At 37.6% G+C, this 49093-nt stretch carries 41 protein-coding genes and 1 CRISPR repeat array; of the genes, 13 read left to right on the forward strand and 28 right to left on the reverse strand.

Going from position 1 to position 49093, the window contains the following annotated elements:
* On the forward strand, positions 1 to 252 hold a 252-nt coding region (locus GZA11_RS08605), incomplete at its 5' end, for a transposase (RefSeq protein ID WP_163183480.1).
* A gap of 100 nt (positions 253 to 352) precedes the next feature.
* Here the strand turns inward: GZA11_RS08605 and glsA are convergent.
* Positions 353 to 1282, reverse strand: coding sequence for a glutaminase A (gene glsA / locus GZA11_RS08610; protein WP_163183481.1), 930 nt, complete (start codon positions 1280 to 1282; stop codon positions 353 to 355).
* A 187-nt stretch (positions 1283 to 1469) separates the two neighbouring features.
* Between glsA and GZA11_RS08615 the strand changes: the two genes are divergently transcribed.
* On the forward strand, positions 1470 to 1901 hold the full coding sequence (locus GZA11_RS08615; RefSeq protein ID WP_038539854.1) for a hypothetical protein: 432 nt from the start codon (positions 1470 to 1472) through the stop codon (positions 1899 to 1901).
* Between the two features lie 105 nt (positions 1902 to 2006).
* On the opposite strand, the gene narI is transcribed toward GZA11_RS08615, so the two are convergent.
* The 13 genes from narI to cas3 all read right to left on the reverse strand — a co-directional run bounded on the left by narI (position 2007) and on the right by cas3 (position 21495).
* A complete protein-coding gene (narI, locus tag GZA11_RS08620; protein ID WP_038542144.1) occupies positions 2007 to 2726 on the reverse strand; it encodes a respiratory nitrate reductase subunit gamma in 720 nt (239 codons plus the stop codon).
* A gap of 27 nt (positions 2727 to 2753) precedes the next feature.
* Positions 2754 to 3311: a nitrate reductase molybdenum cofactor assembly chaperone gene (gene narJ / locus GZA11_RS08625; RefSeq protein ID WP_235924927.1), complete on the reverse strand. Its 558-nt coding sequence runs from the start codon at positions 3309 to 3311 to the stop codon at positions 2754 to 2756.
* Positions 3277 to 4848, reverse strand: coding sequence for a nitrate reductase subunit beta (gene narH, locus GZA11_RS08630; protein ID WP_163183483.1), 1572 nt, complete (start codon positions 4846 to 4848; stop codon positions 3277 to 3279). Before narH ends, narJ begins: the two co-directional genes overlap by 35 nt.
* Positions 4838 to 8521 carry a nitrate reductase subunit alpha gene (locus tag GZA11_RS08635; RefSeq protein ID WP_163183484.1) on the reverse strand — a complete coding sequence of 1228 codons (3684 nt, stop codon included), beginning with the start codon at positions 8519 to 8521 and terminating at the stop codon, positions 4838 to 4840. Before GZA11_RS08635 ends, narH begins: the two co-directional genes overlap by 11 nt.
* 344 nt (positions 8522 to 8865) lie before the next feature.
* Positions 8866 to 9069: a hypothetical protein gene (locus GZA11_RS08640; RefSeq protein WP_038539840.1), complete on the reverse strand. Its 204-nt coding sequence runs from the start codon at positions 9067 to 9069 to the stop codon at positions 8866 to 8868.
* A gap of 71 nt (positions 9070 to 9140) precedes the next feature.
* Positions 9141 to 10259, reverse strand: a complete 1119-nt coding sequence (locus GZA11_RS08645; protein ID WP_038539836.1) for an NAD(P)/FAD-dependent oxidoreductase — start codon at positions 10257 to 10259, stop codon at positions 9141 to 9143.
* 207 nt (positions 10260 to 10466) lie between these two features.
* A CRISPR array of direct repeats spans positions 10467 to 13284; the repeat unit is 32 nt; unit sequence ATTTCAATCCACGCACTCACGAGGAGTGCGAC.
* A gap of 169 nt (positions 13285 to 13453) precedes the next feature.
* A complete protein-coding gene (gene cas2 / locus GZA11_RS08650) occupies positions 13454 to 13744 on the reverse strand; it encodes a CRISPR-associated endonuclease Cas2 (RefSeq protein WP_038542142.1) in 291 nt (96 codons plus the stop codon).
* A gap of 9 nt (positions 13745 to 13753) precedes the next feature.
* Positions 13754 to 14785, reverse strand: coding sequence for a type I-C CRISPR-associated endonuclease Cas1c (gene cas1c, locus GZA11_RS08655; RefSeq protein WP_163183485.1), 1032 nt, complete (start codon positions 14783 to 14785; stop codon positions 13754 to 13756).
* Positions 14782 to 15441 carry a CRISPR-associated protein Cas4 gene (gene cas4, locus GZA11_RS08660; RefSeq protein WP_163183486.1) on the reverse strand — a complete coding sequence of 220 codons (660 nt, stop codon included), beginning with the start codon at positions 15439 to 15441 and terminating at the stop codon, positions 14782 to 14784. The genes cas1c and cas4 overlap by 4 nt, the downstream gene beginning before the upstream one ends.
* The gene (cas7c, locus tag GZA11_RS08665) at positions 15431 to 16294 is read right to left on the reverse strand and encodes a type I-C CRISPR-associated protein Cas7/Csd2 (RefSeq protein ID WP_038539828.1); all 864 of its coding nucleotides are present in this window, start codon (positions 16292 to 16294) and stop codon (positions 15431 to 15433) included. Before cas7c ends, cas4 begins: the two co-directional genes overlap by 11 nt.
* A gap of 17 nt (positions 16295 to 16311) precedes the next feature.
* The gene (gene cas8c / locus GZA11_RS08670) at positions 16312 to 18210 is read right to left on the reverse strand and encodes a type I-C CRISPR-associated protein Cas8c/Csd1 (protein WP_163183487.1); all 1899 of its coding nucleotides are present in this window, start codon (positions 18208 to 18210) and stop codon (positions 16312 to 16314) included.
* Positions 18207 to 18926 carry a type I-C CRISPR-associated protein Cas5c gene (gene cas5c, locus GZA11_RS08675; protein ID WP_038539822.1) on the reverse strand — a complete coding sequence of 240 codons (720 nt, stop codon included), beginning with the start codon at positions 18924 to 18926 and terminating at the stop codon, positions 18207 to 18209. Before cas5c ends, cas8c begins: the two co-directional genes overlap by 4 nt.
* A 139-nt stretch (positions 18927 to 19065) precedes the next feature.
* Entirely contained in the window at positions 19066 to 21495 is a 2430-nt protein-coding gene (cas3, locus tag GZA11_RS08680; RefSeq protein WP_163183488.1) for a CRISPR-associated helicase Cas3', read from the reverse strand.
* Positions 21496 to 21892: 397 nt separating this feature from the next.
* Here cas3 and GZA11_RS08685 point away from each other — a divergent pair, with 397 nt between their 5' ends.
* Both GZA11_RS08685 and GZA11_RS08690 read left to right on the forward strand, forming a co-directional pair.
* Positions 21893 to 22993, forward strand: coding sequence for a CotS family spore coat protein (locus tag GZA11_RS08685; protein WP_038539813.1), 1101 nt, complete (start codon positions 21893 to 21895; stop codon positions 22991 to 22993).
* Positions 22990 to 24420 (forward strand): glycosyltransferase family 4 protein, encoded by a 1431-nt coding sequence (locus tag GZA11_RS08690; RefSeq protein ID WP_163183489.1) that lies wholly within the window; start codon positions 22990 to 22992, stop codon positions 24418 to 24420. The genes GZA11_RS08685 and GZA11_RS08690 overlap by 4 nt, the downstream gene beginning before the upstream one ends.
* A 348-nt stretch (positions 24421 to 24768) precedes the next feature.
* On the opposite strand, the gene GZA11_RS08695 is transcribed toward GZA11_RS08690, so the two are convergent.
* Positions 24769 to 25194 (reverse strand): hypothetical protein, encoded by a 426-nt coding sequence (locus GZA11_RS08695; RefSeq protein WP_163183490.1) that lies wholly within the window; start codon positions 25192 to 25194, stop codon positions 24769 to 24771.
* Positions 25195 to 25619: 425 nt separating this feature from the next.
* On the opposite strand from GZA11_RS08695, the gene GZA11_RS08700 reads away from it, so the two are divergent.
* From GZA11_RS08700 to GZA11_RS08715, 4 genes are read left to right on the forward strand one after another with little or no spacing between them, the layout of a single operon-like run.
* Entirely contained in the window at positions 25620 to 26810 is a 1191-nt protein-coding gene (locus GZA11_RS08700) for a glycosyltransferase family 4 protein (RefSeq protein WP_235924923.1), read from the forward strand.
* A gap of 11 nt (positions 26811 to 26821) precedes the next feature.
* The gene (locus GZA11_RS08705) at positions 26822 to 27868 is read left to right on the forward strand and encodes a CotS family spore coat protein (protein ID WP_163183491.1); all 1047 of its coding nucleotides are present in this window, start codon (positions 26822 to 26824) and stop codon (positions 27866 to 27868) included.
* Entirely contained in the window at positions 27861 to 28877 is a 1017-nt protein-coding gene (locus GZA11_RS08710; RefSeq protein WP_163183492.1) for a CotS family spore coat protein, read from the forward strand. Before GZA11_RS08705 ends, GZA11_RS08710 begins: the two co-directional genes overlap by 8 nt.
* Positions 28878 to 28893: 16 nt before the next feature.
* Complete coding sequence (locus GZA11_RS08715) at positions 28894 to 29106, forward strand: hypothetical protein (RefSeq protein ID WP_038539802.1); 213 nt, start codon at positions 28894 to 28896, stop codon at positions 29104 to 29106.
* A gap of 247 nt (positions 29107 to 29353) precedes the next feature.
* Here the strand turns inward: GZA11_RS08715 and GZA11_RS08720 are convergent, their stop codons facing one another.
* Positions 29354 to 30631 carry a cation:dicarboxylate symporter family transporter gene (locus GZA11_RS08720; RefSeq protein ID WP_163183493.1) on the reverse strand — a complete coding sequence of 426 codons (1278 nt, stop codon included), beginning with the start codon at positions 30629 to 30631 and terminating at the stop codon, positions 29354 to 29356.
* Positions 30632 to 30897: 266 nt separating this feature from the next.
* On the opposite strand from GZA11_RS08720, the gene GZA11_RS08725 reads away from it, so the two are divergent.
* The 3 genes from GZA11_RS08725 (at position 30898) to GZA11_RS08735 (ending at position 34392) form a co-directional block, all read left to right on the forward strand.
* Positions 30898 to 32208 carry a sensor histidine kinase gene (locus GZA11_RS08725; RefSeq protein WP_163183494.1) on the forward strand — a complete coding sequence of 437 codons (1311 nt, stop codon included), beginning with the start codon at positions 30898 to 30900 and terminating at the stop codon, positions 32206 to 32208.
* Position 32209: 1 nt separating this feature from the next.
* Positions 32210 to 33136 carry a response regulator gene (locus GZA11_RS08730; RefSeq protein WP_163183495.1) on the forward strand — a complete coding sequence of 309 codons (927 nt, stop codon included), beginning with the start codon at positions 32210 to 32212 and terminating at the stop codon, positions 33134 to 33136.
* Positions 33137 to 33207: 71 nt separating this feature from the next.
* Positions 33208 to 34392 carry an acyl-CoA dehydrogenase family protein gene (locus tag GZA11_RS08735; RefSeq protein WP_163183496.1) on the forward strand — a complete coding sequence of 395 codons (1185 nt, stop codon included), beginning with the start codon at positions 33208 to 33210 and terminating at the stop codon, positions 34390 to 34392.
* Between the two features lie 149 nt (positions 34393 to 34541).
* Here GZA11_RS08735 and GZA11_RS08740 read toward each other — a convergent pair whose 3' ends face one another.
* From GZA11_RS08740 to GZA11_RS08760, 5 genes are all read right to left on the reverse strand, one after another.
* Positions 34542 to 35717, reverse strand: a complete 1176-nt coding sequence (locus GZA11_RS08740) for a C40 family peptidase (RefSeq protein ID WP_163183497.1) — start codon at positions 35715 to 35717, stop codon at positions 34542 to 34544.
* A gap of 318 nt (positions 35718 to 36035) precedes the next feature.
* Positions 36036 to 37202 carry a sulfite reductase subunit alpha gene (locus GZA11_RS08745; protein ID WP_163183498.1) on the reverse strand — a complete coding sequence of 389 codons (1167 nt, stop codon included), beginning with the start codon at positions 37200 to 37202 and terminating at the stop codon, positions 36036 to 36038.
* A gap of 209 nt (positions 37203 to 37411) precedes the next feature.
* Positions 37412 to 37780 carry a fluoride efflux transporter CrcB gene (gene crcB / locus GZA11_RS08750; protein ID WP_163183499.1) on the reverse strand — a complete coding sequence of 123 codons (369 nt, stop codon included), beginning with the start codon at positions 37778 to 37780 and terminating at the stop codon, positions 37412 to 37414.
* A complete protein-coding gene (gene crcB, locus GZA11_RS08755) occupies positions 37777 to 38151 on the reverse strand; it encodes a fluoride efflux transporter CrcB (protein ID WP_163183500.1) in 375 nt (124 codons plus the stop codon). The genes crcB (GZA11_RS08750) and crcB (GZA11_RS08755) overlap by 4 nt, the downstream gene beginning before the upstream one ends.
* A 285-nt stretch (positions 38152 to 38436) precedes the next feature.
* Entirely contained in the window at positions 38437 to 39375 is a 939-nt protein-coding gene (locus GZA11_RS08760) for an AEC family transporter (RefSeq protein WP_163183501.1), read from the reverse strand.
* Positions 39376 to 39527: 152 nt separating this feature from the next.
* On the opposite strand from GZA11_RS08760, the gene GZA11_RS08765 reads away from it, so the two are divergent.
* Together GZA11_RS08765 and splB are read left to right on the forward strand one after the other, a co-directional pair.
* Positions 39528 to 39779, forward strand: a complete 252-nt coding sequence (locus GZA11_RS08765) for a transcriptional regulator SplA domain-containing protein (protein WP_163183502.1) — start codon at positions 39528 to 39530, stop codon at positions 39777 to 39779.
* Positions 39776 to 40804 carry a spore photoproduct lyase gene (gene splB, locus GZA11_RS08770; protein ID WP_163183503.1) on the forward strand — a complete coding sequence of 343 codons (1029 nt, stop codon included), beginning with the start codon at positions 39776 to 39778 and terminating at the stop codon, positions 40802 to 40804. Before GZA11_RS08765 ends, splB begins: the two co-directional genes overlap by 4 nt.
* Positions 40805 to 41005: 201 nt before the next feature.
* Here splB and GZA11_RS08775 read toward each other — a convergent pair whose 3' ends face one another.
* The 7 genes from GZA11_RS08775 to GZA11_RS08805 form a co-directional block, all read right to left on the reverse strand.
* On the reverse strand, positions 41006 to 41557 hold the full coding sequence (locus tag GZA11_RS08775) for a GNAT family N-acetyltransferase (protein WP_163183504.1): 552 nt from the start codon (positions 41555 to 41557) through the stop codon (positions 41006 to 41008).
* Positions 41558 to 41688: 131 nt separating this feature from the next.
* The gene (locus GZA11_RS08780; RefSeq protein WP_235924925.1) at positions 41689 to 42621 is read right to left on the reverse strand and encodes a bifunctional helix-turn-helix transcriptional regulator/GNAT family N-acetyltransferase; all 933 of its coding nucleotides are present in this window, start codon (positions 42619 to 42621) and stop codon (positions 41689 to 41691) included.
* A gap of 179 nt (positions 42622 to 42800) precedes the next feature.
* Positions 42801 to 44372 (reverse strand): L-lactate permease, encoded by a 1572-nt coding sequence (locus GZA11_RS08785; protein WP_163183506.1) that lies wholly within the window; start codon positions 44370 to 44372, stop codon positions 42801 to 42803.
* Between the two features lie 45 nt (positions 44373 to 44417).
* The gene (locus tag GZA11_RS08790; RefSeq protein ID WP_163183507.1) at positions 44418 to 45353 is read right to left on the reverse strand and encodes an L-lactate dehydrogenase; all 936 of its coding nucleotides are present in this window, start codon (positions 45351 to 45353) and stop codon (positions 44418 to 44420) included.
* A 452-nt stretch (positions 45354 to 45805) separates the two neighbouring features.
* The gene (locus GZA11_RS08795) at positions 45806 to 46393 is read right to left on the reverse strand and encodes a hypothetical protein (protein ID WP_163183508.1); all 588 of its coding nucleotides are present in this window, start codon (positions 46391 to 46393) and stop codon (positions 45806 to 45808) included.
* Complete coding sequence (locus GZA11_RS08800) at positions 46383 to 46715, reverse strand: PadR family transcriptional regulator (protein ID WP_269153371.1); 333 nt, start codon at positions 46713 to 46715, stop codon at positions 46383 to 46385. Before GZA11_RS08800 ends, GZA11_RS08795 begins: the two co-directional genes overlap by 11 nt.
* Before the next feature lie 522 nt (positions 46716 to 47237).
* Positions 47238 to 48359 carry a glycerate kinase gene (locus GZA11_RS08805; RefSeq protein ID WP_163183509.1) on the reverse strand — a complete coding sequence of 374 codons (1122 nt, stop codon included), beginning with the start codon at positions 48357 to 48359 and terminating at the stop codon, positions 47238 to 47240.
* Between the last annotated feature and the right edge of the window lie 734 nt (positions 48360 to 49093).

Here is a 49093-nt window from a genome sequence, read left to right on the forward strand (position 1 = left end):
GAAGCATTTTATCAAGTAGTAGAGGAATCAGGAATTCCAGAGATGAAACAAGCGATAGAAACGTTTCGAAATTGGCAAGTAGAAATCCTGAATAGCTTTGTGTATGGTCATTCCAATGGTTTTTTGGAAGGAATTAATAATACCACAAAAGTCATCAAGCGAAACGGTTATGGATATAAAAACTTCAAGAGATTTCGAGCAAGAATCTTATTGAGACATCAGTATAAAGGAATGGGTCTACATATAGGATAGGGGTGGCCTGATTTCTTTACCACCCCAACATTTGACGGAGAACCATCTTTTCAATGGATAAAAAAGAGGCCTCCTAATTTTTAGCCTCTTAACACCAGTATTAAAACATACTTAAGCTATAAGTCTTCGATAGCAGTTCCAGCAATTTAATGCCGGCAATACTGTTACCTTTCTCATCTAAAGCTGGACCAAAAATCCCGATGCCAAACCGACCAGGTACAGCTCCCATAATTCCCCCTGAAACTCCGCTTTTTGCTGGTATTCCGATTTTAATGGCAAACTCCCCGGAAGCATTATACATACCACAAGTAACCATAAAAGTTTTACAAATGCGAGCGACATCTAATGGCATGATTTGTCTGCCACTTTCCGGATCCACTCCGTCCATTGCAAATACCAAACCAATTCTCGATAAATCTAAACAGGTCATTTCAATAGCACATTGTTTCGTATATAAATCCATGAGCTCTTCAATATCCTCATCAATGATATGATGTTGTTTTAAAAAATAACATAAAGACCGATTTAAATGCGCCGTTTCAAACTCGGAACGGGCGACTTCAGCACAATAATTAATAGATTGATTCCCAGCAAGTTCTTGGATAAAGCTAAGAAGCCGTTGAAACCTTTCCTCTACACTGTTTCCTTTAAGCATATGGGTTACAACGAGAGCCCCTGCATTAATCATTGGATTTAAAGGTTTGGCAGGGACGGTCGTTTCCAACTTGGCAATAGAATTAAAAGGGTCTCCAGTAGGCTCCATTCCTACTTTCTCGAATACATAACTTGGACCTCGTTCCATTAATACAAGTGCTAGGCTGATTACCTTTGATATACTTTGTAGAGTGATTTTTCTATCAATATCCCCTGCTGAAATACAGTTCCCATCCGGATAGTAAATGGCAATCGACAAATCATTCGGATTCGCTTTTCCTAGTGCTGGGATATAATCAGCAACCTTCCCCTCTTTTGCTATCGGCCTTGCCTTTTCCACTAATGCCCTTAATTCATCATTTGATTGACATGCCATACTCATCACCCTTAGTAGTATGGGCAAATGAGTTTAATGTAAACAAAAAAGTTCGGGAAATATCATCTATTCTCCGTAATCTTCTTTCGTATTGTTCATTTTATAATTAAATAATACCATTCACGTTTAATCGATGGTACTGATGAATATACTGATGGATAGTAAATGAAAAAAGGAGACCGATCATATGTCAGGACCTTCATTATATAAATTGGATGCACATCGTTCCATCCATGAAGGGGTATTTACTGAAGGAAGGGATTTACTAGAGCTTTTACTAAAAGTCCTGCATGAAAAAGCGGATAACTATGAAAAACATGCGTTAATGGCCGCAGAAGCATTGGTTGAACATTGGGAAACCCGATTGATAGCACACGCTGATTCAGAAGAAGAGGGTTTTTACTTAGAGAAAGTAAAGCAAAATCCAGATTTGCTTGAGAAAGTGACATGGTTAAAGCGTGATCATGAGATTTTTCGGATCATTGTAAAAGAGATTAGAGAGTTATTGCGTGCTGGCAAAATAACCGAAGATATCATCGACCGTTTTAAAGCAATTAGTGTTATAGGAAAGATACATAATGAAGACGAAGAAACGTATTTGTTTGATGACCATTCATAAATGAATAGAAACAGACTATAACGACTGTTTCACCATATACAAAGTGTCCTCATGAGCTTATCATGAGGACACTTTCATTTGCTATAAAAGCATTTTTTAAATCCTTTAATTTCTCCTATTTACCTCACGGACGGTTCTCCGGGGTGCCATTTTTCGATACAACACATATTTTCGTGTCAAGTATTCCAGCGGTAAGCTCCAGACGTGAACTAGACGGGTAAATGGCCATAGCGCAAATAATATAAACGCTGCAAATACATGAAGCTGAAATCCAATGGGAGCATAAGCCATTAAATCTGGGTAAGGCCTAAATGTCAAAATTCCCCTAAACCACGGGCCAATGGTTGTCCGATAGTCAAATTCTCCGCCTGAAGCGGTATAACCGACCGTATTGGTAAATCCGATCACCACTACTACTCCAATCCAGAGTAGAGTGAGTAAATCCATTTTGGCGCTATTTCTTGCAACTCTCTTATTCGTCATTCGGCGAACGGTCAGTAAAAAGCCACCTATTACTGTTGCAACTCCAGCCAAGCCACCAAACCAGACTGCTCCAAAATGATACATTTCCTCCGATATCCCAATTGCATCATAAAATCCTTTTGGAATGAGCACACCTGCTACATGGCCAAAGAAAACAAAGATAATCCCATAGTGAAAAAGTATACTTCCCCATTTTAGTAAAGCATCTTTATGCAGAAACTCGCTCGACTTTGCCGACCAACCAAACTGATCGGTATTATATCGGTAAATATGCCCTAATACAAAGATAGTCAATGAGATATAAGGGACAACCACCCAAAGAAAAATATCAAAATATGTGATCATATCCTACCATCCTCCTTTCTCCAATTAACTGGCATGATGATTCATTTTTTGCTCTGTCTTCGGAAGTAATTTTTCCATTGTCATGACACATACATGAACTAAACTCATGTATGGATTCTGTTCCTTCTTCAATTCTTCTAGCAATTTTGTGATTGCTTTCCAATGGATGGCAAGTACCTTTTGGGCAAATTTGGGCTCCGCGACAGAAGCAAACTCCAAAATTAGCGGCAAATAATCCGGTAATTCATTTTCTTTTAAATAAAACCCTGCCTTAGCAAATTCCAATTTTAATCGAACAAAAGCAGGACCTCGCTCACGGTTATCACCGAAAATTCCATATGTCAAATGCAATGTAGTCGACTCACTTAAATCAAACCATTTAACATAGTTTTCTGTTAACTCTTCCCAGCTTGTTTGTACTATATAATCCCAAAAGGTAAGAAACGCCTTTTTAATATTTGGATCTTCAAGTGAGGAAATCATTTCGTACATTTCCTCGCTTTTAACCCATGCTTGATCAGGATACCTGAGCATGATAGAACATAGTTTAAAAATCAACTGTTTTTCTTCCGTCCATGGCACCGCCAATTTCAAAATCCCTCCAATATTGTTCACTGAATGCATATAGCTCTTTGGCATCAAAGCTATCCTCACTTACACTGCAGCCATTGCAGACTTCCATAAAGTCATATCCTGTAGAGCCTTGGGCTTCATACATATTCCCCGCACGTTCCCGGTGAGATTTCGGAATTACGAAACGGTCGTTGTATTTCGCAATGGCTGACAGCTCGTATAAATCAATAGCACTTTCTTTGGTGAGCCCCGCTGATTCAAGTACTTGTTCATCATATGGCTTATTTAAATGGTAACTTCTCATAAAAGTTCTCATGGCCACCATTTTTCGTAACACACGTCTTATCACTTCTGTATCACCGGCTGACATCAGATTTGCCAAATACTGAATGGGGATTCGAAATTGATCAATTGTTGGAAAAATCACTTTTGGATCAAGATTGTCAATGAGTCCGCCGAATTGATTGATTATCGGTGAAAGCGGAGGTATGTACCATACCATCGGCAATGTCCGATACTCTGGATGAAGCGGTAAAGCCACTTTGTGCAAGACAGCAAGTTTATAAACGGGAGATGCTTGAGCTGCTTCAATCCAATCCTCCGGAATTCCTTGAGCTTTGGCCTCTTTGATAATTTCTGGGTCAAACGGATCCAAGAAAATATTCAGTTGTGCTTCATATAAATCTTTTTCATTTTGGACAGATGCAGCCGCTGTCACCCGGTCGGCATCATACAGCACAACACCAATGTATCGGAGGCGGCCGACACAGGTTTCCGAGCAAACAGTCGGTTGACCATTTTCAATCCGCGGAAAGCAGAACGTACATTTCTCCGCTTTGTTTGTTTTCCAGTTGTAATAGGTTTTCTTATAAGGACAGCCCGTCGTACAAAAGCGCCAGCTACGGCAAGCATCCTGATCAATGAGGACAATTCCATCCTCATCCCTCTTATAAATGGCACCAGATGGACAGGAGGAAACACACGGCGGATTGATACAGTGCTCACAAATCCGCGGAAGATACATCATAAATGCCTGGTCAAATTCTTGAATGACTTGGGCATCGACCCCATTCATATTCGGGTCCTTCTTTCCCGTCTCATACACACCTGCTAGGTCATCTTCCCAGTTTGGCCCCCATTGAATGTCCATGTACTCACCAGTCAAAAGTGACTTCGGCCGGGCGACAGGCTGATGTTCCTTTTTCGGGCTTTTAATCAAATGATCATAGGTATATGTCCAAGGCTCATAATAATCATCAATTTTGGTCATGTTTGGATTGTAAAAAATATTTAATAGTTTCTGGAGTCGACCACCTGCTTTCAGTTCAATTTTTCCATTCCGCAGTTCCCAGCCGCCTTTATGGGTATCTTGATTTTCCCACTCTTTCGGATAGCCGACCCCCGGTTTTGTTTCTACATTGTTCCACCACATGTACTCGGCTCCGGGACGGTTCGTCCAAGTATTGTTACAAGTAACACTACATGTGTGACAGCCAATACACTTGTCCAAATTCATAACCATCCCAAATTGAGCTTTAATTTTCAAGCCAATCCACCTCACTTCGATCCAATCTGCGAACCATTACCTGTTCATCACGCTGATTTCCAGTCGGCCCGTAATAATTGAAGCCATAGCTCAACTGTGCATAGCCGCCAATCAAATGAGTCGGCTTCATGGTCAAACAAGTTGGACTGTTAAAAGTTCCGCCTCGTTGCTTCGTTATCGTTGAGCCAGGAACATTAATAGTGCGTTCTTGAACATGGTACATATACGTAACTCCTCTTGGGATTCGATGGCTTACAACTGCTCTTGCCACCACAACCCCATTCCGGTTATAAATCTCCAGCCAATCATTATCATTGATTCCAACGGATTTGGCGTCCTCTAGATTAAGCCAAATATGTGGTCCTCCTCGGAACAATGTCAGCATAGGCAATGTATCAAAGTACGTACTATGATACGACCATTTAAAATGAGGAGTTAAATATCGCAAGCGAATTTCCTGTTTGGCCGACTCTGGTTTCCAATCTTTATCGTAAAAAGCCAGCCGCTTGATCGGTCCTTTAAATACAGGCAATTCTTCACCATATTCAAACATCATTTCATGATCAAGATAAAAATGCTGCCTGCCGGTCAATGTTCTAAATGGTACTAAATACTCGCGGTTGATGACAAAAGGTGCATATCTTCTATTGCCTGTTTCAATTCCGCTGAATACAGGAGAAGTGATTACTTTTCTTGGTTGAGCTGAAATTTCATCGAAGGAAATATGCTCCTCTGCACGCTCTTCAGATAAATGTTTAAGCTTTTGATTTGTTTTCTGCTCCAAATCTACCCATGCTTTTTGATTCACTGAACCATTCGTCGTACTGGATAACGTCAGGATGGCTTCAGCCACATTTTTGTCGTGAGAAAGGTCCGGGCAGTCTCTGTATTCAAGAGATTCTGTAGATGTTCCTAGGATGTCTTTCAGTTCGTTATATTCATCCTTGACATCCCATGCCAATCCCTTGGCACCAATTTTCGTATTTGTTCCAAGTGCCACATACTTATCAAAAATTCGAGTGTAGTCCCGTTCCACTACATGCACTCTTGGGAAATTTTGTCCCGGAATAGGTTCTGAACCGTCCTGTTTCCAATCAGGAACAAGACCAAACTTTTGCGAAATTTCATCAACGGTGTCATGTAAAAGCGGTGTAGTAACAACATCTTTCACAGGATTTGGAAAGTACTTTTTCGCCATCTCTGTAAAGGTTTTTGCCAGTTTTTTAAAATTATCCCAATCGGACCTTGCTTCCCATGGTGGGGTAATAGCCGGGTTAAATGGATGAATATATGGATGAGTGTCCGTGCTGCTTATATCATATTTTTCATACCAGGTAGCAGCCGGCAGAATGATATCAGAATATAAACCCGTACTTGTCATTCGGAAATCAATATCAATCATTAAATCAAGTTTTCCCTCTTCCGGAGGATCCATTTTTTCATCTACTTCGGTGGTGCCTAATTCTTTGTATGGTTCAGCTAGTACAGCTGAATGGGTTCCAAGCATATATTTCAAGAAATATTCGTGCCCCTTAGATGAACTACCAATGAGGTTAGCACGCCAAACAAACATTGTTCTCGGAAAATTGATTGGATTACTTGGTTCTTCTATCGAGAATTTCAGATTTCCCTGTTTTACCTGATCAGCGACATATTTAGCTACCTCTTCGGGATTAGAAGCATTTGCCTGTTCATAAATCTTTAGTGAATTCGTGTTAAATTGCGGGTAGGACGCTACCCAGCCGAGTCTTACCGCTAATGCATTATAATCTGCCATCGTTTTGTAGCGCGGCTTGTCATATAGTGGTGACAAATGTTCTTCCGGCCGCTGATCATCATATCGCCATTGCTCTGTCACGAAATAGAAAAAAGATGTTCCATTTTGCAGGCGTGGCGGTCCACCCCAATCACGAGCCATCGCAATGGTTTGCCATCCTTCCAGCGGTCTTACTTTTTCCTGGCCAACATAATGAGCCCAGCCACCACCATTGACTCCTTCGCAGCCACAAAGCATAACTAGGTTGAGAATAGCCCGATAGATTGTATCGGAATTGTACCAATGATTAATGCCGGCACCCATGATGATCATTGACCGTCCGCCGGAATCTACCGCATTCTGTGCAAACTCTCTCGCAATTTGAGCGCAAAGCTTACGGTCAATGCCGCTGATTTTCTCCTGCCATGCTGGGGTATGTGGTTTTGGATCATCGTAATTTTCAGGATAATCACCAGGAAGATTTCCCCTTTTTACACCAGCCTGGGCCATCAATATATCAAACACGGTCGTCACATAAATGGTTTGGCCGTTTTGATCTATTTTTTTGATTGGAATGCCCCGTTTTAATACTTCTTTTTGTTCCAATCCATAGAACGGCAAATGAAGAATACCCGTTTCATCTTCATTACCCAAAAATGTAAGCATTGGGTCCAAATCGTCTACTTGATTTTCGGAATCCCTCATTTCCAAATTCCATTTTCCTTTTCCTTCCCAACGGTGTCCCATGCTTCCATTTGGAATCGCCAATTTTCCGGATTTTTGATCCCATACAATGGTCTTCCAGTCCCCATACTCAGTCTGCATGCCAATATCACTGGCACGTAAAAACCTTCCCGCTACATAATGATCGCCTTCTTTTGACAAGGTAATCAGGTACGGCAAATCCGTAAATTGTTTGACATAGTCCTCAAAAAACTTGGTTTGGTTATCGACATAAAACTCTTTTAATATGACATGGGTCATCCCCATGGCAAGTGCCCCGTCCATCCCAGCTTGGACTGGTAGCCAGTTGTCGGCAAACTTGACAAATTCGGCATAGTCTGGGCTGATACACACAACCTTTGTTCCTTTATAACGGGATTCAACCATAAAATGAGCATCAGGTGTCCGTGTTTGTGGAACATTTGATCCCCAAATTAGAAGGTACGTTGAGTTGAACCAATCCGATGTTTCTGGCACATCCGTCTGTTCTCCCCAAACCTGAGGTGAGGATGGTGGCAGATCTGCATACCAATCATAAAAGCTTAGCAAGTTACCACCTATCAAATTAATAAATCTTGCTCCGCTTGCGTAACTGACCATTGACATCGCTGGGATTGGTGAAAAACCAACAATCCGGTCTGGTCCATATTCTTGAATCGTATGAATCATTTGGGCACTAATCAGTTCATAGATTTCATCCCAGGTAGCTCGTACATACCCACCTTTTCCACGGGCAGTTTTATATGATTTCCTTTTTACCGGATCCTCAGCAATGGACTTCCACGCCTGAACCGGATCACTATGTTTTTTACGTGCCTCTTGCCATAGCCGCAAAAGTTCACCTCTTATATAGGGATACTTCACTCGGATCGGGCTATAGATATACCAAGAAAACGTAGCTCCCCGCTGGCAGCCTCGTGGTTCATATTCAGGCATGTCAGGACCGGTGGTAGGATAGTCGGTTTGCTGGGTTTCCCACGTAATAATTCCGTCTTTTACATGGACCTTCCAGCTACAGGAACCAGTACAATTGACACCATGTGTGGTGCGGATGACCTTGTCATGCTGCCATCGTTCACGATAATATCCCTCTGCCTCCCGATCTGCTTCTTGAAGCGCACTATTTTCCGCTATATCGTGTGTTCTACCAAAGTAGGTCAACTTTTTAATAAGCGGGGATATTTTTTTGCGCATGTTTTTACTCCTTTCTTGTTGGCATATATTCCCTATGTTTACTTATCCCCTCTAAACTGGTAAATATACAATCAATTTGAATAATATTACTTTTTCGATGTACACAAATACTCTGGGCAGCAGTTTGGGTGATTTTGGTTGTTTGAGATGATTAGTTTGTGGAAGCCTTCCTTGTGGTGTTCTCCAACAGGATGAGACAGAGGAGTTTCTATGTGAATGGATCGTAGGGAGGATAGCAAAGGATATTAGCCTCTAGCGCTAGTCCATTCTCGAAGTCAAAAATATATTTTCTCGTAAAAAAAATGAGCCCTTGTTAAGGACTCAATCTTGTAATCATACGGGTATTATTTATCTTTCATTTCTTCTAATTCGTCAAGCAGCTGCTTTGTTCTTTTAGCATTTCCTTCGGCAAAATTCTCCAGTCTCTCTTTTAATTCACCATCATCATGGATTCGTTCCGCAGTGATAAGGTATGTTTTCATTAAATCTTCTTCTATTTCTATAGAGTTTTCTAGTATTTCCTTTATATTATCGTTATCTTTACCCATAATTACTTTGGATCCCCCCTTTATGTATTATTTTTCTCTATATTAATCACACCTATCCGTTTCGTATTATTTCAATTACCAATAGCTGTTGTTAAATCATAGTTGTTAAGATCCAATTCTGGTTGTAAACCTAATGCCAATTTGGCGAGTTCTGCCCCTAGGTAAGGACCACTGGTTAATCCGGATGCACCTAATCCATTCGCTACCAAGACACTTTCATAACCAGGTAGCACCCCAAAAACAGGTAGAAAACCAGGCGTAAATGGACGAAAACCTACTCTTGTCTCTACCATTGTTGCATTCATAAGTCCTGGTGCTACATGTAACCCTTTGCTTAAGATTTCATGAATGCCACCAGCAGTTACCCTTGTATCAAATTGAGTGTCATCTTCATGAGTTGAGCCTAATACAATCCGTCCATTTTCAAAAGCAAGTATGTATTGATTCCCTGGTGGCATGACAACCGGCCAACTACACGTATCAGTTTCAGGTAATTCTAGGTGTACAATTTGTGCTTTTTGAGGCACTGCTAAAAAATTTATTCCTAAAGGCTTTATTAATTCATTTGCCCATGCTCCTGCTGTGACGACTACTTTATCTGCTGCCATTTTTTCTCCAGATAAACTTACTCCAACAGAACAATTATCCATTCTCATAAGCTCTGCATTACCATGTAATAATTTTGCTCCATGCTTAATAGCAGCGTTCATTAAAGCATTTCGTAAGGCCTTGCCATTAACCCTTGCCCCGCCGCTGACAAAGACAGCCCCATACTCATTGGATAAAGGCGGAAAAAGCTTCTTTGTTTCGTCAGGTGACAAAATATGTATTTCCCCTATTTCCGGTGCATCCTCCCGGCGTTTTCTTGCCCGCTCTGCCATTTGCTCCAGTTTATCGATATCTGTATGTAAATTTATTGCTCCAACTTGCCTGTATCCAGTGTCTTTTTCCCCATCTGCTATTAAATCTGCAATTAATTTTGGATAATAACGCGCTCCAGCTTTCACTAATTGATACCATGCTTTGTTACGACGTTGGGAAAGCCATGGGCAAACAATTCCTGCCGCAGCTTCCGTTGCCTGTCCACGGTCTTGACGATCTACTATTGTTACCTCGGCACCCATTTTTGCCAAATGATAAGCGGTTGATGCACCGAGTATCCCTGCTCCGATTACAATAATTTTGGACATAACTTGTTATAATCCCCCCTGATTAGTCTTCTATATCCCTTAACTATTTATTGATATTACTTCATTCAGTCCCCATTTCAATTCGCGAACAGGCGGGGAGTGTGAAGTTTTGCGTTTATGTTTTTTAACCCTTTTAATAAATTTCAATCCATGCACTCATGAGAAAGTGCGACCCTACACCTCCATTATAGGAGTTTCTAAATTTGCATTTCAATCCACGCACTCACGAGGAGTGCGACTTACCATACCATTTCAAGCGGAGATGTGTTTGTATTTCAATCCACGCACTCACGAGGAGTGCGACTAACGATAATTGCCGAAGCCCTGGACGTCACTGTCATTTCAATCCACGCACTCACGAGGAGTGCGACGATAATGGTCATATGACTTATAGTACACCAGCCGATTTCAATCCACGCACTCACGAGGAGTGCGACCTTTGTGTGAGTATGAGGTCGTCCACAAAAAATTATTTCAATCCACGCACTCACGAGGAGTGCGACGCTTATCGTATTGTTGGTCGTCCATTAAGTCGCAATTTCAATCCACGCACTCACGAGGAGTGCGACGCGGGTATTGGCATTCTAATCGCGTTGATTAACGATTTCAATTCACGCACTCACGAGGAGTGCGACATGACTTAGGAATAATCGAAGCGCGTATTGTTAAGATTTCAATCCACGCACTCACGAGGAGTGCGACTTGATGCGAGGCGCGTCCTCGTCAAACTGTCGCTATTTCAATCCACGCACTCACGAGGAGTGCGACCACCTAGTCCACCAGATAAGTACAAAATTAACTGATTTCAATCCACGCACTCACGAGGAGTGCGACCGAGCCTGTACCGCTTTTATACTTGCTTCGGTTAATATTTCAATCCACGCACTCACGAGGAGTGCGACCGGTATTGACGCCCAAGTGGGTTATCGCTTGCCCATTTCAATCCACGCACTCACGAGGAGTGCGACATCCAACCCGGCTGTACTACCCGATATATTTTGATTTCAATCCACGCACTCACGAGGAGTGCGACTTCAATCGTCTGGGTCGATTAAGACTAACAGTATAATTTCAATCCACGCACTCACGAGGAGTGCGACAGTATCGGTTACTGGTCGTTTTAATTACGTAGCTATTTCAATCCACGCACTCACGAGGAGTGCGACTACATAAGGTCTTAAAAAATGTTTTAAGTAATCGTATTTCAATCCACGCACTCACGAGGAGTGCGACTTCAAATTCACCATCTGAAACGGTGGTTGATTTCTATTTCAATCCACGCACTCACGAGGAGTGCGACTGCTACTTGATACCTTTTAAAAACAAGAAAAAAGATTTCAATCCACGCACTCACGAGGAGTGCGACGGCACTGGTGCGGTGGAAACGTGGTACATTGGTGATTTCAATCCACGCACTCACGAGGAGTGCGACCACATACTGATGAATAACTTCAAATTCACCATCTATTTCAATCCACGCACTCACGAGGAGTGCGACGTTAAATCATCCGATAGCGCACGACCACGCAACGGATTTCAATCCACGCACTCACGAGGAGTGCGACTGCCGACCGTTTTTACATCGAACTTGCCAATCGGAATTTCAATCCACGCACTCACGAGGAGTGCGACCCGACCGTTTTTACATCGAACTTGCCAATCGGAATTTCAATCCACGCACTCACGAGGAGTGCGACCCGACCGTTTTTACATCGAACTTGCCAATTGAAATTTCAATCCACGCACTCACGAGGAGTGCGACCGAGGATGACTTGACGTTGGTCGCGCCGGCCGAATTTCAATCCACGCACTCACGAGGAGTGCGACAACTTTGACGATTGATTTAGGCGTGCCAACGGGAATTTCAATCCACGCACTCACGAGGAGTGCGACATCCCGATTTTTATAATCGCGACATTAAGCAGTTAATTTCAATCCACGCACTCACGAGGAGTGCGACATTAATAGTATAAGGGTCAGGAGGTTATATTATATTTCAATCCACGCACTCACGAGGAGTGCGACTATTTTCGCTGTTCGACTGGCTAGAGTCCGAAATCATTTCAATCCACGCACTCACGAGGAGTGCGACGTGACATGATACACGACCACGAGCAGGAACTTATTATTTCAATCCACGCACTCACGAGGAGTGCGACCGGGGTTGTCCGGTATATAACGGTTCTTATAAAGATTTCAATCCACGCACTCACGAGGAGTGCGACAAAAGGCCTTCCAATATGCAGGGGCGGTTGTCAATATTTCAATCCACGCACTCACGAGGAGTGCGACGTTTAGGGGACAAAATGAAATCCCTGCAAAGATTATTTCAATCCACGCACTCACGAGGAGTGCGACTTTAATATTCAGTGGCACAAGCTTCATGCCTAAAGATTTCAATCCACGCACTCACGAGGAGTGCGACACTTATAAACTTTGTGACAGTAGTATTTCAAAGCATTTCAATCCACGCACTCACGAGGAGTGCGACGGGCGTATTATCGATTATTTGGTTGGCGATGAGAATTTCAATCCACGCACTCACGAGGAGTGCGACGTCCGCCTGCGATAGTCGCACCACCTTCGATAAATTATTTCAATCCACGCACTCACGAGGAGTGCGACAATATTTCCGCAAAGCTACTGACGAAGAAATACGATTTCAATCCACGCACTCACGAGGAGTGCGACGCGAGCCTGGATATGTGAATGTTGAGTTATCAAGATTTCAATCCACGCACTCACGAGGAGTGCGACTTAACGGTCAACTCGTTTCATGTAGACGACTTTCATTTCAATCCACGCACTCACGAGGAGTGCGACGTCCTTCGCTAGAATTTTGTCCGTCATTTTCTTGTAATTTCAATCCACGCACTCACGAGGAGTGCGACAATGCCGCCACGTCGTTTGCGTCTATCACTTTCGAATTTCAATCCACGCACTCACGAGGAGTGCGACTCCTTGCCGTCCAGTTCGCTATCGGTAAACCACGTATTTCAATCCACGCACTCACGAGGAGTGCGACAGCGATTTTTAATCAAAAAAATATAAATTAGCATATTTTTGATTAAAAAGACACTATTTTCTTTAATTAAATAAAGAACATAATGAAAAAAACGACAAATTCCAACAAAAAAGAACAAGAATTTCAGGTGCGAAAGTAATAAGAAATTTATGTGCACTATACATTCGCACTAGAATATTATTGGACTATCTAAATCAATTGATTCTTTAATGCCAATATGTTCAACTTTTGTTTTATAATTCTTCCCTAACTGATAGAATCTGAGACTATCCTGATTTTTGTCGATAATATCAGCAAGTTTAAACTTTAATGCAGCAAATTGAGAGGCATCTAAATTACATTCAAATACGGAATTTTGAACTCTTTGGCCATAATTTTGACATTCCTTTGCTACTTTCCTTAGACGTTTCTTCCCTCCACTACTTACAGTAGAAACATCATAAGTAATTAATACTAACAAATGATACACCTACTTCCAAAGAAATGGTGGGTACTCATCTAAATCATTACGTAAAAAGCGTGCCAATAATAATGCTTGAGCATGTGGAACTAATCCCCATTGTAATTTCTCTCCTAGAAAAGGATGAGTTATCTTCTCTTGCTTTCTATTTTGCCAAGCGGCTAATAATTTTTTTCGAGCACCTTCTGTCATAATAACTGCTCCATTTTCTTTTTTAAAAAAATCATCTTTATTAACAATTCTTTTATTTATAAGTGATAAAACAAACCTATCTACATAAACACCTCGAAGCTCCTCCATAACATCTAATGCTAACGAAGCTCTTCCAGGCCGATCTCGATGTAAAAAACCAACATAGGCATCCAGTCCGACTCCCTCTAACGCAGAGGCTATATCATTGGCTAATAACGTATAGGCAAATGAAAGCATGGCATTCACATTATCTAACGGTGGTCTTCTGGAACGGGAACGGAAATAAAAATCCTCTTTTTGTTGTAATATCATTTGATCAAACAACTTATAGTAACTGCTGGCTGCTTGTCCTTCCAACCCTCTTAATCTTTCTAAATCCTCACACTCTCTTACTTCTAGTAGAATTGAAGATAAATGTTTAGAAACCTCTTTAAAATGAGTAACATCTACTCTTAATGGATAATCTCTAGTCATTCTTTCTAATATCCATTTATTATTGTATATCTTTCCACAGATAAAATTCCGAGCGATTTTTGCTGAAGCTTTTTCATCATCTGAAACCCGATATTGTTTCTTTCTTAAAACAACATTCCCCCTGCTTTTCCCGATTACTCGTGCTAAAAATCGTCCGTTCATTGTAAAAAACACTAATGAAATATTTCTTTCTGCACAATATCCCATAAGAGCCGGGCTGGCACCTGTATAACCAAAGGTTACAATGGATTCCAAATTATGAAGTGGTAATCTTCCTAATTGCTCTTGGTCCTTAAGTAGTACAATATTTTCTCCGTCTAATGATAAATAAACATCCGACTGATTGATAAATAATGTATTCAGCAACTTTTTCAATCACGAATACTCCCTTCAATGTAACTTTTAACAGATCTTTTATTCATAATTTTGGGTAAGCAAATATTTTGAAGGGAGCAGCTACCACAGAATGATCCTGTTTTTACCTTTGGTGTATGTCTTCGCTTGTAATAATCCTGCATTTCTTCGAAGATCGATCTTACTTTATTTTTAAGTTCAATAGTTAAGGAAACCTCAACTCTGTGTTTAATCTCATGATAAAACATGTAACCTTTTTGAATCTCACATAACAGCATTTCCTCTAAACACATTGCCTGAGCTGTTAATTGTAAAATATCCTCATCATTTTTTTTAGGCTTACCACGTTTATATTCGACGGGATAAGCTATATATTTTCCTTCCTCTCCCTTTATTTCAACACCGTTCTTATCTTTAATAAACTCTACTACATCACAAATACCTGTAATTTTTAATTCATTTGATTTTACAGGCATCCCTCGTACAATGAGTTTATCCCTTCGTTTTTCTCTAATAAATGGCTGATCCGCTTTCTGATGAAGATATTGCCCTTCCACGGTCCTAACATTTTCTTCCCATTGCTGCTCAATATGAATGAGTGCCCATTGACGCTTACAAAACTGAAAATGCTGGATGCCGGATAACATCAAATAACTATCTTCATCTTTATAATCCATCAATTACTTCTACCTTTAAACCATCTAATTCTTTTAACGAAATAGAAAAATCTTCAAAAGACTTTGGATTCTCCACAATGGGCTTAATTTGTAATGAACGATGTACTTTTGCAGAGGAATATTGACCAAGTTTAGAATTATGTTCCCACCAGTAAACCTTATGTACTTCCATACTTCCATCAGGTCTGGCAGATGAAGCATCATTTTCAAATAAAGTTACAAGTGCTTGCTTTATTTTTTCCGCATCCTCACTTGTAAATCTTGTTTTTTCTGCTAGTTGAGTATTAATGCTACCATAGAAAACATATAATCCAAAATCAACGCGATGTTTCATCCCCATTGTATCAGACCCTTTTTCCTTCCCAGGTTCAGAGTTTACACTTTTTGTAATTTGCATGCTGGTAATGTCAATAGGGTTAACACTCGTTGCTATATGGATAGATACCGGGCCTCTCACACCTACAGATACGCCTGAACCATTGCCTGAACCTTTAAATGCAAATACTTGCCCGAAACTACGGACATCAATCCATTGTTCACAAGCAATCGCCGCAAAATCATCGCTAGAACTATTTTTAGATTTTAATATTCTCTCAAGTGCAGCATTCGATTCCGCACGCTCTCTTAAGCTTTTAAAATTATCTGTCGCCCTATCATTGGACTGAACAAAAATAGATTCACCCATATCTTGCAAACGGTTTCTAATCTTTCTCTTAATTGCTACATCAGAAATCTCACCATGCCCATCATAATTTTGTCTTGGACGATTTCCATTCAAAGGATCCCCGTTTGGATTGGCTTTCGTAACAGAAAATACAACGGCAAAATCAATTTTATGGTCTAAAATAGTCATATTCTTTTCTCCTCCTTTTAAATAGATGGTTGCTCATCAACATTCACTTTTTCCCTTTTCTGATATAAATCATGTCGTTGACTGTAAAAACCTAATAAATATTTACCTGATAATGATTTATTATTAAAATCTTCAAATTGGATTCTAGAAGCCACTTCATCTATTAAATTAGATAAATACTTTGCCTTTGTTCCAAGACGTGCTTGATAAGGTTGCAAGCTTTCTTGAATCGTTTTCCAAGTTCTTGCTGGATGTTTTGAAAAAGAGTTCATGTATCTTATTGCATTAGTAGCTCTTGTTTCATCGGATCCTAAAGCACGCCTTTCCAATACATCAGCAATGGCTAATAGACGACCGAATAAGTAGTCACGATCATTATTTTCATTATCTAATGCCACATCCAAACCCTCCTGCTTATTGATTAAGGCACATGTAACGCTTAGTGTTTTCTCCCATTCCCATTTTTCCAACGATACTGGATTAGAAGCTCGATAAAATGCGCTTTTAATAATATCCAAAGGTATTTTTTTCTCATCAACTATACAAGGAAGCATACGTTCCATTAGTCCCTTGACAACTTTCTCATTTGCCTTTGGTCCATATGCTGCATAGGCAATATCTTTTGTTGACGGCGCTCCATAAAAAGGAACATTTTCGCCTTTGTCATTTTTTCGATAGCGATGCAGCCACACGCATGTAGAATGCCACTTGGCAAGCCTGTCCAAATATTGTTCTTTATGCAAGTTACGAAAGTAAAGCACCGCCAATCGTCCAGTTGTAGCTGAATCCAGAATAATTATATTGACATTCGATTTAGTCGATAAATTATTCCTATAACCGTCTATCGCTTTGGATACCTCATTTGCAAAATCTTGACCTGTATAAAAAATTTTCTCGTTTTTTTCATTAGTAGATATTCCAATTGATAAAAGATCAAAGGAATCTTCAGTCACATCAGGTACATCAAGGTCATCGTTTCCCCATACAAGGAAAACACGATTATCAATGGTTTTCCCTTGTCTATTTATCAACCATTTAAGAGCATTATGTGCCTTTTGAGACACTTCATAACTAATACTTGCCACCTCATGTCCCTTATTAAATCTGCCTCTGAACGTAAAACCGCTGGTATCGTTTGCTGAAATTAATTTTGCTTTATCTGCAGCATTCCGTATCTTATTTGCATGTCTATCAGTACATGGCAACCTTATTCCTGTTACAAAACAAAGATCCTCCTCACCCAACGAATCTTGATAATATCGAATGAAAGAATCGTACATCTCGACATCTTTCCAAACTTTTGTTAATACTTTATCAGGAGAATAAACATTAAATCGAACAAAAGCGCTTTCCTGATCGCCTGCAATGACCGAAAATATTGCTGGCTTTTCTCCATGTAAAGCTTCATACCTCTTATCCCATGATTTTATTAACTGTCCATTGGCATCTAGAAACAAAATTTTTTCTTGAACTAAATCATTAATTAATCTTTTCTTTGCCAAATAAGTAAAAATACTTCTTACTTTTGGAGTAGCATATGGCGATTTAGCCCATTTTTCTAATTGCTCAATATAATATGTAAATGGCTCTTCTTTTTTTATTTTTCCTCCATATGCTTTAAAATCCCCCGCCACATAACTTAATTTATCGTGCAGTGGATATGGTGCTATTTTTGAACCGGATCGACTTGCTGAGCTTTCCGTACAAGGGATTAGAGTATTTGCATCATTTTTATCAACAACCTTTGCTGAATGGAATTCTCCATCTTCCGTTATTTCTACTTCGATATGAGCATTTTGGGTGGTGTGAGAAATAGGCAAAAGTGTATATTCCTGTTCGTTATACTTCTTTTCAATTACACCTACTTGACCCAAATTTGATTCATAAGTTTGATACAAATTAAATAACCAACTCATTCCTTCACCTCCCCTTCTAATTGTTTGAATAATACTTCTGATGATTCCACATTTGATTGATCAAAACTCTTTGCTTTTATTTCTTTAATTTTACGTATTTGTGTACACTGATCAGGACGAATAAATTGAATAACTCCATTCTTCATTACCGGATTCCACAAGCGGACTTCCATTTGATTTCTGCCGGTTTCATCGGGATAATTAATGCCATGAACCATAGTGCCCAAATTTATTTCTCCATAATTATCGTAAAAACCAACCCCTTCACCAAACACACATGGTTCTACATAGCCTTGGCATTCTCTTGTTCCAAGGAAAATATCTCTTCGGCCACCAGCTCGAAGGGAACGTTTCATAATATTATGGTGTTTGTGTTCATTGCGATCAAAGGCCAAATCTGGACGATGAGGATTAAAAATAAAATGGGCTCTCACTTGGTAACGAACGTCTTTTAAATAAGTGTAGTAGGCAAGTGTATTTCCTCCACCATATTCAATTGGCCTTACTCCTTTGGACTCCATTCGAATGGGATTCATCACACGAACTTCATCTACAACCATTAATAAAGTGGGCTTCCAGTAAATAGATTCCACAATCCCCTTTAGAGCTTGGTATGTTGGAACTTGATACGAAAGCTTTTCTCCCCCCATCTTAGTTAATGGATCAGTGAATAAAGCATATTTTCCATAAACTTCAAATTCTATGCTATTTCTCATTTCCTCACCTCCTTATTTTTTTATGCTACATCTACAAAAAAATATGTTTTTTTGTAATATATTAATAATGTTGCTAGGTAAACGCGAATTGAAATTTATTTTATGTCAATTGAAAACCAATTTTGATATAGATAGTTTTTTAAAACACAAGCGAATCAAGAACACTATCATTTTCGATATTTAGTCCAAATTCTTTATTATAAGCCCCTTCTTTTAAGGCAAAAATTTTACCATCCAAATAACTTACTATCCCCCCATTTTTCGATAAATTATTTAGTTCATTTTTATAAAGATTAATAGTATACTGCTGGGCTTTCCGTAATAAACTAGTCACATCACTGATAGAGCCATTGCTACTTAATTCTGTAATAATATCCTTTCCTTTTGAGTAAGGAACGATGACTGATGTTGTTTCATTATCAATGACATGAAAGTATTTCCCAGCAGTTCCATAACTATTTATCAAAAACAATGGAAGATTCTTACCTTCCCTGTTACGGTATGCGCGATGGTAACTTGATTGTTCTTTTATGGCTGTCAATAATTCCGTCATTTCCCTCTGTAATTTCCGAATAAAAAAATTCAAATTGGAGTTTAATTCCGTATAATACCCTTGAAAATATCTTTCCATTGCTTGTTTAGATAAAATATTACCTCCATGGGTTGATGGGTCCCGTTTCCTATCAATCAATATTTTTTTAGATATCTCTTTACCAATCTTAATTTCGTTTAATCGGTCAAGATTTTCTTCCACATGATCAATCACATAAACATTTTTGATACCTTTTTCCCCATGACGATTACATCTACCTGCTGCTTGTGCAATTGAGTCTAAACCTGCCAAAGAACGAATGACACACTCAAAACTTACATCAACCCCTGCTTCAATTAATTGTGTGCTAATACAAATGATTTTATCGCCTTTTTTAAGCTTACTTCTAATTTCATCAAATATTGTATTCCTATGTGCCGCACACATTGATGTACTTAAGTGGTAAATAGAAATTCCCTTATATCTTTCTTTTAAGAGATTATAAAGGTTCTTTACAACCGACTTCGTATTAAGGATGACTAAAACACTTTGGACTTCTTCTATTTTAGTTTCAATAAAATCAGCAAGTTTGTTATTGTCATATGATTCTTTTGTTGCTAAATCTACTATTTCTACCCGCTTAAAAGCCTCAATAACATCTTCTAAATTTCTAATAATTTCTGCTTCCGTATTTATTTCCAATTTATGTTCAACAAAGTCCAATGCAGGCTGGGTGGCAGTACAGAGTATAATGCTTGATTGGGCATATTCTTTTAAATAATTTAATGCATAGTTGAACAAAGATACACATGAAATCGGTACCTTTTGTACCTCGTCAAAAATTATTACTGACTCACTTAAGTTATGTAGTCTTCTAATATACCTACTTCCTTTCGCATAAAATACATTCAAAAACTGTACCATCGTTGTAAAAATAATGGGAGAGTCCCAATTATCCTTAGCTAGCTTCAATCTCTGATGTACGCTCATCCTACCAGATAGACTTTCATCATCTACATTTTCATCTTCAATAACATTGGAATGATGTTCTAAAATATTGACATCATCCAATAATATCTTTCTAACTTCTTCAGCATTTTGCTCAATAATGGTTGTAAAGGGCACAACATAAATGATTCGTTTTTTGTTATATAATTTCGCGTGTTTAAGTGCATATCTTAAACTGGCTAATGTTTTTCCTCCCCCAGTAGGGATTGATAATGTGTAGATACCAGACGGATTCTCTGCAAATTGATCACATTGATCGGACATACTTGCTCTTAATAGATTAATAGGATTATTTGCCTGAGGATGCGATTTAAATGATTCAATTTTCTTCATTAGCCGCTTGTAATAAGTATCAAATAATTTTTTATAGTCCTTTACACTAGAATCATTTTTGTTCTCTTCAAATAATCGTGTGTTTGTTCGATCAGCATCAATTAAGGCACTAAAGATGAATTTAGTTAAAAACATTAATTGTCTGCCCCAATTGTCAGGTGTTTCTTTTCCTAAAAATTTTTCAAGTTCTTCTGCCGCTTTTTGCACATAAGAATGAAAATCTATTTCATTCATTACATGTTTAAAAAAAGTTTCCTTTGACTTTGCATATTCAGAAAGCTCTTTATCTCTTACTCTTTTTAAATAATTTGATTCTAAATCTGGGCTTAAAAAATCTTGAAGGTATGAATGATGGGAGATAATCGCATTACCTACAATCTCTGCCAAAATTGCCTTATATGGATTAATGTTTTTTCCAATATGGTACAATTCATACAATAGTTTTCCCCCAGCAGTTGAATGATCTACACTACCTCGTTTGGGAGGAGCATTATGATTATTAACTGCTTCTAATATGTAATTTCTAAATTCATCGGAGTATTTCCCCATATCATGGAGCATCCCAGCAAGGCCCGTTAAATGCTTAATACCAAGTTTTTCTCCATAAGTTTCTGCTAATTCTTTTACTCCTAGTAAATGCTCTTCCACTGTTTGTATTTGCTTATCACTTTCACGGATATGAGCAATAAAATTCATTTCATCCCTCCTAACTATTAAGAAATTTTGTTTATAAAAAAACAGCAGTCACCAAATTTTTGTACCGCTGTCTTTCATGCTGTATAAATATTTGCATCACTAAAATAGGTGTACCAATTTTTATGATCCATATTGTAATATACACAAACTAATTACCTACTACTATAGTACTATATTACATTTTATCTCAAATTTTGTCAATTATTAGCACATTATTGACAAAATTCAGTTATAGGAGTTACCACCCGACTCACGATTAAAAAAATAAACAAATGTTCCGTAATTGGTTTAGCTACCCTATACAAAAAAGATTTTTTAACATAAGTTACTAAAAAGGAAGATAGTCAATAAACACAATTCAATAATAAAATGATTTTCGATTTTTAGGGGGGATAGTATGGCGGAGTTAATAATTGAACCATGGATCGTTGATGAAACGACTCATGATTTTTTTGTTCCAGAATATATTGAAAATCTGGCACACCTGGTTCTTAAACATTATGACTTATCCGTTCGGAACATGCAGATCATTACTACTAAACCAGATAAGGGTGGTGCCATTTGGAAACTTGAAACGAAATCAGGTCCCAAAAGTTTAAAATTACTGCATCGGAGACCAACAAGAAGCTTATTTAGTTTAGGAGCGCAAGAATATTTGGTAGATGTCCAAGCAGCAAGGGTACCACCCATTATCAAAACTAAGGACGGAAAAAACTTTGTTGAAGCCGGTGGTAAGCTATGGTTCGTTGCAGAATGGATTGAACCTTTAACACCTGTGACAAAAGATTTAGAAGGCGCAAAACAGCTTTGCTACGCCCTTGGCGAATTTCACCGTTTAAGTAAGGGATATGTTCCTCCCCAAAACGCTGAAATTGCCTCAAGGCTTTATAAATGGCCTAAAACATATGAAAAAGTTCTTAAAAAAATGGATTGGTTAAGAAACATTGCCAAAGTGTATAGTGATATGCCGGCAAGCAGCCATCTGCTGAATGGGGTAGAGAAATTCGAACAACAAGCCATTCAAAGTATAAACAGCCTCAACCAATCGAGTTATTATGACTTAGTACAACAAGGGAATGCCTACTGGGGACTTGTTCACCAAGATTATGGATGGTCCAATGGCCAAATGGGAAAAAACGGAATGTGGATTATTGACCTAGATGGTGTCGCTTATGACCTTCCAATTCGAGATTTAAGAAAGCTTATTAGTGGAACCATGGCAGATCTAATGAAATGGGACACTACTTGGGTAAGAGAAATGATAGCAACCTACCATGAAGCAAACCCCATTTCACCACAGCTGTATGAAATCTTAATGATCGATTTATCCCTGCCAAATGAATTTTACAAAAACTTAAAAGAAGCTGTGTATGAACCTGAAGTTTTTTTAAATGAACAAACGGCACAATTGATTCAAACCATTATCGAAACGGATCAGTCGAAATGGCCTGTATTAAATGAGATTAAAGATGACTGGAAGGGAGTAAAAACGAAATGAAAATTCTAATGATTGGCACTGAAAAACTTCCAATCCCTCCCATCTTAGGCGGAGCAATTCAAACTTATATTGCTGGAACACTTCCATATTTAAGCAAAGTTCATGATATCACCGTTTTAGGTATAAGCAATTCACAACTTTCCGATCAAGAAACGGTAAATGGGATTCGATATGTACGTGTTCCTGGCATGGTTTTTGAAATATACAAAGAACACGTCGTTAAATTTGTTGAAGCAAATGAGTTCGACCTTATCCATATTTTCAATCGTCCACGCCTTGTCCTCCCTATAAAAAATGTAGCTCCCAATTCAAGAATCACCTTAAGTATGCATAATGATATGTTTAATCCAGAAAAAATTTCTCCTGAAGAAGCCACAGCCGTATTGGAGCATGTATCGCAAATCGTAACTGTTAGCGACTATGTGGGAAATGTGATTCGTGAGCTTTATCCTCAATCCTCAGCTAAAATTAGAACGATTTATTCTGGAGTCGATTCTGAACGATTTCTTCCCGGGAATCATCCAAAGATGCAAAAACGAAGAAATGAGATTAGAAAAGCGCACGGGTTGGAGAACAAAACGGTCATATTATTTGCAGGCAGACTATCGCATAACAAAGGGGTCGACCGATTGATAAGAGCCCTGCCAGACCTTTCAAAAAAATTCAAGAATTTAGCTTTAGTAATTGTGGGAAGTAAATGGTTTAGTCAAGAGGGTATATCTGATTATGTTGCCTATGTTCGAGCTTTGGCAAAGAGACTTCCGATACCAGTTGTAACGACAGGCTATGTCGCACAAGATGAGATTCAAAACTGGTTTGCGGCAGCCGATTTATTTGTGTGTACGTCACAATGGCAAGAACCTCTTGCTAGGGTTCACTATGAGGCGATGGCTGCTGGCCTTCCGATTGTTACGACGGCAAGAGGAGGCAATCCAGAAGTAATCATAGAAGGAGTAAATGGATTGATCGTAAAAAATCCGGAAGATCCAAAAGGATTTGTGGATGCGATCTCTGCAATTCTTTCAAATAAATTATTAATAAAAAAAATGGGAGAAGAAGGAAGGAATCTTGCTGTTTCTAAGTATAGATGGGATAGGGTAGCCTCAGAATTGCTCAAGTTCTGGGAAGATTCAATGCAATCTACAGTTACAGAATTGACAGATATCAATACTATATCCTTCGAACAACCAGAACAAGTAATTATGACAAAATTAAAGGATAAAGCGTATAGCCAACCGGAAAGCACCCCATCAATTAAATCAGAGAAAAAGAAATCGAAAAAAGATCAGAAAAAGCTGGATAAGAAATCGAAGAAAGAACAGAAAAAACGCGAAGAGAAATTGAAAAAAGAACAGAAAAAGCTGAAAGAAAAATTGAAAAAAGACAAAAAAAGAAAAGATGATAAACGGAAAAATGAATCAGCATAACCTTGAAAAACGTAAAAAACCCCATATACCCCGTTCTAAGACGGTAAGGAAATGGGTGTAGATTAGTTGGTGTTCACTCCTCCTTGACAAAAATTAGAAAATACAATTTTTGCTAAGGAGGATTTTTCGGCATGAACCTACCAAAGAAATGATAAAAACTAGTAAACGGACAGCATTCATCTGTCCGTTAATACGTAAACTATAGAATCACACGGGTTACACTTCTCCTAGCCCTGTCCTGGTTTATACGGAAAGGCAAAAATAATATTAATAGCTTATTTCTGTACCTGTTTTTCTATTATCTCATTTTACTGACATGAGATTTTACGGCCTATACATAGGTTTGAATTATTCACTTGACTCGTCTCCGTCTCCTGACTCCTCTTCGGTTGATTCATCGCCTGATTCTTCAAAAAATAATCCTGCTTCAGATTCTTCCTCTGTCGATTCATCTCCTGACTCTTCAAATAATACTCCGTCTTCTGATTCTTCCTCTGTCGATTCATCCCCTGATTCTTCGAACAATATTCCATCTTCTGATTCTTCTTCTGTTGATTCATCACCTGATTCCTCTTCTGTTAATCCATCTTCCGATTCTTCGTCTGCTGATTCGATTTCATCAGATGATTCCTCTGACACGAATTCACTTTCCAGTTTTATAACAAAATCATTGGATAATGAACCCAAGATCGTTTGAAATGACTTTTGATATTCCAATTTTTCTCCCAATACATCATCCTCTTTGAGCATAATGTTATTTTTGTTTTTCGCCAATTTTATTCTCCTCCCCTTCAGTTTTTCAAAACCTAAGACATTCTTACGATTAAGCAGATTTATGGCAATCCTAACTTTAATCTATTCCGATATTTCTAAAAATTTACCAATAATTTTTCTACAAATTCAGCAATTATTCCCGCCTTAATAAGAACCATATCCACAATCATTTTTCGCAAGGTACATTCCCATCCTTATCCTGTTGAACATAAACTATGTTTAGCGGAGTATTTCAAATTCCTCTCCCAAACACCACAAACAAAAAATAAAAAAATAAGCCTTTGTCCGTTTCAAATATTTCCCACAACGAATCTAATAAATATAAGAATTTTTCATAGTCAAGTTCAATCAGTTCACTATTTTAAAAGAATCACTGATTGTAACATCGTTGATCATAAGTTGAACTTAACATACGAAAAATCCTCATGAATGGAAAGGAGCTGTTTCCCATAAAGATCGCTATGATTTGTACGGAAATGCTAACCGTACCTCCTATCAGAGGAGGAGCCATACAAATATTAATCGATGGCGTAACTCCCTATATAAGCCAAAAACACGAATTAACGATTTATTGTATTACTGACCCTGAACTTTCTGACTATGAAGTGGTAAATGGGGTTGAATACATTCGGGTTCCCAAAGAGAATTATATCTTCAATGTTGCAAAGGAACTGGAAGCTAAGTCCAAAAACAAAGAATTTTATGATGTCATTCACGTATTCAATCGTCCCCGTGATTTACTTTTCTACAAAGCCGCTATGCCAGACAGCCGGTTCGTATTGAGTCTTCACAATGAAATGTTCCGAGAAGATAAAATTTCCTTTGAGTTAGGAAATTTAGTCATTCAAGCCGTAGATAAAATTATGTCCATTAGCGAGTACATTGGTAAAACCATAACTGACCGGTTCCCTTCAGCCAAAGGGAAAGTGAAAGCTGTCTATTCCGGAATTAATTTAAGCAACTATAAACCAGTTTGGGATCAATATGCACAAGTGATAAGAAACGAATTACGGAAAAAGTATGGTGTAGAAGGAAAAAAAGTGATTTTATTTGTTGGCCGCTTAAGCAAGGTGAAAGGGCCAGATGTCCTCATTCAAGCAATGAAACCAGTTATTCAGAAATTTCCTGATGCCGTATTAGTTATTGTCGGAAGCAAATGGTTTAGCAACGATCGGATGGATGAATACGGATTAGGACTTCGCCATCTTGCTGAAACGCTCGGAGAGAATAAGGTCATCTTTACTGGTTTTGTCCCCCCTAGCCAAATACCATCCCATTATCTAATTGGGGATATTTTTGTATGTAGTTCACAATGGCAGGAACCATTAGCCAGAGTGCATTATGAAGCCATGGGCAGTGGATTGCCTGTTATTACAACGAATCGGGGTGGCAACGGGGAGATTTTGAACCATCTCAATAACGGAATCCTTATTGAAGACTATACAAATCCGGATGCTTTTACAGAAGCCATTTTATTTTTATTATCCAATGAAAAGGAAGCAAAAAGAATTGCCAAAACCGGCAGAGCATTCGTCGAAGCTAATTTTGGATTTGAACATGTAGCAGAACGCTTAGAAAACCTCTATCTGTCTGCTTGGAATAAGAATGAATCTTAAGGAGGGTCAAAATGGATACGATTTTTTCGGAAGTTGTAAAAAAAGTTATTTCCCATTATCCACTAGAAATGAAAAATATTTATTTGCTGTCTTATAAAGGTAAAAAAGCGGTATGGTCCATTGAAACAGATATTGGCGAGGTGATCATGAAGAAAGTTCCCTTCGCTGAGGATCATATTTCATTCATGATTCATGCAATTGACTATTTGAGAAACAATGGAATTCATACACCAGGCGTATTGAAAACCCGTACGGGAGAAGGATTTGTAAAGCTGGATGGCGAATATTTCGTGGTTTTTGAAGCAGTGCACGGAAGACAACCCGAGTATAAACATGAAAATGAACTGCTAATGATTTTAAGGGGCATGGCCTCTTTTCACAAAGCTTCAAAAGGAATTGAATCACCTACTGGCAAATTTCCATCGTTCTTATTGCTTGAATGGAAATCGGATCTGCAAAGAAGATATGAACGGTTATTGTCTTGGAAGGAACAAAGATCTCAAGTCGAGGAACAATCAGAATTTGACAAGAAATTTTTAGCGCATGCAGATACTTTTTTACAGCAATGTCAAACCGCCCTGTCCATGTTAGATAATCCAGTCTTTGATCAGTGGGTGGAAGAAACGAAAAAGACGAAAACTTTATGCCACCAAGATTTCGCAGCCGGAAATTTGGCTATCGGAAGTGACGACCATTTATATGTTTATGATATGGACTCCTTAACTGTCGATCTTCCGGTTCGGGACATGAGAAAAATTTTAAACAAAGTCATGAAGAAAAGAAAGGCTTGGGATATCGAACTAATGATGAAAATGATGAAAGCCTACCAAGAAGTGAATCCTTTAACAAAGGATCAATTCGCCATTCTAGCGGCAGATATTCAATTTCCACATTTAATTTATGGACAAGTTTCCAAATATTACGAAAATCGAGAACCAAAATGGACAGCACAAAAACATATTTCAAAATTAAGTGATATGATTGCTACCGAACTGAGTAAAGAAGCAGTACTACAAGAATTCCTTACTCGCCTCGATGAGGTGACCCAGCATGGATGAAACAATGCGTGACCTTGAATTAGGAAAACAATTAATGGCTGAAAATTATCCTCACCTCCAACTAACGAACATTGAAATCATCCAAGGCGGAGGAATCAAAACCGTTTGGAAAGTAGAAACCACTGAAGGAATTTTTTGTTTAAAGCGAATTAGAAAGTCCCTCCCCATTGTTAAATTTACTACTAGTGCCCAAGCCTATCTTTCTTCTAAAGGAGCTCTCGTTGCAGCTATTATTCCAACGAAGGATAACAATCTCTATTTTGTCCATGAAGGATACGCCCTTGTGCTTTATAGCTGGATTGAGGGCACAGACTTAGATATGGAAAAAAATCAAGAACATCTTGAAATAGGATTAAAGGGATTAGCTCAATTTCATAAAGATACGGTTGGATTTGTCCCTCCACCTGACTGTGAAACATATAATCGTATGGGGGTATGGCCTGACAACTTCAAAAAAATGCTAGAGGAATTAAAGCAATGGAAATCCGTTTCAGAACAACAAAATACCCCCTTTCATCAAGCTTATTTAAGCATCGCTGATGAAGTCATTGAAATGGCCGAGAAATCCGTACAGCTCCTTGATCGTTCTTGCTATCATGAATGGGTAAAAGAAATTGGTGAATATGGCTACATGTGCCACCAGGATTATGGTAAAGGAAATGCCCTTCATACAAAGGAAGGAGTTTATGTATTAGACCTTGATAATTTAGCCTATGACATTCCTCTCCGCGATGTCAGAAAGCTGATTTTTAAACGTATGGCGGAATTAGAAAGCTGGGATTTGAACCTAGTCGAACATTTAATTAATTGCTACGCATCCGTCTTACCGTTAACTGAAGAGCAACGAAAAATCATTTATATCGATCTATTATTCCCGCATAAGTTTTATGGCTATGTGAAAAAGCCATTTAAAAAGGGAGAAGACGGAGAAATAAGGAAGCTTTTAAAAACTTTTAACGTTGAAAAAGACAAGATGCCCGTTTTAAGGCAATTATTACAATTAAATTAAGGTGAGGTGGTAAATGATGAGATTAGAAGAAGAATTTGTAGGAAGAAGATTACATTTTGCAGAGCTATTAAAAAGGGTAGCTAGTCAGCTTGAATCTGATACTTTTCAAGTAAGAGGGAAAAAAATTAACATGCCAGATGAGGACATGGAATTTAAAATCAGTCACAAAATAGACTATGGAGCAAATAAGTTGACCATATCCATTGAATGGCTTGATCAGGAAGAATAGTTAACTCTTCCATTAACAATGGCGCAAGCCGTACCGTCGTTTGGTTTTCTTCAAAAGCGATGGCTTTGGTTGTGCTTATGTACCAGAGCCTTTCTTTAGTTTGCGATCCCACCAATGTAATACAGAGATGATAGAAACTCGTTACGTATTGAAAGATTCATCCTAATGTTTTTTATACCAATTGGTAAAAGCCGATTATATTACAAGATTCATAGATTCTTGTAAATAATCGGCTTTTTACATTATATTAAGCAGCTTGCTGCTTAGATTCATTTAATGTTGCTAGATAAGACTTGGCTTGTTCTTTGTCAAATTCGCCTTCCCATTTAGACATAACTACGGCTGCCAATGAGTTACCAATGACATTTACCACTGTTCTTGCCATATCAAGAATCCGGTCAATACCAGCGATAAATGCTAGACCTTCAATTGGAATCCCAACTGTTCCTAATGTTGCTAGTAGTACAACAAACGAAACGCCCGGAACACCAGCAATTCCTTTTGAAGTCACCATTAACACAAGCATTAAGGAAATCTGGTCTGCAATAGATAAATCAACCCCATACATTTGGGCAATAAACAATGCCGCTAATGCTTGATAAAGGGTAGAACCATCCAGATTAAAAGAGTAACCTGTCGGAATAACAAAGGATGTAATAGATTTCGGACAACCGAACTTCTCCATTTTCTCCATCAATTTTGGCAATACCGTTTCAGAACTTGAAGTCGAATAAGCCAAAATTAACTCATCTTTTAATAATCGAATAATATGAAAAATATTCACACCAACTAATTTAGCAACGATACCTAGAACGACCACAACAAAGAATGCCATTGTGACATAACCAAGGATAACTAATTTTCCTAACGGAACTAATGATTCGACACCAAATTTTGAAACCGTAACTCCGATGAGGGCAAATACACCAAACGGAGCAAATTTCATCACTTGATTGGTTACCCAGAACATCGTATCTGCTACACCTTGGAAGAAGGATATAATAGGTTTCCCCTTCTCTCCTATCGCTGTAACACCAAGACCAAATAAGATCGAGAAGAAAATGATGGCCAAAATGTTTCCATCGACAAATGCTTTAAAAATATTTGGCGGAACAATATTCACAAATGTTTCAGCCATTCCATGGCTTTCTACTGATTCAGCTGTTTCTACGTAGCTATTAATATCCGTTTTTTGTAAGCTCCCCATATCAATACCAGCACCTGGCTGAAAAATGTTCGCTGCCATTAATCCCACAATAATCGCAATCGTGGTAATAATCTCAAAGTAAATAATCGATTTTCCACCGATTTTTCCAAGCTTCTTTGTATCGCCTACACTGGACACCCCAACAATCAAGCTGGAAATAACGATAGGAATCACAATCATTTTAATCAGACGTAAAAAGATATCACCAATCGGCTGTAAGTATTTCGCTACATTTGGATTACCATAAAAAATGGCACCCACCACAATACCAAGAATAAGTCCAATTAGAATTTGCCACGCTAAACTTATTTTCTTCATTAAAGCACCTCTTTCCTTTTTAATAATTTGAAAGATAGAATAGTTTCTTTCTTAAGGAATAAAAGCTACAATATACTATGATATTTGCAGGAATTTCTGAGAGCGTTTTCTCTGAGGGTAAGACTTAAATAAAATATAAAGTACAAACTACATAAAAAAACTAAAAACCACAAAAACCTACAAATATTTTTATTCGACACTATTAATACAGAACAAATTGAACTATTAGTATAGACATCATTAGTAAAATAAGGTTGTGGAAAAAGGTGAACATCAAATATTTATCCAAAAATGAACTCCTCATGTTGGTAGCAATGGTCATTCTCGTACCACTTGCCGGGGAAATTAAGTTTTATCCCTTTAATGATATATATAGGGTCAGCTTTGGTCCACCTGCCCTCTTTCTCTTTTTATTGTGGCTGAGAAAGGTTCCTACTGTTTTTTGTGGATTACTGACAGGGCTATCTGTTCTAATATTTCGAATGATACTTGACGGATTCCATCCGCAGCCTTTTGATTGGATAAATTCCTTACAGGCCAATTTTCCATCTTTCTCATATTATGTCGCCTATTCCCTTGTTTTCTTTATATTAAAAATACACAGGTATAACCAACGTCCGTGGGTAATCGGTGTATTGGGGATTTTTAATGATTTTGCTGCAGGTTTAATCGAGTTAACAATTGAAGTCCTTTCCTTTGGAACTTTTCTTACATTGGATGCCATCTATAAAATTTTTATCATTGCTATTTTCCGAAGTTTTTTTGTTATTGGATTTTTTAGCACAATGAAATTCCATGATTCCAAACTAAGGGAAGCGGAAATGAAAAAGCGGAACGAACATATGATGTTACTTATATCCAATCTTTATGCAGATACTATATTATTGAAAAAATCGCTGCAACACGCTGAAGAAGTAACGAAGCAATCTTACAGCCTTTACAAAGTTTTGCAAGAATTGAAGCAAGGGAAGAAAACATTCACTTTAAATGAAATCCCTCAGCAAGCCTTAAGGATAGCTGGTGAGGTACACGAGATTAAAAAAGATAATCAGCGGATTTTATCCGGACTCACCAAACTGATTTCCGATGAAAATCTGCATGATTATCTCGATATTGAATCGCTTTTTAAGGCTATTATTCGGAGCAATAAAAACTATGCCGAATTACTCGGTAAAAACATCCATTTTTATTTTTCCTCTAGCGGTTCCCACCCGCCATATCATGTATATACGTTTATTTCTATTATCAATAACCTAGTTGCTAACTCAGTTGAGGCCATTATGGAAACGGGGAAAATCATACTTTCTGCTGAACAACAAGAAGATTGGCTTACGATCCGGATTGAAGATGACGGCCCTGGAATTCCTCCTTCCCATAAAGAGGTCATCTTTAAACCTGGATTTACTCTTAAGTTTGATAGTACCGGCAAATCCTCTACTGGTATTGGACTAACCTATGTTAAAGAAGTCGTCGAAATGCTTGATGGAAAAGTGACACTGGATGAACCAAAAAATGGCAGCGGTGCTATTTTTATCATCCGCCTGCCGATTGAAAAACTGACAAGAAAAGGTGATTAGCTTGAGATTTTTTATCATAGATGACGATGAATCCGTTCGTTGGATGCTCAGTCATATTATTGAAGAAGAGGGGCTTGGTACGGTAGTTGGTGAAGCTTCAGATGGTATGGAAGTAGATGAAGAACTATTAAACCTAAAAAATGTAGATATTTTATTGATAGATCTTTTGATGCCAATTCGTGATGGTATTGAAACTGTTCAAAATATTAAACCAGAATTTTCAGGGAAAATTATTATGATATCTCAGATAGAGTCAAAGGATCTAATCGGTCATGCCTATTTAATGGGAATTGACTATTATATTACAAAACCGATTAATAAAATTGAGGTCGTATCTGTCATACAAAAAGTCATGGAACATATCCATATGGAAAGATCTATCCAGGACATACAACGCTCATTACAAAATGCGATGAATTTCAGTTTGAACCAGCCAGGTATGAAATCTCATCGAAGGAAATCATTATCTGTTTCCACTCGATTACTCCTTTCTGAACTAGGCATTGCCGGAGAAAGTGGCAGTAAAGATCTCATTGAAATCATGCAGTTTTTATATGATAACGAAAAAGAACAACCAATGATCGACGAGTTTCCACCATTAAAGGAGATATTTAGATCAATCGCATTAAAGAAGTTAGGGGAATCCGCCAATGAAGATGCTGTAAAAAAGGAAGTAAAAGCGTCTGAACAGCGAGTACGAAGAGCCGTTTATGCTTCCTTAAACAATCTAGCTTCTCTTGGGTTAACCGATTTCTCCCATCCGAAATTTGAGAACTATTCATCCAAATTTTTTGATTTCAACACTGTGCGACAAAAAATGAAAGAATTAAAAGGCAAACATCCAGCAGGGGCTGAACCTATCCGCATTAATCTGAAAAAGTTTATCCAAGCCCTTTATTTTGAGATCCAACACTTAATGCTGGATTAATCTTAAAGAAATTCCTAAACATTTCTACTGGAATTTATAATAAAAATATTTCAAGAAGGGGGAGGAATGAATTGAACTTATTTGTTAAATCAGAAAAGCAAAAGTTATGGCTGGAGCGCTTGTTGAAAAAAGAACAAAAATTCAAAGAGATCTCAGCTGATATTGATGAACGAGCTATATTTCCAAAAGAAAATATTCAGGATTTGGTAGAAATGGGGTATTCAAGTGTTACCATTCCCGTTGCTTATGGGGGTGAAGGATTCAAAGTTTATGATATGGTCCTTATGCAAGAAACACTTGCCCGTTTCGATGGAAGCACGGCTCTATCAATGGGCTGGAATCTTGGAGTAATCGGTGAGATATTTGAAAGAAAACTCTGGTCTGAGGAAAAATTGAGCTTTTTAGCAAAAGAAGTCCTTCAAGGTGCCCTAATCAATCGAGCTGCAACTGAGGTGCAAACCGGCAGTCCAACTAGAGGGGGGCGTCCTGGAACAAAAGCTGTAAAAAAAGACGGGGGATGGGTGCTGACAGGTAGGAAAACTTTTACTACGATGTCCCCCATGTTAACCTATTTTTTAACCTCTGCATGGATTGAAGAACGGCAAAGGATTGGATTTTTTTTGTTACATAAAGATTTACCTGGACTATCGATTGAAGAAACATGGGATGTTATTTCCATGAGAGGTACGGCCAGCCATGACCTAGTCCTTGATCATGTAATTGTTGATGATTCAATGCTAGTGGAGCTTCCGGATACACCTAGGAGCGAAAAAGTTAATGGCTGGCTGCTGCATATCCCCGCCTGTTACTTAGGTATCGCCCAGGCAGCAAGGGATTATGCCGTCTTTTTTGCCAATAACCATTCCCCTAATAGCCTAAATGGTCCCATTAGTCAGTTAGCGAATGTTCAGCAGTTGCTGGGTGAAATCGATTTGGAATTAATTCGAGCGAGACATCTAATTTACAGTGTAGCCGCCGCTTATGATGACGAATTATACCGAAAGTTTATAAAAAATGAAATTGGTGTAGTTAAACATACTATTACTAATTCTGCGATCAAGATTGTCGATAAAGCGATGAGAGTGGTTGGAGCGAAAAGTCTGCAGCGAAGCAATCCTTTGCAACGGTATTACCGTGATGTACGGGCCGGTCTGCACAATCCTCCAATGGATGACATGACCATAAAAAAACTAGCACTTTCAGCTATTGAAGAAGAAGAAAAACGGAAACACCCTAGTCAGAGACGGATGGATTGAAACTTTTACACTTAGACAAGGGAGAGCTATTGGCATTCTCGCACTAGGCCATTTTTTATACCGAAAATACTTTCTTACATGTAAAAAACGGCTCAGTATTAAAACCGAGCCGTTTATTTTTCTATTAGTCTATATTTCTTTCAATCACATTAATGCAATACTCGTACAGCATTAGTAAATTTGGAAGGGTTAAATGAAGCAATTTTCACCACATCACCCGTACGAGGAGCATGGATGTATTGTCCTCCACCAATATAAATACCAACATGGTGGGCTGGGTTCCCTCTAAATACTAAGTCTCCTGGCTGTAAAGCATTTAAAGGAACACGTTTTCCTACATTTTGCTGGTCACGAGATACCCTTGGAAGATTGATACCGACAGAATTACGGAACACATATTGAGTAAATCCGGAACAATCAAATCCACTTGGAGTTGTTCCGCCCCAAACATAAGGAACACCTAAAAATTGTTTCGCATAAGAAATGACCTTATTTGCCGCAGTACCACTAGGCTTACTTACTACATTTCCAGATGGTGTAGATGGTGCAACCTTCTTAGAAGTTGTTTGCTGCTGTGCAGAAGCTTGTTGAGTTGATTGAGCAGCTTGCTGGGCTGCTAATTGTGCTTGTCGCTCAGCCTCTTGTTGAGCTGCTAATTGCGCTTGACGTTCAGCTTCTTGTTGAGCTGCTAATTGTTCCTTCTCTTGTTGCAATTGTGCTTCTGCTTGTGCTAATGCATTTTCCACTTCTTTTTTATCTGCTTCAATTTGTTTTTGTTGAGAAGCTAATTCTTCTTTATTCTTTTGGAATTTTACTAATTCAGTATGTAATCTTTCTTCAGCTTCTTTTAAAGCAAGTTGTTTTTCCTTTAAACCATTCAATAAATCAGTATCACTTTGGATGATCGCTGAAATCGCAGTAAAGCGAGTTAAAAACTCAGAAATATTCTCAGAGGATAATAATAACTCAGCGTATGATGCAACTGAAACTCTTCCTTCTGCCTGAATGCTTTTTAACCGTTCTGCATAAATTTGTTTATGATTCTCTAAATCTTTTTTAGCTGCTTCTATCTCAGCCTTCGTTTTATTAATTCTTTCTTGTTGTGAATTAATTTTTTTATTCAACTCTTCACTTTTCACCATTGCTGAAACAATTTTGTCATCTAATTGTTGAATCTTTGTTTCAAGGCTATCAATTTGTTTCTCTGTCTCATTGATTTGTTCTTGTGTTACTGGAGCCCCCGGCTCTGCAAAAGCTGGTGTGGTTTGAAACATGGTTGCAATAATAGCAGCCGATACCGTGTATTTAAAGAATTTCTTCATCATTATTAAATCTCCTCTTGTTCCCTATCATTATTTCAAGTTTCAATTCTATATATTAGTTTATATGCCAAAAGAATGAAATACAATAACACTGTCGATAATGTAATATAATTGTAATTTTATGTAGAAAAATATAAAAAAACTTTATCGTTTTGTTAATTAGGGCCCATCCTATTTGTTAATCACCCTATTATTACAGATGTATTTAAGGTATTCCAATGAATAAGCCCATCATCTATTTGACATAAAGAATCCCTCGAACCATGCGGATCGAAGGATTGCAATTTAACCCTATAATCTTGTAAACGTACTTTCTGTTATTTAATATACATCACGTTGATAACGGCCCTGCTTCTGCATTTCTTTCAAATATGCTTCAGCTGCATCTCGAGGCATTGCGCCTTCTTTTTCAATGATAGTAATCAGAGTTTCATGAACGTCTTTGGCCATATGTTCCTTATCACCACAGACGTAGAAATAGGCACCTTTTTCAATCCACTCAAATAATTCCTTGCTATGTTCAAGCATTCTGTGCTGTACATACACTTTTTGTTCCGAATCGCGGGAGAATGCAGTATCAATTTTCGTCAATACACCATCTTGTTGATATTTCTCCAATTCTTCTTGGTAAAGGAAATCCGTTGCTTTATGCTGATCACCATAGAATAGCCACATGCGACCAGCTGCTTTATTTACGGCACGTTCCTCAATAAAAGAGCGGAATGGAGCAATGCCTGTACCAGGGCCAACCATAATGATATCTTTATCATGAGACTCTGGTAAATGGAAATGTTTATTTGGCTGTACAAAGACTGGAAGTGTATCTCCTTCCTGAACACGCTCTGCACATAATACTGAGCAAACGCCTTTTCGATCACGTCCATGTGCCTTATAGCGTACCGCACCAATCGTTAAATGAACTTCATCTGGATGAGCGGCCATACTGCTTGCAATGGAGTAAAGGCGTGGTGGCATTTTTCTTAATAAAGAAACGATTTCCTGGGCAGATGCTTTCCATGGACCAAAATCCCGTAACATATCCAATAAATCACGCCCATAGCAATACTCTTTTAATTTGTCCGCATTTTCAGCTAACACAAGACTTTTCAATTCTTCATTTTCTGTAAAGGAAGCAGCCTGCTGTAAAATTTTCTTTGTTAATAGGGTGATTTCATAATGGTTTGTCAGCGCTTCCTTTAATGACATTGTTTCCCCTTGTTTACCAACGGTGACAATTGTTTCTTCATCCCAACCCATTTCCTCTATAAGGGAAGCCACAAGCTCCGGATCGTTTGAAGGGACGATACCTAGTGCATCTCCGGGTTTATAAGAAAGACCTGAACCTTTTAATGATAACTCTAAATGTCTTGTTTCTTTATTAGAACCAGATCCATTTAAATTTATATTTTTAAGAATTTTAGCTTGAAATGGATTCGTCCTTGAATACGCACTTTTGGTATTTTTCGGATTGTCTGCAGTCATTTGCATTGCTCTTACCTCCAAAAGTTATATATAGTATTTTGACACATCATGGTCAAATAATTTCACTCCTCAAATCTTATTATATACGAGGAAACGATTCCTTTTTAAAATTCTTTTAATTTAGAAAATAAATAATTTTATAAAAAACATTTTGTTTTATAGATGAACACTTTCTCCCTTCCCATCTATTGTCTTGTACGACGAACTTATTTCGTTTACCCAATAAAGCTCCCAATCACATATCCTAAATAAGCAAGGATCATTCCTGCACTATAAGTGATGATTATGTAAAGTAAAAAATTTTTGTTATCCTTATTTAAGTAAAGTTTTATTAATTCTAGTTTAAATGTAGAGAATGTCGTAAATGCCCCCATAAATCCTGTACCCAATAAAAGCATGATCATCGCATTTGCGTGAGCACCTGTAATAATTCCTAATAGAAAGGATCCTATTAAATTTACGATGAGGGTTCCCATCGGTATACGATTTGGTGCTATTCCATTTAATTTCTTGCTAATAAAATACCTAGCCATGGCTCCAAAAAATCCGCCAAGCCCAACTAATAAAATATGTACGGCTGTCATGATTCTTGCGCCTCCTGATTCATATAAAAACCTAGTCGACACATTCCTAATCCTCCAAAAATACTTATGGTTACATAAACAATCCCTAACAAAGGATGTCCATTCTGAAACAATTGAACAGTTTCTACACTGAGAGTGGAAAAGGTGGTAAACGCCCCAACCAATCCAGTTCCAACAATGGTTGCCGTATCAGGAGAGATCGATAGTCTTTTAAAAAAATTAGTGGTTAACCATGCCAATAGGAAGCTCCCAATTAAATTAATAATTAATGTGGAATATGGAAATGTGCTATCCGTAAAAATCATAATACCTACTAAATACCTTAAAATAGCCCCTAGCATCCCTGCTAAACCGACCCAAAAGTAAATCATTCCCTACCCCCTAATGAAAATATGGACGTTTGCACTCCGAGCACTTTCCTTTCTTCTGGCGTCTGTAGTGCTTCTTAGCACCATAGCACCTCCTGGGATGTCTAAGCCCCTGTAACACACTGAATACTTCCTTTTTCCTCATCTCAAAAAGGATATACGTATTATCAAGGAGTCTTTTTGGCTCCCATCATTTTCAAAAAAGCCAATGTTCTGATTCCCATACAAAAAGGATAAATTTTTTTATACATATCATTCTTAGCTATTATATAAGAGAGTAGTTTAATTTCATATGATAAAAAATTCAACTATCCAGTAAAGAAACGGGATGGTAAAAATACATAAAAATGTCGTAAGCAATACACCTAAAGATGAAAAAATAGCATCTCCCCCATATTTTTGTGCATAGAGAGAAATCGTAGGTGCGGAAGGCATTCCTGACACAATAACAGCCAGCAGTAACAAGGAAGTTGGGACAGAGAATACCACAAACGGAATTAATAGTAATGGAATGAATAAAAGTTTTGCGATCGCCATTTTCCATAGGGAAAGATTTTTCAACATGGAAAGAAGGGTCTCATATTTCACATGGGCCATTAAACTCCCGATCAATATCATCGATAGCGGAATCGTCATTTTTCCAACTATTTCGAGACTGTTAGAAACAAGTTGAGGCAAACGTATGGGTAATAAAAAAATGACCAATCCTGCTACTGTAGAAAGAATTCCTGGATTCAGGAAGACCGGTTTCCATCTTAAGCCGGTCTCTTTTTTATTAAAGAGATAGATCCCATAAGACCAAATTAGTAATAAATAAAAGATATTAAACATTGTTAAGTAAACAATTCCTTGTTCCCCAAAAATAATAAATATGACAGCATATCCAATAAACCCTTGGTTTCCAAAAATAATTAATCCTTCGTATACACTTTTTTGTTTATCTGGAAGTCGAGAAAGTCTTCTCATCCATATGGCTAGAAAAATGGATAAGACAAGCACATAAACAGACATGAAAGTAAGCCACAAAAATTCTTTAACTAACGTAATTGAAAAGGAAATATCCATTGAAAATATAATCAAAGCTGGCAATGTTATATAAAGAATCAATTGTGTTAACACATCATTGGCATTTTCATTAAGTATTTCACTCTTCCTCGCAATAAAGCCTAATAGGGCCATTCCATAAAGTGAAACCATTTCCTGTAAAAATTCTCCTGTCGTATCCATGAAATCCCCTCCTTTTTTAATGGTATGAACCCATCATTAAGAAGGTTATTAATTATAGGAATGACAGACATTCCTTTCCAATATCAAACAATTATAAATAAAGGAAAGATAGAAAAACCTAAAAAAGACTTGACTTTAATGAAGGTGATAGAATGGAACATCAACAATTTCAAGCAGGAGATATCGTCTATGTTTTTTATCGGAATCCCCATACACAAGATGTTGCCAATATTCAAGAAGCAGCAGTCGTAAAAAATCCTGATAAACCAGATGAATGGGCTTTATTTTTGTATGAAACCTATTACCCGTTGACCGATGAAATTGCTGTATATCGTACGGAAGAGGAAGCAAACCTTGCATACAATTATTATTATGGAGATGAGTCAGAAGGGGTTTTACAATGATTCAACCATTTACACCTAAACTTGTCTATTTTGAACCAGATGCTTTAAATTATCCCCTTGGTAAAGAACTATACGAAAAATTTAAAAAGATGGATCTAGAAATTCGGCAAACCACTTCCCATAACCAAGTAAGAAATCTACCGGGGGAGAACGATTTTCAAAGGTATCGAGTGGCAAAGTCGACATTGGTAGTTGGAATTAGAAAAACCCTTAAATTTGATACTTCAAAGCCATCAGCTGAATATGCAATCCCATTTGCAACGGGGTGCATGGGACACTGTCATTATTGTTATTTACAAACCACAATGGGAAGCAAACCATACATTCGTACATACGTCAATGTAGATGAAATTCTTGAGGCTGCCGATAAGTACATGGAGGATCGAGCTCCAGAGATAACACGATTCGAAGCATCTTGTACTTCTGATATTGTCGGGATTGACCATTTGACCCATTCTCTTAAACGAGCCATTGAGCATTTTGGAAAAACTGAACTTGGCAAATTACGATTTGTTACAAAATTCCACCATGTCGATCATCTATTGGATGCTAAACATAATGGGAAGACAAGGTTTCGTTTCAGTGTGAATGCTGATTACGTCATAAAAAACTTTGAACCAGGTACTTCCCCTTTGGAGAAAAGAATCGAAGCTGCAGGAAAAGTTGCAAGAGTAGGTTATCCTCTTGGTTTTATTGTAGCCCCCATTTATCTTCACCAAGGGTGGGAGGAAGGATATTATCAGATGTTTCAACGTTTGGCAGCTGAATTACCTCCTGAAGCAAAAAAAGATCTTACCTTTGAATTTATCCAGCATCGATTTACCAAACCAGCTAAAAGAGTCATTGAAAAGAACTACCCGATGACAAAATTAGAATTAGATGAAGAAAAAAGAAGATATAAGTGGGGAAAATATGGTATTGGAAAATATATTTATCAAAAAGAGGAAGAAGAAGATATAAAAAAACATCTATACTCTTATATGGAGAAGTTTTTCCCTGAAGCAAAATTAGAATATTTTACATGATTTGAATCTAACCTATCAACTTCATCCTATCATGGTCAATGGAGTTGATAGGTTATTTGAACCTAACCAAACCAAATTAGAAAAAACCCAATATGTAGCCAATTTTTTATAAGGTCCTTTTATTTCCTTATTCTTGTTAAATACGCTACCAAGTCATAAAGTGTATTATCTGTAGATCATATTGTATAAGTTGGGGAACGTTTAATTTTTAACATAATCATTGACCTTACAAAGCCATACCATATGGTCAAAATCTTTCCCCCAATAATCTTTTACAATTTTATAAGGTTCTCCAAATTTCCTTAACCATTTTCTTTGGGCACGCTTGTATCCACTATCTAAACAAAATTGTTCAATCCCTAATTCATGAAGATGCTTTATCATAGCATGAATCAAAGCTGATCCCACACCTTGACCTTGATAATGAGGTAATACATATAGGCTGCCCAGCTCGCCTATCGTATCTAGCTGGTAATTTGTACATTTTTTAATATCACTCCCACAAGGGCCGAAAGAAATCGTTCCAATAACATGCTCATCCAATTTTGCAACAAGAAAGCAAACATCTGAATCTTTATTATCCAATGAATATGAGAATAGATTCCTTTTATTCTCAATCTCTGCTAAAATATCTTTTTTTAAATCTCCAAGGCCCTCTTTCTCAAAAGCATCCCTAATCGATACTTCAAAAACTTCATAGACAGATTTTCTATCTTCCTTAGTAGGCTTGATTATCATAACGTCATCCATCATAACTTTCTCCCCCTTTCTTATAGAAGAAAAATTTCAATCCGCATACCACTGACTAACAATATACAAAACAACCGAAAACCCTTTCAATAATTTCATAACATGTAAATCATCATCGGGATATGGCCTTTTTATTATAGAACAAGCTCCCATGTTTCTCCGATTAAGTCTTTACCAAAGCTATGATGTTCTTCCTGTTCTACTAGCTTAAATCCAGCTTTCGCATAGATATGTCTTGCTTCTAAGAGAACGCTATTGGTCCATAAAACAAGCTTTTTGTAGCCAGCATATCTAGCAAAAGTAATACACTCTTGTACTAAACGGCTTCCAAGTCCAAACCCACGTGCTTTTGGCTCTACTAATAGGAGTCGTAATTTAGCTACTGTCTCACTACTTTGGACAACAAACACTGAACCTACAATTTCCCCATTCATTTCAGCAATAATACATTGCTCACGTTCAGGTTTGTAATGGTTAATGAAATCTGCTGTAATCTGAGCTACAAGTGCCTCAAATCGTTCATCCCAACCATATTCTTGGGCATATAGCACTCCATGCCTGTGAGTAACCCAGCCCATATCACCTGGCTGATGACTTCTTAAATAAACTGCTTCAGAAAACTTAAAGTTTTTTTTATCCAAAATTGTTTTGATATCGTGCATCGCTTTCAGTAATTTTTGTTGCTCATCTTCACTGAGCGTATTTAATAGCTCAGCAACTTCATTACGTGAACGCTGATCAAGTTCAAAAAACACCTTCATCCCTTCCGATGTAAGGCGAATATGAAACTGTCGTCCATCCTGTTCTGAACGAACTCTTTCAGTGAGCCCCTGCTCCTCAAAACGAGTTAGGATACGGCTGAGATATCCGGCATCTAGGCCTAGCTCACGTCTTAACTTAGTTGCTGTTGGATTATTACCATTCGCAATTTCAAAGAGAATCCGCACTTCAGTTAAGGAAAAAGAACTGTGCAATAACCCTTCACGCAAGGCTCCTATTTTTCGTGTAAAAAATCTATTAAACTTACGAACTTGATCAATCTTGTTGTTAAGTGTATTAATATTCACAATTATCACCCCTTTATTATTATTTACAATATACATAAAAATAGTTGACTGAGTCAAACAATTAATTGACATAGTCAACTAAATAGTTAAAAGATAAAAAAAAATCGGGCTTCCTGTTGGAAAATACCCGATTAATCATTGGTTTTCTTTTGAAAAATACTACCTTATATTAATATTTTTTAGAAAAGGAATGATAGAATTAGCGTCCAAACACAGACAAATAGTAATAATCCAAAACTGTATTTCAAGGTCATTTTCGTTAACTCAGATTCTTTTCCTACTTCTCCTACAGATGCCGTTGCAATGGCAATCGATTGTGGTGAGATCAATTTTGCCATTACTCCGCCTGCAGTGTTAGCAGCAACTAATAATGAAGGATTCGTCCCGATAATATTACCAGCAGTAGCTTGAATGGAAGCAAATAATGTATTGTTATTGACAACCGATCCTGTCATAAATACCCCGATCCAACCTAATATAGGGGATAATAATGGGAATCCTTTACCGGTTGTTGCAACCGCTTCTCCTAATACTGCTGTTAAACCCGCATAGGTCATTAATTTGGCAATAGCTAAAACAGCACAAATCATCGCAATTGGAATCCAAAATTCTTTCATGGTCGTTTTTAATAGTTGAAATCCTTTATTAAAACCAATACCTTTAGAAGTTATGATTGTCGTTATTCCGGCCAAGAAAACCGCTGTACCAGTCGCACTAATTAACCCAATACTGGAACTTAATGATGATCCTGGGATTGTAAATAAAAGATTGGTTGAAGCCAACACTTCTCCTTCTGCAAATAAAGATTTGAATAATGGTAAACTCCAAATGAGAACAAATATACTTAATAAATAGAAAGGTGACCAAGCCTTAGCAATTTTTGCAAGGGAGTATTTTTCTACCTCTACTTTTTTACCATTCATGAAAAAGATATTTTTCGGCTGCCACTTATTTAAAAAGATTGCAAGAGCTCCCATTGCTAATAAAGAAGGTATAATATCTGCTAATTCTGGGCCTAAAAAGACAGTTATCATTAATTGTGTGACTGTATATACAGCAGATACAACTAAAATAGCTGGTAAAACTTCTTTTATACCTTTTATTCCATCTATTAAAAAAATTAGTAAAAATGGAATAGTAAAATTAATAATAGGTAGAGTTAGGGCAGTCATCATCGATACATCCATGGAAGTGATCCCTTCCAATCCTAATGTACCAGTAATGGCTACCGGGATTCCAATAGCTCCAAATGCACCTGAAGCCCCATTGGCAATTAAGCAAAGCATGGCCGCTTGCAATGGATGAAAGCCTAAAGATGCTAGTAATACCGCACAGATAGCAATGGGAACACCGAAACCAGCTGCACCTTCTAAAAAAGCATTAAAACAAAAACCTATTAATAGTAACTGGAGACGCTGGTCTTGAGAGATTCCGGCAATACTCGCACGTATGACGTCAAACCTCCCTGATTCTACAGAGAGCTTGTATAACCAAACAGCTGTTATAATAATATAGCCTATCGGCCAAATTCCTTGAATCGTACCTTGTATTACACTTCCGATAGCTTCTCCCATTGGCAATTGAAAGCAAGCAGTAGCAATAATAAAGGTAACGACTAAATTCAGTAAAGCCGCATAAATACCTTTCATTCGAAAGACAGTTAAGCATAATAGAAATAACAGGATTGGTATTGCCGCTACAAGAGCGGAAATACCAATATGATGAAAAGGATTGAATGACTCAACTAACATGTTGATGAACTCCTTTGAAGTGAAATATAGTTACTGCCGAGTCAATTACTTCTTCCAAAATGGATCTTGTATTTTTTTCAATGTTGCAATAGAATTTCTAAGTCTTTCCCTTTCTTGGTCATCTAGTGATAACTCTATAATTTTCACTGCCCCTTTTCGATTAATGACTGTTGGAACGCCAATATATACATCCTCATACCCGTATTCACCATTTAATAATGTACTAACAGGTAAAACGACGTCCTCATCTCTTAAGATCGCTTTTGTTATTCTAGCCAGCCCCATTGCAATTCCATAATAAGTCGCCCCTTTTGCTTCGATGATTTCATATGCGGCATCACGTACTTCAGCAAAAATTTCATTTTTTCTTTCCTCTGTTAATTGAGGTGCAATAGGATTGCCAGAAATATTGGCAGAACTCCAGACAGCAAGCTCTGAATCTCCATGTTCACCAATAATATAACCATGGACACTTGTTGGAGTTACTCCAAATTCTTGTGCTAATAAATGGCGGAATCTTGCAGAATCTAAAATCGTACCAGATCCAATGACTCTCTCTTTTGGAAGACCTGAGAATTTCCATGTGGCATAGGACAAAATATCAACTGGATTTGTTGCTACTAAGAAAATGCCATTAAAACCCGTCTCCATTACACTTTTTACAATGGACTCAAATATCTTCATATTTTTATTAACTAAATCCAATCTTGTTTCTCCAGGTTTTTGCGCCACTCCCGCACATAATACGACAATCGCTGCATCCTTACACTCTTCGTACGTACCAAATTTAATTTTCATCGTACTAGGTGCATAAAGCACACCATGATTTAAGTCCTTCACATCCCCTTTTGCTTTTTTCTCATTTATATCGATTAGAACTAGTTCACTACACAAGCCTTGATTCATTAATGCATACGCATAACTTGATCCAACTGAACCTGTTCCAATTAAAATCACTTTGCTTCCTTGTGTTAAATCCATTTAAACTCATCTCCTACTAATAAATGGTTTATGGTTATTATTCCTATCCCCCAGAATAATAACCAGTCGGGAAAATAGTTTGTGAAATATTTCACAATTAAATTATATGTCTTTACGACTCATAACTCAACCGTAATTTGGAAATGTATTCGATTACAATTTGTCAAAAGTATGACAAATTTCCCCCTTCTCATGTGCTTTATGAATTCCCTTTTAACTGTGCTTTACATCTTTCTATTGCTAGATGGACAATGATCATGAGGGTAGAGTTATATGTATGAAAAAACCATATAGCCCGTATACAAACAAATCCTATAAACACAAAGCACCTCCTTAAACAGATACAATCCTAGTATCCATTTAAAGCGGTGCTTACATTTTGCCCCCATATTTTCACTGTTCAATTCTTCTTAAGAAAATTTTCTAATAAGTTTTTCTATCAAATGAAGCAATCACAACTTGTTTTCCCCTTTTTTCTTTAACACAATAATGGCATTACTGATAAGGCCTAATCCAATTCCAATGATTCCTCCAACGGCAGTACCAATTAGTGTGTCAATCCAACCACCAGAAAGGAATAGATCTCGACCACCGCTAGCAATAAATCCAATTAATCCACCAACAGAAATACCAAAAAACATAAATCCAGCATAAAATAGACCGATTGCTTCATGATCAGCAGGATTGAAATTTTCATAGTACTCAACAAACTTATCCTTCAAATCAGAGGACCTGGTAGTTTCACTTTGAAACTTCAATTCCTCTTTCGCACGTTCAAATGCTTCTTGTTCGGAAACCCCATTTTCCATCAAATCATTCATATAATCACTCATATAGAGAATCAAATCATTTTGTACATCAATTGATACATTTGAACGGGTCTTCAGTTTAGACAGTTTATTTGTAACCTTTCTTTTCGTCTGACCAATTTGATGTTGCAACTTTTCTAAGTAAGTCATCTCAGCTTCTTCTAAATAATATTGAGACTGCTCCTTGGCAAACTGTTTAATTTTTTCTTTCATTTCATTACTAAAGTTCATTCTTATTCATCCCTTCCTTTCTTATCATTTCAATACGATCAACCAAAAAGTCCCATCTTACCCAAAAAGAAGATAATGCCTCACGACCTCGTTCGTTTAGGGTATAAAACTTTCTTGGAGGACCTAATTCCGAAGGTTTTTTTGTAATATGAACTAGTTTGTTTTTTTCAAGTCTAAGCAACAACGCATACACAGTAGCTTCTGCAAGTTCTTCAAAGCCCAATAGGCGTAATTTTTTGGCAATCTCATAACCATATATTTCGCCGTGACTGATAATTTCTAACACTATCCCTTCCAATACGCCTTTGAGTATTACACTCATGTTCTCCAGAAAATCACCCCATTGGTATTCAACATTGTTGGTAATCAATAATATTGAGTACTACTATATAATAATATAGAGTAGTAAACTGATCAATACTATTCAATAAATTCGTTGTTATATATTTTTTGACATATTTCCCTAACCTTATAAAAATATTTCAATATCCGACTTCACACTCTCTCCAACGACTAATGGTTCAAACATTATATAAACAAAAGGACAGGGCTTATCTCTACGCCCCAAAATGCACAATTCAACAAACGGGCATTCATTGGAAAATAACTGTATTCAGGTGATTTTTTTAGTTTTAATTTGGTTTTTCATTTTGCTTCAAAATCCCCATTCTACCTAGCACAGGGAGATCTGTTATATTTTGGCTATTGGTAAATGTAAAGAAAAACATTGCTGACAAAAAGGGCACTCTAACTAAGAGTGCCCTCAACTATAAATATCGATATACTTATTTATTTTTGATAAATTATTTCACATCTATAATAGTTTAACAGTTTCACCTGTTTACTATAACTGCCTTATCCCATGAACTAAATTCATTACCTGCCTTGTTTGCTCAAAAAGAAATTCCTCTGCCCGCTCCATACACTCTTCAATAGGAACTGGTTGATTAAGGATAGAAAAACATCCACTAAACTTTTCTAATAGTGGGGTAAGATTCCCTTTAAGGCTACCGGAAATGAGAATGACAGGCACATGATGTTTTCTAGCTAATTCCGCAATATAACCAGGGGCTTTGCCAAATAGTGTCTGTTCATCACTTTGACCTTCTCCTGTAATAACTATATCTGCTTGTTGGATTGCCTCTTCTACTTGAGAGATTTCACCTACTAATTTTGCTCCTGATACAAGCTCTGAGTTCAAGGTAAGAAAAGCAAATCCAAGTCCTCCTGCAGCCCCTGCTCCAGGAATTTCACTTAATCTATTATTTGAAAACAGGTGGGAAAATCGCTCCATTGCTTTGTCGTAAGCAACAACTTGTTCTGGAGATGCGCCTTTTTGCGGACCATAAATTGCACTAGCTCCCATTTCGCCAGTTAAAGGATTCTCTACGTCACAAGCGACTTTAATTTTTACTTCTTTAAGCCGGGAATCAAGATGATCCATATTGATTCGAGCAACTTCAAGAAGGTTTCTGCCAAATATCCCAATTTCATCCCCATGCTTGTTGTACGCTTTCATACCAAGTGCAATAAGCATACCAAGACCAGCATCGTTCGTGGCACTACCACCAAGACCTATAATTAATGTTTTACAGCCATGGTCGAGTGCATCTTTTATGGCTTCTCCAAGTCCAAACGTCGTGGTATAATCTGGATTTCTCTTTTCTTTTGCCACTTGGGGGAGTCCAGCAATGTTAGCTATTTCAATTACTGCCGTATTCTTTTCCATAATGGCATAGTAGGTAGTTATTTTATTACCATCTGGACCAGTACAATTTATGGTAATCTTTTCTCCTCCTGATGTAGTAATTAATGCATCAACAGTTCCTTCTCCACCATCCGCCATCGGTTTCTCTATAATTTCATCATGCATACCGAGATCTTGTATTGCACGCTTCATTACTTTGGTTGCCTCAAGGGAAGTTAAGCTTCCTTTAAATGAATCGGGTGCCAAAACAATTTTCATTCTACATTCCTCCTATACTCATTCACTTCTACTTTATTAATAGTGAATAAGCTAAATAAATAGTGTTTACGACACTTAGTAGATTTAATTCCTCTTCATTGGGTGATTTAAACTGAGTTAATTTGCGATCACTTACCTTCATGACTTCCCTAGCCCGTTTAGCTAGAAAGCTATGCTCATTACCTGTAATAGCGATAATCAGAATGCCACGGTTTGAAAGCACTTTCATTCATTAGATGATAAAGTTCGTTTCACCGGAGAAGGAGAAAACGACAGCGAGAACCCTCAAAGTTAAATTCTCCGCCTCTTGGAGTTGATTTTCATGATTGGAATAAGAGGTTGAGTATTTTCCAAATTTTAAATGAGCGTTTCTCGCTAAAAGATGAGAATACGTCACTCCAAATAATGCAACCTTCTTTGCTTTATACATTATTACCTAAAATAAACTCTGAAATAATAATTTCAGAGTTTGTATGATCGGTAGACGATTCAATGAAGTTCAATAGCTTAGCCATAAAGTTATACATAAAAACTCCTCCACATTATCATTTTACGAGCTATTATAGTGCATATTTTAAAAAGTTTCATAAAATGAAATTTTTCTAGTTGAATCGGCTACACTTAACTGGACAATAAAAATAAGGTCAAGTAGACTAACCACCAAATTTGGGCATACTGCTTACTGTCATAAGAGATCCATTCTAGAAACTTTACGTGGAGAAGCGGGTATGCTA

It is taken from the genome of Neobacillus sedimentimangrovi (assembly GCF_010614825.1).
Taxonomy (GTDB): Bacteria; Bacillota; Bacilli; order Bacillales; family Cytobacillaceae; genus Neobacillus; species Neobacillus thermocopriae.

Excerpts from the sequence above, each read along its gene's own strand:
- glsA (WP_163183481.1), bottom strand. The coding sequence starts at position 1,282 with ATGGCATGTCAATCAAATGATGAATTAAGGGCATTAGTGGAAAAGGCA.
- GZA11_RS08615 (WP_038539854.1), top strand. The coding sequence starts at position 1,470 with ATGTCAGGACCTTCATTATATAAATTGGATGCACATCGTTCCATCCAT.
- GZA11_RS08635 (WP_163183484.1), bottom strand. The coding sequence starts at position 8,521 with ATGCGCAAAAAAATATCCCCGCTTATTAAAAAGTTGACCTACTTTGGT.
- GZA11_RS08640 (WP_038539840.1), bottom strand. The coding sequence starts at position 9,069 with ATGGGTAAAGATAACGATAATATAAAGGAAATACTAGAAAACTCTATA.
- GZA11_RS08645 (WP_038539836.1), bottom strand. The coding sequence starts at position 10,259 with ATGTCCAAAATTATTGTAATCGGAGCAGGGATACTCGGTGCATCAACC.
- cas4 (WP_163183486.1), bottom strand. The coding sequence starts at position 15,441 with ATGGATTATAAAGATGAAGATAGTTATTTGATGTTATCCGGCATCCAG.
- cas7c (WP_038539828.1), bottom strand. The coding sequence starts at position 16,294 with ATGACTATTTTAGACCATAAAATTGATTTTGCCGTTGTATTTTCTGTT.
- cas8c (WP_163183487.1), bottom strand. The coding sequence starts at position 18,210 with ATGAGTTGGTTATTTAATTTGTATCAAACTTATGAATCAAATTTGGGT.
- cas5c (WP_038539822.1), bottom strand. The coding sequence starts at position 18,926 with ATGAGAAATAGCATAGAATTTGAAGTTTATGGAAAATATGCTTTATTC.
- cas3 (WP_163183488.1), bottom strand. The coding sequence starts at position 21,495 with ATGAATTTTATTGCTCATATCCGTGAAAGTGATAAGCAAATACAAACA.
- GZA11_RS08685 (WP_038539813.1), top strand. The coding sequence starts at position 21,893 with ATGGCGGAGTTAATAATTGAACCATGGATCGTTGATGAAACGACTCAT.
- GZA11_RS08690 (WP_163183489.1), top strand. The coding sequence starts at position 22,990 with ATGAAAATTCTAATGATTGGCACTGAAAAACTTCCAATCCCTCCCATC.
- GZA11_RS08700 (WP_235924923.1), top strand. The coding sequence starts at position 25,620 with ATGAATGGAAAGGAGCTGTTTCCCATAAAGATCGCTATGATTTGTACG.
- GZA11_RS08705 (WP_163183491.1), top strand. The coding sequence starts at position 26,822 with ATGGATACGATTTTTTCGGAAGTTGTAAAAAAAGTTATTTCCCATTAT.
- GZA11_RS08710 (WP_163183492.1), top strand. The coding sequence starts at position 27,861 with ATGGATGAAACAATGCGTGACCTTGAATTAGGAAAACAATTAATGGCT.
- GZA11_RS08715 (WP_038539802.1), top strand. The coding sequence starts at position 28,894 with ATGAGATTAGAAGAAGAATTTGTAGGAAGAAGATTACATTTTGCAGAG.
- GZA11_RS08720 (WP_163183493.1), bottom strand. The coding sequence starts at position 30,631 with ATGAAGAAAATAAGTTTAGCGTGGCAAATTCTAATTGGACTTATTCTT.
- GZA11_RS08740 (WP_163183497.1), bottom strand. The coding sequence starts at position 35,717 with ATGATGAAGAAATTCTTTAAATACACGGTATCGGCTGCTATTATTGCA.
- GZA11_RS08745 (WP_163183498.1), bottom strand. The coding sequence starts at position 37,202 with ATGCAAATGACTGCAGACAATCCGAAAAATACCAAAAGTGCGTATTCA.
- crcB (WP_163183499.1), bottom strand. The coding sequence starts at position 37,780 with ATGACAGCCGTACATATTTTATTAGTTGGGCTTGGCGGATTTTTTGGA.
- crcB (WP_163183500.1), bottom strand. The coding sequence starts at position 38,151 with ATGATTTACTTTTGGGTCGGTTTAGCAGGGATGCTAGGGGCTATTTTA.
- GZA11_RS08760 (WP_163183501.1), bottom strand. The coding sequence starts at position 39,375 with ATGGATACGACAGGAGAATTTTTACAGGAAATGGTTTCACTTTATGGA.
- GZA11_RS08765 (WP_163183502.1), top strand. The coding sequence starts at position 39,528 with ATGGAACATCAACAATTTCAAGCAGGAGATATCGTCTATGTTTTTTAT.
- splB (WP_163183503.1), top strand. The coding sequence starts at position 39,776 with ATGATTCAACCATTTACACCTAAACTTGTCTATTTTGAACCAGATGCT.
- GZA11_RS08775 (WP_163183504.1), bottom strand. The coding sequence starts at position 41,557 with ATGATGGATGACGTTATGATAATCAAGCCTACTAAGGAAGATAGAAAA.
- GZA11_RS08785 (WP_163183506.1), bottom strand. The coding sequence starts at position 44,372 with ATGTTAGTTGAGTCATTCAATCCTTTTCATCATATTGGTATTTCCGCT.
- GZA11_RS08790 (WP_163183507.1), bottom strand. The coding sequence starts at position 45,353 with ATGGATTTAACACAAGGAAGCAAAGTGATTTTAATTGGAACAGGTTCA.
- GZA11_RS08795 (WP_163183508.1), bottom strand. The coding sequence starts at position 46,393 with ATGAACTTTAGTAATGAAATGAAAGAAAAAATTAAACAGTTTGCCAAG.
- GZA11_RS08800 (WP_269153371.1), bottom strand. The coding sequence starts at position 46,715 with ATGAGTGTAATACTCAAAGGCGTATTGGAAGGGATAGTGTTAGAAATT.
- GZA11_RS08805 (WP_163183509.1), bottom strand. The coding sequence starts at position 48,359 with ATGAAAATTGTTTTGGCACCCGATTCATTTAAAGGAAGCTTAACTTCC.